The organism is Streptomyces milbemycinicus (assembly GCF_002154605.1).
GTDB classification, from domain to species: Bacteria; Actinomycetota; Actinomycetes; order Streptomycetales; family Streptomycetaceae; genus Streptomyces; species Streptomyces milbemycinicus.
This window is the reverse complement of sequence record NZ_MUNE01000094.1, coordinates 1-57,671: the sequence shown is the minus strand read 5'-3', so window position 1 is coordinate 57,671 and position 57,671 is coordinate 1. Positions and strand designations below refer to the sequence as shown.

The following is a 57,671-nucleotide window of genomic DNA, read 5'->3' as shown; positions in this document are numbered from 1 at the left end:
GCCGTCGTCGGCGAGCTGAATGTGTCCGCGCTCGACGACAGTGAGTTCGGCGCGGCCTTGGGTGCCGTTGACGGATACCCGGTAGCCCTCCCACGGGCTGTGGGCGTTGAGCGAGTAGGTCAGGGTGGCACCGCGGGAGTAGTCGACCAGGACGGACATGTTGTCCTCGATGGTGACTCCGGGTGCGAACGGATCCTGGTCACGGCGGTATCCGTCGTGTTGCTCGGCATCCAGGTAGAGCGCCTGAAGGCGGGGGTCGTCGCGCAGGTCGAGGGAGAAGGGGTCGGCGCCAGCGCCGGTGCCCCGCTCGGGGCGGGGGCCCATAGCGCGTGCTGTGGCGTTGGCGTCGCCGTAGAAGCGCAGGGCGCCGGAGGCGTAGACGCGCTCGGGTACGTCGTCGATCCACCAGTTGACGAGGTCGAAGTGGTGGCTGGCCTTGTGGACAAGGAGGCCGCCGGAGTTGGGCTTGTCGCGGTGCCAGCGGCGGAAGTAGTCGGCACCGTGCATGGTGTCCAGGACCCACTCGAAGTGGACGCTGGTGACCTCGCCGATCGTTCCAGCAGCGATGACCTGGCGCAGGGTCGAATTGCGGGGGGCGTAGCGGTAGTTGAAGGTCATCACGACGTCGTTGCCGGTGTCGGCGACGGCTTGGGTGATACGGCGGCAGCCGGCGGCGTCGGTGGTCAGGGGCTTCTCCACGACAACGTCGGCGCCGGCGCGCAGGCTGCGGTCGACCATCTCGGCGTGCGTGCGGTCGAGGCTGGTGACGATCACTGTCTCGACGCGCTGCTCGGCGATCATCTGCTCGAGGGCGTCGGGAGCGTAGCGGGGCAGATGCGCGGCGGCGTTGCGGCCCAGCGCCTGTCCGACCTGCTGGTCGTAGTAGTCGATCCGGGCGGGGTTGGGGTCCAGCCACGCGACGATCTCGCCGACGTCGGCGTGGTCGCCGGTGAGGGCGGCGACATACATGCCGGCCCGGTGTCCGGTGCCCAGCACGGCGTAGCGGCGCCGCGGCCGGCTCGCTGGCGGCGGGGCGAACTCGCCCACCACGTCGGGGCCGGGGTCGGTGCTCGTGCTGGAGGCCGGGAGAGGCGCGGTCGGGTTCTGGTCCACAGGGCTGTGCTGGTTCACGGTCTTCCTTGCCTTCGGTGTTGGTGCTGCTGTGCGGTGGGGCTAGTCGTTGAGGGTGGAGGGTGGTGTGCCCAGTTCGGACAGGGTGGTCCAGAACGCTTCGGGAACGGTCAGGTGTTGCAGGTGTTGCAGCTCGGCGATGCGCTCGGGGCTACTGACGCCGACGACGGTGGAATCGATGCAGGGGTTGCGCACGGAGAAGTGCAGTGCGGCGGCCGCGAGGGGGATTTCCCAGCGGTTGCAGAGGTCGGTGAGGCGGGTGACCCACTGCAACAGTGGCTTGGGGCTCTCCCGGTAGGCGTAGCGGGTTCCGGGCTGGCCTGCCAGGATGCCGCCGCCGAAGGGGGCGGCGTTGAAGACACCCATGCCCCGCTGGGCCGCTTCGCTGATCAGGGGTTCGGCGCGCCGGTCGATGAGGGTGTACCGGTTGTGGGTGAGCAGTGCGTCGAAGATTCCGCTGGTGACGTAGCGGGTCATCAGAGAGAGGGGGCCGGCGGCGATGCCGATGGCGTCGACCAGGCCCTGTTCGCGTAGTTCGATCATCCCCTGAACCGCGCCGTGGCGGGCGAAGGCTGCCTCGACCGTGACGGAGTAGGGGTCGTGCAGGTGCAGCAGGGGGATGCGGTCCAGTCCCAGGCGGGCTTTGCTCTCTTCGAAGGATCGCCAGACGCGGTCGCGGTCGAAGGCCTGGGTGGAGGGGTCGGCATCGGCCTTGGTGATCAGGATGTGGCCTGGTTCGAGGCCGCCGTTCTCGGCGATGGCCTGCCCCAGGAGCGTCTCGCTGTGTCCGCCGGCGTAGTTGTTGGAGGTGTCTGTCGCCATGCCGGCCGACGTGATCATTGCTCTGGCTGTCGCCATCGACCGTGCCGGGCGGGTGTGGTCGCGTCCAAGGCTGGATGCGCCGAGCGTGAGGGGGCTGATCGAGATCGCAGTACTTCCGAGTGGTCTCGGCGTGAGCGTGGCCGGGGCGTCGAAAGCCACGGGCGGAGTCCTTCGGGTCGGGTCCGCCCCGGCCCTGGGCCGGGGCGGACAGTTGAGGCGCGGGGTTGATGTCAGGAGCTGGGAAGGCTGGCGCGCAGCAGTTTGATTTCGTGGGTGAGGGCCTGGTTGGCGGTTGCGCTGATCCGCCCGCTCCGAGCGTCCAGGCCAACGGCGGCGCACGAGGTAAGTGCTGCGGCGGCAGCCCGGAACTTGCCGTTGCGGACGTCGCTGTCGCCGTTGCGCAGGAGCAGGCGCAGGGCGGCGGCCGTGACCGGGGCGATGTCCTTGGTGTCCTGGTAGGCGCGGATCTGGTCGCGCAGCCCGTCGAAGCTGCCCGGAGCCCAGTAGCGCGGGAGGGGGACCTTGGCCCAGTCGGTGTCGGAGGCGAGGTAGAAGCTGGTGTAGGAGGGCTGGTTGTAGGCGGTCTGCTGGCGCGCGACCTCGGCCCGGTACTGCGGGTCGTGCAGGAGGGTGTAGAGCTTGTGGTGGGTGACGTCGGTGCTCTCGTAGATACGGATGGCGCTGCTGTCTGTGGTGCGCATCAGCAGTTCTTCGCGCCAGTCGCCGAACACGTCGGCGACCAGGCTCGGGTTGCCCTTGGTGGAGTTGTTGGCCAGGGTTCCGTCCGCGGTGAGCACCGTGCCACGCTTCCAGTCCGAGATGACCGGGGTGCTGTCGCCGGAGCCGCGGACCGTCTGGGTGGTCATGTCCGCGGCCCACTTGATGGACTGGTTGGTGCCGGGGATGTCGTCGGAGATCTTCTGGCCCTGTGCCGTGTAGAGGCCCAGGGGCGACCACACCTCAAGGCCGGGTTGTTCGGGGAGGATGTCGCCGACCATGGCGCGGCCGATGTCCTTGCCGGCGAACTTGCCGAATAGGGCAGTGCCGTCTTCGGCCTTGCGCAGGGCCATGCCGTAGGGCGCGCCGGTATTCTCGTGTGCGGTGTAGATCTCGAGGCCCGGTCGGGCGGGATCGATGTCGGTGACGTGCAGGGCGTCGCCGTGGCCCAGGGGCTTGGTTTCTCCGGGTGCGCTGCTGCCCGGCGGCATGACGTCGGAGGACGAGTACAGCAGGGAGCCATCGTCGTCGAGAGTGGCTGATCCGTAGACGATTTCCTGCTTGCCGTCGCCGTCGACGTCCGCGGCGCTCATGGAGTGGAAGCCCTGTCCGGCCAGAGTGCCCATGGTGGGATCGCTGCCGAAGCGATCCATCTGGGCGAAGGGATTGGTCGAGGGGGTCCAGCCGCTGTCGGCCATCCACCGCTTGGTGAGGTGCTTGCCGTCCCAGTCGTAGCTGACGACGGTGGAGCGGGTGTAGTAGCCGCGGGCGAAGACGGCGGAGGGGTGGGTGCCGTCGAGGTAGGCCACGCCTGCGAGGGCACGGTCGACACGGTTGCCAGGCTCGATCTTCGCAGCGGCGTAGTCGCCCCAGCGCAGGCCGTCGTCGGTGCGGCCGGGCTGGTAGGGAACGGTCTGCAGTTCCTTGCCCGTGTCGCCCGCGAACACCGTCAGGTACTCAGGGCCGGACAGAACAAAGCCCTCAAAGGTGCGCAGCTTGTTGTTGCTGTTGCGGGAGGGCGCGTAGACGTCGATGAAGTAGTCGGCCAGGGCGCGTGCGTCAGCCTCGGACAGCGGGTAGGTATAGCGCTTGTCGATCCCGAAGGCCTCTTCGAGCGTGGCGGGCCATTGCCCGGACTTGACCTCCGGCTGGCTGTCCCAGCGGCGGAACATGTCGACGACGTGGTCGTAGTAGCCCTGCGGGGACAGGCGGTAGTCGTCGTCATGGGAGTAGCCGGCCTTGAGGTCTGCCCGAGGCATGGTGATGTAGTGCTGGCCGGTGGGCCTGTTGTTGCGGTAGCTGAGGGTGCGGGTGCCGGGAGCCGTCTTCATCATGATTTCTGACCGGCCGTCGCCGTCGAAGTCGTAGACGAGGAACTGGGTGTAGTGGGCGCCGGCCCGGATGTTCTTGCCGAGGTCGATGCGGTACTTGAGGGCGCCGTCGAGCTCATAGGTGTCGAGGTAGACCTGGCCCGTGTACCCGATCTGCGAGTTGTCCTTCTGGTTGGTGGGGTCCCACTTCACGACGTACTCGAGGGCGCCGTCCCCGTCCACGTCACCGACGCTCATGTCGTTGGCGCGGTAGGAGTACGCCTGGCCGGCAGGGGTGACACCGTCGGCAGGCTTCTGTAGCGGCAGGTCGGTGTACGCCTTGTCCCACGGTGTGACGGTGTCTCCGGCGCCGACCGGCTTGCCGTCGACGAGGGGGACGACGCGGTAGGTGGAGCTCTTGTCGCCGTCCCTGTCCAGGTAGTTGGTGCTGTCGGTCACCGTGGCCAGGCGCTTGCCGTCGCGGTAGACCGCGAAGTCGGTGCCGGTCAGGCCGGTGTCGGAGTGCCCAGTCGCTTCATTGCCCAGCAGGCGCCAGCTCAGGAACACGCCCTGCTCGGTCGTGGCGGCCGTCAGCCCGCGGTCCAGCCGCTCGAGCTGCGTTCTCGCCGTCGGCGCGGGCTGGGCCGTTGCGGTCGCCTGCGCGGTGGCGTCCCGTGGTGCTGCGGAGGTCTGTGTCAGACCGGCCGGGCCCGCCGCCAGCAGCAGGGCCAGGGTGCCGGTGAACAGAGTGGAGCGTGCGCCGGATATCCACCAGGACATCGGGGCTTCCCTTCTTCGTCCCGTCATGGTTCGCGGCGTCGTTGTCTTCGGCTCGCCACCGCGGGGGAAATCGCTTGCCGCGCAACTTACGCGGTACCTCGACGAGTTGTCGAGGGCTTGCGCACACCAACCAACACAATCGAACACCTCTGATGATCGTGCTGCCATGACCTCGACGAGCTCACCGCGGCTCGCCGCGGCGTCCGTAACCGATCTTTTCGTCATCTAACGGCACACCTTCCACCTGGCATGCCGAGGGCGACCGGCATCAGGCTCGATGCACGTCTCATCACCTCATCGCGATGACCCAAGACTGAGGGAAATCGCTTGCCTATGAGCTCACAAGACGCCGCGGACACGTGGCAGCCCGCCCGTACGAACTGAGCCCGGCCTGCATCCCTCTACTCCTCCGCCGCCGGCCCCTCCCCCAGCGCCTGCTTGAGGACTGCCACCCTGCGCGGCCCCAAAGCGATCCGGCCGTTCTCCATCACCCCGTGCACCAGCTCGTCGCGGACGTCCTGCACGGCCACTGCTTCGTCGCTCCGGTTGATCAGGAAGAGGTAGCGATGCTCGGCGGCCCGGCGCACAACATGCTCCACCAGCCCCCTCACGTCCGCCGGGAGTTCGCTGGTCACCCCGGCCGGTGCGAGCAGGCCGGGCAGCAGCGCGGCGAGGCCGTCGACGCCGAGGCGTGTGGAGACGTACGCCGCCGAGCCCCGGCCCGTGCGCCGGGTGACCGCGGGGCGGGAGGCGTACGTGCCGGTGCGGTATCTCGCCAGGACCTCGACATTCGCGCCGGTGACGGAGATCCGGTCGGTCCACAGGCTGCCGGTGCAGTCGTTGCCCAGGCCGACGGTGTCACCGTCGAGCAGCGGCCCGAACTCCTCGATGCGGATGCCGAGGAGGTCACTCAGGGCGCCCGGGTAGCCGCCGGGCCAGACGTGGTCGTTCTCGTCGACAATTCCAGAGAAATACGTGGTCACGAGGTGACCGCCGCCTTCAATATACCGGGCCAGCTGCTCGACGAGGGTCTGCGGCACGACGTGCAGGACGGGAGCGATAACAAGGCCGTAGGCGGAAAGATCCGTACGGTGCGCGGGCACGACGTCGGCGCGGATGCCGAGGCGCAGGAGCGCCGAGTACCAGTCGAGGGCCTCGCGGTGATAGTCGAGGCGCGAGATGGGGTGCGAGTCCTGCTCGCTCGCCCACCACGAGTCCCAGTCGAAGAGGATCGCCACCGATGCGGGTTCACGCTCGCTGCCCGCGATCGAAGCCAGCGCTTCGAGGGTGCATCCCAATTCGGCTACATCACCGAAGAGTTCGCTGTCGGTACCGGCGTGCGGGACCATCGCCGAGTGATACTTCTCGGCGCCCGCCACCGACTGGCGCCACTGGAAGAAGCAGACGGCGTCGGCGCCGTGCGCCACGTGCAGCAACGCATCCCGCGCCAACTCCCCGGCCGCTTGGCCAGGTTGACCGGCCGCCAGTTCACCGCACTGGTGGGGTGTTCCATCAGGTACCAGGGCCGGCGGCCCGCGACGCCACTGGTGAGGTTGGCGGAGAAGGACAGCTCGTCGCGGTCCTGCGGGCTGGGGACGACGTAGTGGTCGTTGGCGACGAAGTCCACCTCGCCCGCCCAGTCCGCATAGTCCATGCCCTTGACGCTCTGGGCCACCATAAAGTTGGTGGTGACGGGCACGCCGGGGGTGAGCTCGCGCAGGATCTCGCGCTCGGCCAGCAGATGGTCCTTGAGCACGTCGGAGGAGAAGCGCTTGAAGTCGAGCTGCTGCGTCGGGTTCGGGTGCGAGGCGGCAAGCCGGGGCGGCAGGAGCTGGTCCCAGTCGCTGTAGCGCTGGGACCAGAACGCCGTGCCCCAGTTGAGGGCGTCGAGCGTGGTGTAGCGGCGGCGCAGCCAGACCCGGAAGGCGCGGGCGGCGTCGTCGGAGTAGTCGTAGGCGTTGTGGCAGCCCAGCTCGTTGTTGAAGTGCCAGGCGACCAGCGCCGGATGGTCGGCGTACCGGATGGTTATCTTGCGGACGAGGGTCAGCGCGTGCTCGCGGAAGACGGGTGAGGTGGGCCGCCAGTGCTGGCGGGCGCCGGGCCACAGCGTCTCGCCGCTCGCGGTGACCGGCAGGATCTCCGGGTATGCGGTGGTCAGCCACGGCGGCGGTGACGCGGTGGCGGTGGCCAGGTCGACGCCGATGCCGCCAGCGTGCAGCAGGCCCGTGATCTCGTCGAGCCAGTCGAAGTCCCAGGTGTCGGCGGTGGGCTGGAGCCTGGCCCAGGAGAAGATGGCGAGGGAGACGACGTTCACCCCGGCCTGGCGCATCAGCCGGACGTCGTCCGCCCACACCTCCCGCGGCCACTGCTCGGGGTTGTAGTCGGCGCCGTAGCCGAGGCGCCGGACGCCGTCCGAGCCCTTCGCGTACGGGAAATGGGAGATGAAGAAGATGCTCATGCGGTCTCTCAGATTCACATAACTGTGCGTGGATTCATGTTGATTGCTGTGCAGGAGGTACCTGCAGGCCGTACAGCGGCGGCTTGGGCCCCGGGCCCCTGTCTCAGCGCGAGCGGGCGTGCCATTCGGGCTGCCTGTCGCGGTGGATCCCCCGGCCGCGAAGCTCCCGGCACCGGGGCGACACATCCTCGATCGTCAGCTCGACCACTCTGGGCGGTTGCGACGAGCCGTCCGCGAGGTGACGCCGTGCCCGGCCAGAATCTGTCGGGAGGCGATCCCGCCAGCTCTGCCAGGAACGGCCCTCCGCCATGCCCGCTCTTCACCTTCGGCATCCAGCATCGAGAAGCAGGGAAATCGATTGCCTGCAACCTACGTGGCGCGGCGAGGGGCTGTCGAGGGTGTGACACCAGCAACTGGTCTTCGCCTTGCCTCTAGCGGCTTCAAGTTGGAGAGTTTCGGGAAATCGATTGCTAGACGATGGATGAATCTTCCAGGGAAAGGACTGTTCGTTGACCCACATGCCCCGGGTGCTACTCGCCGGAGACTCAACAGTCGCCATCTGCCCCGCCCACGAGACCCCGATGTCCGGATGGGGTCCGCACTTGGGTGCTCCCTTGAACACCCGGTTGCAGGCCGCTCTTCCTGCGGCTGGAACGGTCGCCGTGCTCAACACGGCCAAGGGCGGCGCCACGACCCGCAGTCACCGAGAGGAAGGACTATGGTCAGCTCTGCTCCGTGAGGCAGCACCCGGAGACGTCGTGCTGCTGCAGTTCGGCCACAATGACCGCAAGCACAGCGACTTGGGAGCGAGCGACGGCTACTCTCGCTACCTGGAGCAGGCGGTAGATGACGCCCTGGCCGACGGCATCCAGCCCGTCCTTTGCACACCCGTGGCGGAGCGCGCCTTCGAAGACGGCGTGTTGGTCCCCACGCATGGCGCCTATCCGCAGGCCGTGCGGGATCTCGCCAGCCGTCGGGGTGTTCCATTGATCGACCTGACGCGGACGACCAGTTCGCTGCTCAGCGAACTGGGCGAGTCCGCATCACGCGCCCTGTTCACTCACTTCGCACCCGGCGAGCACCCGCTCTACCCGGACGGTTGCGCCGACGATACGCATTTCTCCTTCACGGGCGCTGTCGCCGTAGCAGACCAGGTAGCCAAGGCGCTGGTGACCATGTGGGGCACATACGGCTGGCCGACCGCCGGGGTCGTGGACCGCGAAACTGTCGTATAGCAGTGCTGTTCACTCGAGCCGGGCTGGCCGTCACCCGATCACGCCGCAGCTTTCCCGAACGATGAGCCGACCGCCGAGAACGGTGCGCCTGGGGATGTCATCGAGGTCGCCCGATGTCGCCAAACGCACCGCCTCGCGTCCCACGCTGGCGAAGGGGAACGCAATGGTGGTCAGGGCTGGAGTAAGGTCCTGGGCGAGCGGGATGTCGTCGACGCCGGTCAGTGCAACGTCTCCAGGCACCTCGAAGCCAGCTTCCTGCAGCGCGTGCAGAGCCCCGGTAGCGACACGGTCGTTCACAGCGAGTACTGCGTCAGGACGGCTGCGGCCCAGCTCGTCGGTGAGGGCCCGCGCGACAGCACTAGGCGAGGTGGGACAGTGCACGACACGCAGGTCTGTCACGTTCGCTGCGGAGAGTCCCTCACGGAAGCCGCCCAAGCGGTCCCGGTAGGCGTCGTGATGCGCTGGGCCGCCGAGGAGGACAACCGAACGCGGCGCGCGCCGAGCGATGTGCTGGGCGACCTCGAGTCCGGCGCCGTAGTCGTCAAAGCCGATGGTCGGGTATCGCGTATGCGGTCGGCCGATCATGACGACGCGGCTGTCGCCGTCTCGCTCGTAGGCATTGAGTGCGTGCTTCAGCTCAGCCTGGATCTGTGGCGCCACCAACCACGTACCGGTGAGGATCAAGGCCTTCGGACGCAGCGCGCGGACGGTGTTCAGCAACTGCAGTTGCCGGTCGGGGTCGCCTCCGGCGGCCGACACCGTGGCCGCCAGATCCAGCCGGTGCGCCGCCTGCTCCAGCGCTGTCACCATGGCACCTACGGCTTCGGAGCCGACATCGTCAGCGAGCAGCGCGAGGACGTCGCGCCGGCCGCGCAAGGCCTGGGCAGCCTTGTCCGGGACATAGCCCAGATCGCGCGCTGCGCTGAAAACACGGTCCGTGAGCGCCTTGCTCACCGCTTTGCCGCCGTGCAGTACCCGCGACGCGGTGGCCGTGCTGACACCAGCGGTAGTCGCAACTTCGGCGAGTGTCGGCGAGCGGGCGATGTGCGCTTGGGAGCCGGCTGCGTCATGTGGAAGGGGGGCCATGCTTAGGGAGGTTAGAGTACGCCCATGACGGGGGGACCGACGGAGAGCACTAAGCCGGAGCGGGTAACGCTCTCGGATATCGCCCGCGCAGCAGGGGTTTCCGTCGCCACCGCGTCCCGGACCCTGAATGGCAGCACCCGCACGGTGAGGCCCGAGACACGTGAACGTGTCCTGGAGGCCGTCAGCCGCCTCGGCTATGAGGCCAACGTGACCGCCCAGGCGGTGGGCCGCAGGCTGTCACCCACGGTTGCGCTGGTCGTGCGCGACATTCGGGAACGGTACTTCGCTCGCATTGCCCATGGGGTGATCGCCGAAGCTGCTGCGTCTGGCATAGCGGTGACGGTCACGGCAATCGACTCCTACCCGGATGCGGAATTCGATCGGTTGCGGAGCCTGCGCGGTCAGCGGCCGGGAGGGCTCATCGTGGTGGACCCTGCGGTGGGCGATGAGAACAAGCGGCTGCGGTTCCTGAAGGAACTGGAGGCCTACACGCTGGCGGGGATCCCGGTGGTGGTGATCGGCACTGACACGCTGGACTCCCCCAGCGTGATGTTCTCCGAGTTTCAGGGCGCACACGCCCTTGGCCGGCTGCTGGTTCGCCGAGGCTACCGAAACCCGCTGCTCCTGAGCGGGGAGCCTCACTGGCCAGCAATCACCCGGCGTGTGGACGGCGTTGAGTCCGCGTTGGCCGAGGCAGGGGTGGCATTGCACCGGACCGCGGCCTTGGACCTCACGCGGGACGCCGGCTACGGCGCCGTCATGGCACTCACAGATACTGACCTGCACGGCAGCGACGTACTCGTCTGCGCCAGCGATGCCGTGGCCTTCGGTGCTGCCACGGCCCTGCGTCGGCGTGGGGTGTCTGTGGGATCTGACATTGCGATTAGTGGCTTCGAAGATGGGCCGGGGGCCACTGATGTGCGGCCGGCTCTGACCACCGTGCGTTTGCCGTTGATCGAAGCAGGCGCGCAGGCGTTTCGGATGGCCTCCTCCCCGACTCGAGTGCGGCAGGTCCTGCTGGACGCTGAGCTCGTGGTCCGCGCCAGCACGCCGGATCGCACCGCAGCGTAGGGCCGCTGCAGTTGAGGCTCATCACCCCGCCTGGCATGGAAAACAGGAAGACAGATGACGCTCTTCCGAAGCGCGGTCTGCGCTGGCGGAAGGCCCTGCAAACGCCCATCGTCAGCTGCCCGGCCGACCGCGGCGCGGCCGTGCCCCCATGCGTCGGGTGGTCCGCCCCGGGCACGAGCGTGCGGTGCGCCGGAACGGCTGTCCTCGCGCGCCGTGCCCGGCCGGCTCTTGTGCGATGCCTCACCGATTGAGTGGGCGAGGTGCGGGATCAGACGGGAGCGCTGTGGACTCATGCGGCACAAGTTGGCATTCGATGATGATGGGGCCCTTCTTGACCTCTTCCCCGCGTAGGGCTCTGACCATCTGTGCCGCCGCGGCCCTCCCGACCTCCGAGAGGCTCAGGTCGATGGTCGACAGTCGCGGACGGTTCCCCTCTACCATCACCTTCCAGTTGTCGAAGCCGATGACGCCGATCTCTTCGGGGACCGCGATGTCGAGAGCCTGGAGCGCACTCGTGGCACCACGGGCGATCACGTCGTTACCGCAGACGATGCCGTCGACGCTGACGCCGCTATGGATCAGCTGGAGCGCGGCCTGCCGCCCCCATTGTTCACTCCAATCGCCATAGAACGGCTCAGCCACCAGCTTGAGCCCGTTCTCGGCCAAGGCCTTGCGAGTCGCCGACGTCTTGAGCTTTGCGGCGTCTTCTCGGCGTGGGCCGAAGATGCAGGCGATGCGACGGCGACCGGTGGAGACCAGGTGACGAACGGCGAGTTCGGCGCCCCCCTGGTTGTCAGGGATCACCGATACGTCGTCCGGGTCGGTGGATGACGTCATCATGTACACCACGGGAATGCCTTCGACTCCTCGCAGCGGGGGGCGGGAGAAGCTCCCGCTGCCGCCGCCGGCCACGAGGATACCGTCGACACGGCGACGCTTGAGGGACTCCACGAAGTGCTGCTCACGGATGGCATCGCCGCGGCCGTCGCACACGAGGAAGGCGATGTCGTGCTCCGTGAAGGTCTCGAGCACCCCGAGAAGCACGGGTGACGTGCGCCGGTCGAACGGATCTCGGGTCACGAGCCCGACCGTCAGATCCCTTGCGGTTTCGAGGCTGTGCAGTCCAAGGCCGCGCGCGGCCTCAACGATGCGTTCGCGGGTGTCCGGGTGCACGGACCCCTTCCCTGACAACGCCTTGGAGACCGTGCCGGGCGACACCCCTGCCACTGCGGCCACGTCCCGGGCGGTGACTCGCTTCTTCTCCGTCATGGCCGTGATGCTACACATGTTTCCGAATGTTTCTGAATCCACGGATCCTAACTCAGGCCATTGACCGCATGTTTGTAACGGTCTAGTTTCCTGCCGAAGGCAACAGAAGGAAGTGTTTCCATACGTTGTCTGGAGCGTAGAGCTCGAAGTACCTTCCCGAAGAGGTGGACGACCCATGAGCGACGTGCGCGTGCTCCCCCCGTCTGCCCAGGCAGAGTTGCCTGCCCAGCACTGGACAGTTCGACTTCATGACCTGTGCACGGTGGTCTTCTTGATGGTCCAGCTGAATCTGCTGTGGCTTGTGTTCACGCTGCTTGGCGGAGTCGTCCTGGGCACCGCCCCGGCCACCATTGCTGCCGCCCACTGCGTGCGAGAGCACGGCGAGGGTCGGCTGAACCGCCCTGTGGCAACGTTCATCCGGACCTGGCGCTCCGAGTTCTACGGCGCCAACCTGGCCCTCCTGCCCCTGGCAGGGATGCTCACGGTGCTGGGATGGAACTACCTCGTGTACTCCGCCGCCGGCCCCGACGCATCCTTGCCTCGGCTGGCCACTCTTGCCGCACTCATCGTCGGGGGCACTGTGTGCACCTGGCTTCCCGGCCTGTACGTCCACTACGACGTGCCCCGGTCCCGCTTTCTACTGACCGGCCTGCGGCTGACGCTGGGAAAGCCGGTGTTCTCTGTGCTGCAACTCCTCATGGTCACAGCTGCTGTCTACGCGTCGAGCAAGATCACCCTGCTGCCGCTCGTCGTCGCCGTCGGCACCTGGCTATACCTGTCTACCTGGCTCACCCTGCGCTGCTTCGCCCAGAACGAAGCCTTCCTCGCTGCCTGAGCCCTCTCCCCCACCCCCAGACTCCTCGTCTTCTCCTGCGCCCACAACCCACGGAGGCCAACATGACCAGCACGCAAAGGCAGTTCATCGGACCAACAGGGAGCCGGCGCGCCTTCCTCGCCGGCTCCGTGGGCCTCGGGCTGGCCCTCGCCGGGTGCAGCAGCAACGAGGGCGGCGGGGCAAGCGACGGAGCGCTCAGCGTCATGCTGCCCCTGTTCGGGACGGCACCCAGCGCGAAGGGGAAAGCGCAGAAGGCACTGGAGAAGTTCATCGGCCGGCGCCTGAACGTGACGTGGGTCCCTGCAGCCGACTACCCCGACAAGGTCACCGTCACGTTGGCCTCGGACAAGCTGCCGCAGATCATGACGATGCTCAAGAAGGACGCCACGTTCGTCCGGTCGGCGCAGGCCGGTGCCTTCTGGGACCTCATCGACAAGCTGCGCAAGTACCCGAACCTGGTGGGGGACGCCAAGATCACCCAGGCTGCGTCCATCAACGGCAGCCAGTACGGCATCTTCCGGTGGCGTGACCCCATGCGTGCGACCGCCCTCTTCCGCGCGGACTGGCTCGACAAGCTCGGCCTGGACGTCCCCGAGTCCGTGGACGACCTTCGCACCGTAGCCGAAGCGTTCGTGAAAGAACGCCCGGGCGGCCAGAAGAACGCCGGGCTGCTGCTCTCGGAATGGGGCGGAACCTACGGCCTCGACAGCCCCTACGAGTTCCTAGAGACGTGGTTCGGTGCCCCGAACGGCTGGGGGGAGCGCGGCGGCAAACTCGTTCCGGCGTTCGACACCGAGGAGTTCTTCGAGGCCCAGCGGTTCCTGCGCTCGATGCGGCAGGACGGGCTTCTCAACGCGGACTTCGCCACGCTTGCGACGGTCGATCTCGACAAGAGATTCTTCACCGGCAAGGGCGGAATCACTGTGGTCACCGACGACGCGGCGCTCACCTACAGCACGGCATTCGACAACAAGGATCCCGGCAAGGGGGCCTCCTACATCGCCAACGCCGGCAACCTCGTCGGACCGGACGGGGCCCGGCATTCCTTCCCCACTCCGGGCTACAGCGGCTTCCTGGCCATCTCGCGCCAGAGCGTGCGCACTGAGCAGGAACTCGACGACGTCCTGCGCATCCTCAACAAGCTGAACAGCACCAAGGGGCAAGAACTCCTCTCCCTCGGGGTCGAGGGAACGAACTACGAGATGGACGGGGAGTACTACGTCCCGATCAAGGGCGCCGAGGTGGGAGCCAATGGCACCTACAGCCCGCTGAACCAGCTGGTCGCCGCCTGCAAGGGGCTGACCGTCCCGATGATCAAGCCGTCCTCGCCCGGGTTCAAGAAGCTGTCCGCTCGTCGGGACGAGCTGCGCGAGCGCGACCTTAAGACTGCGGTTCACAACGCAGCGGCCGGACTGGTCTCCAAGACCGAAATCGCCCAGGGCGCGGTGCTCAACCAGATCATCGGCGACGCCCGCGTGAAGTTCATCGCCGGCGAGATCGACGAGAAGGGGTACCGCGCGGAGATCAAGCGATGGCACACGGCCGGCGGCGACAAGATCGTCTCTGAGATCAACGACCTCTCCCAGAAGCAGTGAGCACCATGACAGGGACGAGCGTCAGCTCCACGCAGATCGCACCACCCGAGACCCCTCCGCCCACGGCCAAGGCACCGTTGCGGGCGCGGGCACGGCGCTACCGCTGGCTGTACCTGCTGCTGCTACCGGGAGTGCTCTACTTCCTCATCTTCCGGTACCTGCCCATGTTCGGGCTGGTCATCGCCTTCCAGGACTACCTTCCCTTCCTGGGCATCTCAGGCAGTCCCTGGGTAGGGTTCCAGCACTTCGAAGAACTGTTCTCCAGCCCGGATTTCCCCAGAATCATGGGAAACACCCTCTTCCTGGCAGCCCTCAACATCCTGATCGTCTTCCCTGCACCCATCATCGTGGCGCTGATGCTCAACGAGCTGCGGGTCCAGGTCGTCAAACGTTCGATCCAGTCCCTGATCTACATTCCGCACTTCCTGTCGTGGACCATCGTCGCGTCGCTGACCTACCTGCTCTTCGCCCTGGACATCGGCGCGGTCACCTCCTTCGTCAATGACCTCACCGGCGGGAACGTCGCCTTTCTCACCGACCCTGACTGGTTCCGGCCGCTGATCATCCTGCAGTCGCTGTGGAAGGCGACCGGCTGGGGAACGATCATCTACCTGGCAGCCCTGACCTCTGTCGACCCGAACCTCTATGAGGCGGCCAAGCTGGATGGCGCCAACCGATGGCAGCAGATGTGGCATGTCACTCTGCCTGCCATCGCAAGCACGGTCGTGGTCATGGCCATCCTCTCGATGGGCAACTTTCTCGACACCGGCTTCGAGCAGATCTATCTGATGATTAACAGTCTCAACCGGCCTGTGGCCGAGGTGTTCGACACCTACGTCTACTCCCTCGGCATCGAACAGGGCTCTTTCAGCTACTCGACCGCGGTCGGGATGTTCAAGGCTGTCATCGGCGTTGCTCTCGTCTTCGGTTCCAACTGGATTGCGCGCCGCTTCGGTCAGCGCGGCCTCTTCTGAGGAGGGCGGAGTCGTGAGCAAGCTCGATATCCCCGACAGGCAGCAGCACTCAATGTCACAGACTTCGCAGGCAACGTCCGTACTACGGGAAGTCAAGAGAGGCAGGCGCCCCTCTCCGGGATCCAGTGGCCAAAAGACGCTCGGCTCCCGGATCTTCGACACGGCCAACGTCGTGGTGCTGATCGGGCTGGCCGTCGTCACGGTCCTGCCGTTCCTCTACGTGATCGCCGGGTCCTTCGCAGGAGAATCAGAACTGGCCTCCCGCCCGTTCTTCCTGTGGCCCCATGACATCGACCTGTCCTCGTACCGCTACATCTTCTCGACCGGCACCTTCCTGCGCAGCCTCCTGGTGACGATCGGCGTCACGATCGTCGGCACCTTGGTCCAGCTCGCCCTGACGACCACCATGGCCTACCCGCTGGCCCATCGCCGGCTGCCAGGGCGCAATCTCATCCTCAGCTTGATCGTCTTCACGATGGTGTTTAGCGGGGGGATGATTCCGACCTTCCTCGTGGTGAGGCAACTTGGTCTGCTCGACTCGTACTGGGCACTGATCCTGCCGATGGCGATCAGCCCGTTCTACCTCGTGATCATCAAGAACTTCTTCCAGGAGCTCCCTGCGGAGCTTCAGGAGGCGGCGCGGATCGACGGGTGCACCGAGATCGGGGTGTTCCTCCGGATCGTGCTGCCCCTGTCCAAGCCAATCCTGGCGACCTTCGCCCTGTTCTATGCCGTGGCGATCTGGAACGACTTCACGTCACCGCTGCTCTACCTCAGCGACACGGACAAGTGGACCCTGCAGATGTTCGTCCGCCAAGTCACCGTCTCGACCGACCTGGCAAGCACCGTGGGCCAGTTGGACTCCAGCTACGTCCCGCCGGAGCAGGGCGTCAGGTTCGCCACGGTCGTCGTCGGCACCCTGCCGATCCTGATGGTCTACCCGTTCCTGCAGAAGCACTTTGCCAAGGGCATGCTGATCGGCTCGGTCAAGGGCTGACAGCCCGCGCCCCCTCGTTGCCGTGGCTCCTGCGCCGCGGCCCTGCCGACGCTCTGACAACCCGAGCGCGCCCTGGCGCCCGGCTAAGGGAAGTGCACGTCAAGCGCAACAGACCGTACATCCACTCATCCGCAACAACGCCGCGCAGCAGCAGTGGCGTGCGCTACCCACGCACCACACCACATCTGGAGTTCACCAGTGACCAGCGACAACATGCTCCGCTTTCGCGAACGGCTGAACGGGGTGGTGTTCGGCGGCGACTACAACCCCGAACAGTGGCCCCGCGACGTCTGGGACGAGGACATACGGCTGATGAAGGAGGCCGGCTTGGGCATGGTCACCATCGGGGTCTTCTCGTGGTCGGCTCTCGAGCCGGCCGACGGGGTCTTCGAGATGGACTGGCTCGATGACGTGGTGGACCGACTGCATGCCGGCGGCATCGCCGTGGATCTCGCCACCCCCAACGCCGCCCCGCCGCCGTGGATGGCCGAGGAACACCCCGAGGCCATGATGGTGGACCGGCACGGCAAGCGGATAGGAATTGGCAGCCGGGGGCATTTCTGCCCGTCCTCGCCCGTCTACCGGGACCGAAGCCTGCGCATGGCACGGAAGCTCGCCGAGCGGTACGGCGACCACCCAGCCCTGGCGATGTGGCACGTCGGCAACGAGTACCACGCCGAGTGCTTCTGCAAGCAGTGCGACGAACGCTTCCGGTACTGGCTTCAGGAGAAGTACGGCAGCATCGACGAACTCAACAGCCGCTGGGGCACCGTCATGTGGAGCCAGCGCTACAGCGACTGGGGCCAAGTGCACCTTCCCCGTCCCGTCCGAGGGCACGTCAACCCGGCACGGCAGCTCGACTACTCCCGCTTCAACTCCGACGTGCAGCTCGATCTGTTCCGCCACGAGCGGGACCTGCTGCACGAGATCACCCCGGCAATCCCCGTGACGACCAACTTCTTTCAGAACGTCTCACTCAACGATTACCACCGCTGGGGCAGTGAGGTGGACGTTGTCGCGTTCGACAGCTACCCGGATCCGGGACGCGCGGATGCCTCGGCACGAGCAGCTTTGCACTATGACCTGATGCGCTCCGTCGGTGGCGGCGAGCCGTGGCTGGTCCTGGAACAGGCTGCCGGCGCGGTCTCCCAGTGGCCGCGCAACTACGTCAAGCAGCCTGGACGGATGCGTCTGGGCTCCTATCAGACCATGGCCCGCGGTGCGGACGCCGTGATGTTCTTCCAGTGGCGCGCATCCCGGACTGGTCAGGAAAAGTTCCACTCAGCGATGCTGCCGCACAGTGGCACCGCCAGCCGCACCTGGCGCGAAGTCAGCGAGCTCGGCCGCGAGTTGCCCAGGACGGCGACGGTGGTGGGCGCCCGGTCCGAGGCCGATGTCGCCATCGTCTGGGACTGGGACAACTGGTGGGCAGTGGAGGGATGCTTCCACCCCGTCAACGACTTCTCCTACGCCGACACGCTTCTTGAGCACTACACGCCGCTGTGGGAACAGAACGTCGCCGTGGACGTCGTCACCCTGTCCACGGACCTGTCGCGCTACCGGGTGCTCGTCATTCCCAACCAGTACCTCATCACGGCAGAGCAGCGCGTCGCGCTTGAGGAGTTCATCGAAGGCGGCGGCCACGTTCTGGTGTCCTACTTCAGCGGAATCGTTGACGGCGACGACCAGATCATCACCGGCGGCTACCCCGGCGGACTCCGCGACGTCATCGGCGCGCATGTCCTTGAGTTCTGCCCCATGCTGCCCGAGACATCCGTCGCCGTACGCGCCGTCGAAGGACAGGACCTTCTGCCGGCCGGCTTTTCGGGGCGCGCCCTGCGCTGGCAGGACGACCTCGTAAGTGAGGGCGCCCAGGTCGTCGCCGAATACACCGACAGCCACCTCAGGTCCAAACCCGCTGTGCTGGATCGCCGCTCCGGAGACGGCTCGTGCGTGTATCTCGGCACCACCCTGGACACGGCGTCTTACACCGCCGTCCTGCGCAGCCTGCTGCAGAGGGCCGGTGTCGCCCCGGTCCTCGATGCGCCGACCGGGGTCGAAGTCACGGAGCGGGTGGGGCAGACCCAGCGCTTCCTCTTCCTGCTCAACCACGGTGCACCCACCTCTGTGTGCCTCGACCGAGATGGAATCGACCTGCTGACGGGTGAGCAGCACCGTGCGGGCGAGACCGTCGCTCTGGCGAGCTCCGGCGTCTGCATTATTGAGAGTGACCGATGACGCGCCCTCAGCGGCCGGACGTCTCCCGGCGTTCCCCCGGTCCGGGCCCTGACGCTGACACCGCCCAAGGGCACGGCGCCCTGGCCGCGGTGCCGAAGACTGCCGTGCACTGGCTTGAGGGCACCCCCTCCGCCCTGGCGGGCGGGGTGACCTGGGGCGTTCCGTGGCCACGCGGCATCGTGCACGCCGGCACGCCCTTCGCCCTGCGCACCACGGGTGGTGAAGAGGTGCCCGTGCAGTCGTGGACGACCGCCACCTGGCCGGACGGCTCCGTCAAGTGGAGCGCGCACAGCGCGGCGCCGGACACGCTGGACGCCCGTGGGTACGAGCTGGTGGGGGGCGTCGAGAGCGCGGCCGGCCCCCGCGTCGCAGTCCAGAGCACCTCTGCGGGCATCACGGTCGACACCGGCGTGCTTCGCGCCGTCATTCCGTCCAGCGGACGGGTGCTTGTTGCCTCGCTCGAGCGCGGCGGCAACGTGATCGCTCACCGGGGCCGGCTGGTGAGCGAACTCGCGAGTGACCCGGAGGGACGCCACCGCACAGAGTTCGAGGGGCACGTCGAGTCGGTGCAGGTGGAGCAGGCCGGCCCGGTGCGCGCGGTCGTGCTGGTCACCGGCAGCCACACCGACGGGGATCGCACGTGGCTGCCCTTCCGCGTCCGCCTGTACTTCCATGCCGGGTCCGACCAGATTCGTGCGGTGCACAGCTTTGTGTGGGACGGCGACGCCGAGAACGACTTCCTGAGTGCGCTCGGCATCAGCTTCGAGCTCCCGATGGACGCCCCCTTGCACGACCGGCACGTGCGGATCGCCGGCTCAAGCGGCTTCCTCACCGAATCCGTGCGCCCGCTCACCGGCCTGTGGCGCGACCCCGGCGCTGGCGTCCGGGCGGCGCAGGTCGAGGGGCGGGCCACCCCCCCGCCCGCCACCTGGGTGTCTGCTGACGAGCCTGCGACCGAGTGGGACAGCGCGTTGTCGCACGTGCCGGTGTGGAATGACTGGACGCTCGCCCAGCTGAGCGCCGACGGGTACACCCTGCGCAAGAGGACCGGAGCCAAGCACGGCTGGGTGACGGTGCCTTCCGGCACCCGGTCGCGGGGCTATGCCTACGTCGGCAGCCCGAACGGGGGGCTGGAAATGGGACTGCGCGGATTCTGGCAGTCCCACCCCACACAGATCGATGTCCGTAATGCCGCTACCGACAACGCCTCCTTGACCATCTGGATGTGGTCCCCGGAGGCGCGTCCGATGGACGTGCGCTTCTACCATGCCGGCGAGAACGAACAGACGTGGGAGGGACAGCTCGCGGCAGTAGAGATCACCTACGAGGACTACAAACCGGGCTTCGGTGACGCTCACGGAGTCGCCCGCACCCACGAACTGCTCCTACGCGTCGTCGACGCCACTGCCAGTCATGCATCCCTTGACGCTGGTGCGGCCGCCTGCGAGGCCCCGCCACAGCTGGTCTGCTCTCCCGAACGACTTCGCGCGGCAGGCGTCTTCGGCGACTGGGCCCTGCCCGACCGCAGTACCCCGACCGCCCGCGCCATCGAGGACCGCCTCGATCTCTTGGTCGACTACTACGCTGACCAGGTTGAGCAGCGCCGCTGGTACGGCTTTTGGGATTATGGCGACGTCATGCACTCCTACGACAGTGACCGTCACCAATGGCGTTACGACATTGGCGGCTATGCCTGGGACAACTCGGAACTCTCGACGGATCTGTGGTTTTGGTACCACTTCCTGCGCACCGGCGACGCAACGACTTTTCGGCTCGCCGAGGCCATGACTCGACATACCGGCGAGGTTGATGTGTACCACGCCGGTCCCTTCGCCGGGTTCGGCACCCGGCACAACGTCCAGCACTGGGGGTGTTCCTGCAAGCAGTTGCGCGTCTCCAGCGCCGTCTACCGGCGGCACTACTTCTACCTCACCGCCGACGAGCGTGTCGGCGATCTCCTGGACGAGGTTGTAGCGACCGACGAGACCTTCCACCGGCTCGACCACAACAGAGCAGTCGGTGCGCGACAGGGGCGCCTGCAGGCCGATCCGCGGGGTGCCGAGGTCGACCTCGGCATCGACTACGGTGCCATGCTGGCGGGCTGGTTGACCCGGTGGGAACGAACCGGAGACCAGACGGCCAGCAAACGGATCATCGACACGCTGACCGACATCGGGAAGCTGCCCAGGGGCTATCTCACGGGGATCGCGCACTACGACACGGCGACAGGGCACTTCGACACCACCGCGGACCGGCAGGTCCTCTCGCACCTCAGCGCCGTCTTCGGCATCGTGGAGGTGATCACTGAGATTCTCGACCTGCTGGATCTGCCCGAGTTCGAGGCAGCGTGGCTGCAGTACTGTCGGCTGTACCTGGCACCGCCGGACCACCAGCGCGCGGAGACAGGACAGGAGTGGGACGGCAGTCTTAAACTTGCGCACACACGCCTGCTCGCCTGGGCCGCACGTCGTCTCGACGACACGTCGCTGGCCGAACGCGCTTGGACCATCTTCTTGTCCGGTACCGCGGATCGATACAACCTCAACCAGCTCGCGGACGAGCCGGCAGTCAGCCACGTGGGGCCGCATGTTTCCGAGCCGGTGACCGAGATTCCGGGCGTTACCACGAATGACGCCGCCCAGTACGGCCTCGCCGCAATCCAGAACCTGGCTCTGATCGGGGATGTGCTCGAAGAGCTCGACAGCCGCCTCGACGCAGAACAGGCGCGCTGCGACGGCTGACCGGGGAATGCACGGCCAACACGTGGCCTGCGCCGGCGGAGCCATGGTTCTGAGTGCCGACGAGTCGGTCTCGTGCGTGAGGCGGACCGGTGGGCCGTGAGCGAGGTGAGCAACCAGCCCAACGGGTACTGCCCCGACATCGACTCCTGGTCGGCAGTCGCTCGTGCTTTGGACGACGTAGGGCTCGAACGGCCCTCCGGCTTCACCCACGAGGTGGTGTTCCGGCGGTGTCCTGGCTGCGAGGAGCACAACATCGTGCGCGAGGACGGAGGTTAGCCCTTGATCGTGGACACCCTGATCATTGGATCGTGATGATCCATAGGACAGGAGTTCCCGTTGGGGACGTCGAAGTATTCGTCTGAGTTCCGGGCCGATGCCGTCGCGTTGTACCGGGCCACCCCGGGTGGGACGTACGCGTCGGTAGCCAAGGACCTGGGTGTCAACCACGAGACGCTGCGCACGTGAGTGCGGGCTGCAGAGGAGGCTGCCCGGCCTGGGGCCGGTGAGGCCAGCGCGATGGAGAAGGAGAATCGGCAGCTGCGGGCGCGGGTGAAGGAACTCGAGCTCGAGCGGGAGATCCTGCGGAGGGCCGCGAAGTATTTTGCGGGCGAGACCAGCTGGTGAGTCGCTTCCAGTTCGTTGACGATCACCGTGGCGCCTTCGGCGTCAAGCGGCTGTGCCGGATACTTGAGGTTGTGGGGGCCGGGAATTATGTCACCCGGGCTGACCTGCTGCTTCGGATCTGCCCAGATCTCAAGAGCGGCGAGCCGTTTTGAGGCAGCGTGCTGGTCGTGGTCATACGGCTGATCTACCTGCTCGCCTGCCAAGCCTTCCGATGGCTTGCCCTGCTCGCCCGCTCGAATGCCTCGAAGAACGCAGAGATCTTGATGCTCCGGCATCAACTCGCCATCGCACGCCGTGCCCAGCCACGGCCCCGCTTCTCCTGGAGCGACAGAGCCGTCATGGCGGCACTGCTCCGGCTCGTCACCAAGCAGCAGCGTACCCAGGTGGCCTTGCTGGTCACTCCGCGATCGGTCCTTCGCTGGCACGCTGCCCTTGCCAGAAACCTCATCCGCCCTGGTAGGGGCCGGTGAATCGGGTTTCCCGAAATCTGGCCGCGGTCGTCTGAGCCGACGCTCTCGCGCAGCTGCCGTCAGCACGCCATGATGATCGATCGTGCTGCTGCGACTGGCTTACTTGGGTGTGTCGAACGCGTTTGCGATGCTTCGCCTGCTGCCGATGACCGACCGGGACAAGGACGCTGAGATCCTCGCTCTGCGCCACCAGATCACCGTGCTGGAACGCCAACTTGGCAAGGAGAAGATCCGGTTCACCCCGAGCGACCGGGCATTCCTGGCAGCGCTCCTACACCGGCTGCCACGGCACGTCCTGCGAAGGTCACGGCTGCTCGTACGCCCCGACACGGTACTGCGTTGGCACCGCAACCTCGTCGCACGCCGCCATGCCGCCTCCTGCCGGCACAAACGCCCGGGATGACCCCCTACAGTGCGCTCGATCCGCGTCCTGGTGCTGCGCCTGGCGAAGGAGAACCCGAGCTGGGGGTACCGGCGCCTGCACGGCGAGCTCCTCGTACTGGGGGTGAAGGTGGGCGCGTCCACCGTCTGGGAAATCCTGAAGGAGGCCGGTATCGACCCAGCACCCGAGCGGAACTCCAGCACCTGGGCCACCTTCCTTCGCACCCAGGCTGACGCCCTGCTGGCCTGCGACTTCATGGAAACAGTCACCCTGTCGGGCATGCGGATGTATGCGCTCGTAGTGATCGAACACAGCAGTCGCAGGATCCGCGTCCTGGGCGCCACCACGCATCCGACCGCCTCCTGGGTAGCCCAAGCGGCGAAAAACCTCGTCATGGACCTCGAAGACCTCGGCTGCCGGGCACGGTTCATGATCAGGGACAGGGACGGGAAGTTCCCCGAACTGTTCGATGCCGTCCTCAAGGACGCGGGGATCGAGGTCGTGCTCAGCGGCATCCAGATGCCGAGGATGAACTCGATCACGGAAAGGTGGATACAGACCTGTCGCCGCGAGCTCCTGGACCGGACGTTGATCTGGAACCAACGACATCTGCTCGCCACCCTGCGCGAGTTCGAGCAGTTCTACAACGGACACCGACCACACCAGGGCATCGCGAACGCCAGGCCGCTGCACCCATTGCCCCCGCCGATCGACGATCCGGACACGTTAGCCCACCTCAAGATACGTCGACACGATCGCCTCGGCGGAATCCTCCACGAGTACCGGCATGCGGCGTGACCTGCATGGATGACGTTTCCGGCAAGGGCAGGCTGGAGGATTTCTATGGACCGTATGCTCTTGATGCGCAGCTTCGTCACCGTCGCGCAGCTCGGCAGCTTCAGCGGAGCGGCCCGGACGCTGGGCTCATCGGGCTCCCTCGTCTCCCGCCATGTCGCGGAGCTGGAGCGGCAGCTCGGTGTCCGGCTCGTCAACCGCACGTCTCGTTCCGTCAGCCTTACCGAACCCGGTCTGCGCTACTCCGAGTTCGCCGCCCGCATCCTCGCCGAGGTCGAAGCGGAAGAAGCCGAGATCGCGCACCTGCACGACCGGGCGGAAGGTCTCCTGAGCGTCATCTGCCCCAAGTGGATCGGGAGTCTCGACGTCGGGGACGCGATCGCCGCCTTCGCCGCGGCATATCCGAAGATCGCTGTCCGGTTCGAACTGGGAGGGCTGTCGGAGCGCACCTACGACTTCCTGGACAGCGGATTCGACGTCGCCCTGCACACGCGGGACCTGCGGGACTCCAGGGTGCGTCTCAAGAAGATCGCGTCTCTCCCCTTCACCCTGTGCGCCTCCGAGGAGTACGTCAGACAGCACGGCCCCCTCACCCGCCCCAACGATCTGGCCGCACATGACTGCCTGGTGCACGTCAACGAACCTGTCTGGCGTCTCGGGCACGGGCCCACCTCCACCCAGCACAAGGTCCGCAACGTGGTCTTCTCCTCGAACTCCTACATCGCCCTCCAGAAGGCCGCTGTCCAGGGCCGCGGCATCGCCCTGCTCCCCCAGCGGTCGGCCTACGAGGATCTCGTGTCCGGCGCCCTGCGGGTCCAGCTCCCCGAGGTCCCCGTTCCCGACCGACCGCTGTACGCGATCTATGGCCCGGGCCAGACCGCGCCGCGAAAGATCGGCGCCCTGCTCGAATTCCTCACCCGCTGGTTCAAGGAGCATCCGATTCCCGTGCTCGGAACATGAAGGCGGGACCCCGGCGGGACCCTGATGCCCCGCCCGCCAACCGCGCGGCGCGGGCGCCATGCGCATGAACTTCGCCCTGGGCGCGACACACATCCGCCCGCGCGTGACCAGATGGACAGGGCCGGCGCCACCTTGCTGTTCGGGGCCGGCCGAACCGCGGGAGCAGCGCCTGATCCGCTGCCTCGGGATGAGCGAGGTCCCGGACGCCCGGCTCCACCAGGCAAGCAGATCGCAACCGTCCACAACCTCTGCAACCTGGCGGATCGACATGGTGACGCACTGGTCGACTGGTGCGTGGTTCCGCGCATCCCCCGCACAAGGGCGCGGACACGCCACCTTAGGTTGCGTGACGGACTCTCCCTTCTTGTGCGCAGCGGTGTGCAGCATTCCGCCCAGTGATGACGGCTGCAGCACGCGGCGCGAGGAGTAAGCGGGTCGGGGTCCCGCAGTGCCCGTCCTCGTCACGACCTGCCCACCGCAGAGGAGCCGCCTGCCATGTGCCGAACCACAGATAGTGAGCCGTCGATCCGGGGCCTGCCGGCGACCCCGCCGTTGGGAAAGGCAGGGCGCACATCCCGCAGAGCGGTCCTGGGCTCCATGGCTTCCTCCGCCGTGGTCACCATCCCGCTGCTGGGGACGACACAGGCCGCGGCAGCGACGCTGGCGGACACCTCCGGCGCGGCCCTGTCCCTCTTCCTCCTGGTCACCAACAGCGGTCCACCGCCGTTGGCGAACCGGTACGGCATCTCGTCCGCTCTGGTCGTCAATGGCAGGACCTACGTCGTCGACCGCGGCCGCGGAGCGGTGACCCAGTACATGCGTGCAGGACTGTCGATGCCGTCGCTGGCCGGCATCTTCCTGACCCACTTCCACGCCGACCACGTCGTCGACTACTACTCGTTCCCGCTGCTGGCCGCCGGGGCCTCCGGAGATCAAGGATTCCGGAAACCGGTAGCCGTGTACGGCCCCGGCCCCGCAGGCATCCCCTCCACCGCGGCAGGCGCCCCCGGTCCGCTGGCCGGGCAGGCATACGCCGCCTCCCTCACCTTCTTCATGGCCGAACACGCCGGCATCGACCCGGCCACACTGCTGGACGTCCACGATGTCCTGCCACCGGCCGCAACCGCCGCCTCTGCGACGAACACCGCGCCCGCCATGCGGCCTTTCACCATCATGGAGGACGACGACGTCAAGGTCACCGCTGTCCTCGTCCCACACGGCGCCGTGTTCCCCGCCTACGCCTATCGCTTCGACACCGACCACGGCAGCGTCGTCTGCTCCGGCGACACGGCCCCCTCCCTCAATGTCATCACGTTGGCCCAGAACGCGGACGTACTGGTGCATGGGGCCCTCTACCCCGAAGGGCTGGCCGGCCTGGGCCTGCCACGAGGGCGGGCCAGAGCGGCGATCAGGTTGACCTGCGACAGGAACCAAGGGGCGGGTCTGGAACAGAGGCGGCCGGCGAGGCGTCCATGTTCGACGTGGATGCCCGCGCCTGATCCGTCACGAGCGTGCCGCCAACGCGCTGCGCCGGTAGCGGCCGGGTGCGATGCCGTGTTCTCGGGAGAAGGCCCGGGAGAAGGCGAACTCGGAGCTGTAGCCGACTGCTTGGGCGATCTCGCCGACCGAGTCGCCGGTGTCGCGCAGCAGGCGGGCGGCCAGGTCGATGCGTACGCGGGACAGGTATGCCAGGGGGGTGAGGCCGACCACGGCCTTGAACTGGCGGGCGAATGCCGGACGGGACATCGCGGCGGTGTGGGCCAGGCTCTCCACCGTCCAGTCGCGGTGCGGCTCCTCGTGCATCAGCGACAGGGCGGTGCCGATGCGCGGGTCGCGCAGGGCCGTCAGCCACGACGGCTCCGTCTCGTCGGCGCTGTCGGCCCGTTCGAGCCAGGCGCGGACCGTCAGCACGAAGAGCACCTCGGTCAGGCGCGTGGCCACAGCCCGCGATCCGGGCTGCCCGTTCCTCGTCTCGGCGGCCAGGATCCGGATGACGCCCTGCAACTGCGGGTCTGCACTCATATGGGGCACGTGGATGACCTCGGGCAGCGCCGAAAGGACCGGATGACTGTCGGTGCTGCCGACGTAGTGGAACTCTCCGCACACCACCCGGACGACCGGCCCGTTGCCGCCGAGGTCGACCACGCCCGCGCGGTTCGGCGGATGGGCGGCCTCCAGCTCCGCGTAGGGCAGGGCATCCTCGTCGGGCGCCCCGATGAGCTGGTGCGGTTTGCCGCGCGGCAGCAGCACCACGTCTCCGGACACCAGCTGCTTCGGCGGTGCCTCGGCGGTCCGCAGCCAGCAGGCCCCCTCGGCGATCAGGTGGAAGCCCGCGGTGTCGAGCTGGCCAATGGCGCAGCCCCAGCCGGAGCCGGAAGAACGCAGCTGCGTGAGCAGCACGCCCTTGAAGCCGGTAGCGGCCAGTACGTCAGCGAGCACATCCATACTCACACCCTACCGGGGCCGAATATCCGTGAGGAATGAGACTTTAAGGTAAATTTCTGAGCTTTCCTGTCATGGATACCCTCGGGATCGCTGCATAGAGTCGACGGCGAACTACGACCTCAGAACGGCGCGCAGCCGCCGGTCGGCCAGGAGAAAGCCATGAAGCTCGGCATCGCCATGTTCCCCGCGGACTTCGCAATCCGCCCCGACGAACTGGCCGTAGCGGTCGAGGAGCGCGGGTTCGAGTCGCTCTTCCTTCCAGAGCACACCCACCTGCCCGCCACCGAGCGCACCCGCGCCGAGGTGGGCGAGCTGCCCGCTCACTTCTCGCACACCTACGACCTGTTCGTGGCCCTCACCTACGCCGCGGCCGCCACCCGCAGCCTGATGGTCGGCACCGGCATCGCCCTTGTGGCCCAACGCGATCCGATCGTCACCGCCAAGGCGCTGGCCAGTTTGGACGTCCTGTCGGGCGGACGGGTGCTGTTCGGCGTGGGCGCCGGATGGATCAACGAGGAGATCGCCAACCATGGCACCGACCCCGCGCGCCGCTGGAGCGTACTGACCGAGCGGGTGAAGGCGATGCGCGAGATCTGGGAGAAGGACATCGCCGAGTTCCACGGCGATCACGTGCGGTTCGGACCGCTGTGGTCCTGGCCCAAGCCGCACCGGCCGTCCGGACCGCCGGTACTGGTGGGCGGCTCCGGCCCCCGCGCGGCCGACCGCGTACTCGACTTCGGCGACGAATGGATGCCGCACGCCGGCCTGCCCGTGGCCGAGCTGGCCGACCGCATCACCAAGCTGCGCGAGGCGGCATACGAGGCCGGACGGACCGACGAAGTGCCGGTGACCGTCTTCGGCACCGCACCCGACGCCGCGCACCTGGCCCAGCTGCAGGAGATCGGCGTGAACCGCGCGGTGCTGTACGCGCCCCCGACCGACGCCGAGACCGTACGCCGCTTCCTGGACGAGATCGCACCGCTGGTCAGCACCTTCCAGGACTGACCACACAGCCGTCCGGAATCCCGCCCAGCTTTCCCGCCGGGCTCTTGAAAGTCAGCACCATCAAAAACGGAGCAACACCATGAGCAAGATCTGGTTCGTCACCGGCGCGTCCCGCGGCTTCGGCCGCCGCTTCGTCGAGGCCGCGCTCTCTCGGGGCGACAAGGTCGCCGCCACCGCGCGCAACGCCGGCTCGCTGACCGACCTCGTCACGACCCACGGCGACGCGGTGCTGCCGCTGGAGCTGGACGTGACCGACAGGGCCGCGGTCTTCGCGAGCGTACAGCAGGCCAAGGAGCACTTCGGTCGCCTCGACGTGGTCGTCAACAATGCGGGTTACGGCCTGTTCGGCGCAGTGGAGGAGCTGAGCGAGCAGCAGCTGCGCGACCAGATGGAGACCAACCTCTTCGGTGCCCTGTGGGTCACCCAGGCGGCGCTGCCCTTTCTTCGTGAACAGGGCTCGGGCCACATCGTCCAGATCTCCTCCACCGGCGGCGTCGCCGCCTGGCCGCTGCTCGGCGGCTACCACGCCTCGAAGTGGGCCCTGGAGGGACTGACCGAATCGCTGGCCCAGGAAGTCGCCGGCCTCGGCATCAAGGTCACGCTGGTCGAGCCCGGCGGCTACGCCACCGACTGGGGCGGCTCGTCCGCCGTCCAGGCCGACACCATCTCCGCCTACGACGGCGTTCGTGAGGGCCTAGCGGCATTCATGGAGACCGTGGACTTCGGCGACCCCGCCGCCGCGGGCCAGGCCCTCCTGGAGGTCGTCGACTCCGACAACCCGCCGCTGCGCGTTTTTTTCGGCACCCAGGGCAACGAGATGCTTCCGCAGGTGTACGCCGGCCGGCTGAAGACCTGGGCCGACTGGTCCGACCTGGCTGTTCGGGCACAGGGCGGACAGGCCGCCGCCTGAGCGAAACGGGCCCCGAGATGCCTACGGCGATCTGTCACTACCCGGTTGTTCCGCGGACGGGGGTCCGCCATGTGCGAAGCGCCTTGCCTTTCCGCCCTCCGGGTCATGCCGCTGATCAGTCAGCTGATGGCCGGCTGGTCACTTCGGGGTGGTGGTTCCGGCGACCACGTCGACGGCGAGACGGCGATGCGTGGCGAACAGCCTGAGGGCGGTGTCGGTGTCGCGGGCGCGCAGGACGGCGACGAGCTCGCGGTGCTCCTCCGGGATGCGCGTGATGTAGCCCTCGGTGCTGTGGGTGATCCGGGTCAGCAGGAACAGGTGAACCTGGCAGCGGATGGCCTCCCACGCATCCTGCAGGCGCAGATGCCCGGCGGCAGCGAAGACCGCGTCATGGAAGGCGATGTCCAGGCGCACCATTTCGTGCTCGTCCGTGGCGCGTTCCATGAGGCCCGCCGTCTTCTCGACGGCCGCCAGGTCCTCGTCCGAGGCGTGGGCGATCACCTGCCGCACGGCGAGCTCTTCCAGCGCGCCGCGCAGGCTGTCGAGCTCCGCGACGTCCTCGGGGGACAGTGTCGTCACCGTGGTGCCACGGTGCCACGCACAGTGGACCAGGCCTTCGCGCTCCAGCAGCCGCAGCGCCTCGCGCACCGGACCGCGGCTGACATCCAGCGTGCCCGACAACTCCACCTCACGCAGCTGCGCACCGGGGGCATAGGCCCCGCTGAAGATGGCCTCCCGGATGCGGTCCGCGACCTCGTCGGCCAGGCCCCTGCGCCGCGCGGGGGCCACCCCGCCCTGGCTTCTCATGATTTCTACCTCCTCGATGCTCTAATGTTAACATTCAGTCGTTGGCCCAATGTCAACATTGAGACAAGTGCTCCAGAGCCCAGAAGACCTAAGTCCAGAAGGTCCGAGTCCAGAAGAGAGGTGGTCCCTCATGAAGGTGTTCCAGATCGGCGCCGCCGGTGGCGTCGGGAGCAGGCTCACTCGCCTGCTCACCGACCGCGGTGACGCGGTCACCGGTATGCACCGCAACCCCGCCCAGGTCGACACCGTGCGCGCCACCGGCGCGACCCCTCTCCTCGGGGACCTCATCGAGGACTCCGTGGAGGAGCTGGCGCAGAAGTTCGGCGGTCACGATGCCGTGGTGTTCTCGGCCGGCGCCCACGGCACCGGCCGGGAGCAGACGACCCTGATTGACGGCAAGGGCTTGGAGAAGGCCGCCGACGCGGCTATCCGTGCGGGGGTCTCGCGGTTCGTGCTCGTCTCCGTGTTCCCGGACGCCCTGCGGGGCGGTGAGGCCGGCGAGGGCTTCGAGCACTACATGCGGGTGAAGAAGACCGCCGACGTGTACCTGACCCGTACCGGCCTCGACTGGGTCATCGTCCGTCCCGGCACACTCCTCGACACCCCCGGCACCGGCCGCGTCACCGCCGGTCCCGCGATCGAGTACGGCGACGTGCACCGCGAGGACGTCGCGGCGTTCATCGACGCCGCTCTCCACGAGCCCGCCCTGAACCACGTCATCGTCGAGCTCACCAGCGGCGAGACCTCCGTTGCCGACGCGGTCGCCGAGCTCGTGGCCTCAACGACGAGCCGACGCGCTTCCTGAACCCCGGGTGTCCACACGGCCCGGTTTCCCCACCCGATCACCCACACCAAGAGGAGAAACATCATGGCAACCCTGCAGTCCTTCAGCTTCGACGTCCCCGCGGAGCAGGTCTTCGGTTACTCCCAGGCGGTCAAGGTCGGCGAGACGATCTACGTCGCCGGCCAGCTCTCGCACGACGAGGACGGCAACTTCCTCCACGCCGATGACTTCGAGGCCCAGGCCAAGCAGACCTTCGCCAACCTCGACAAGGTCCTGGCCCACTTCGGCGCCACCCGCAAGCAGATCGTGCAGGACACCGTCTTCGTCGTGAACCTGAGCGAGCACGTCGACGCCCTCGCCGCCTCGCACGTGGAGTACTTCGGCGACCACCGCCCCGCCACCACCGGCCTGAGCGTCGACGGCCTGGTCTTCCCCGGCCAGCTCTTCGAGATCAACGTCGTCGTCGACATGCGTCTCGACGCCTGACGGCAGGCGAGGGCCAGGAGGAGCCGGACACATGCGTGTCGTCATGGCCGGAGGGCACAGCAGGATCGCCCTCATCCTGGAAAGACTCCTGTCCACGCGTGGGGATTCCGTCGCGGGTCTGATCCGTAACCCGGCTCAGGCCACGAGCCCGGCGGTGGCGGGTGCCGAAGCCCTGGTCGTGGACCTGGAGAGGGCCTCGGTCGAGGAGGTCGCGAAGCACCTGGACGGCGCGGACGCCGTGGTGTTCGCGGCGGGAGCCGGAGCGGGCAGCGGAGCCGCGCGCAAGGAGAGCGTCGACCGCGACGCAGCGATCCTGCTGGCGGACGCCGCCGAGGCCGCCGGGGTCGGCCGCTACCTGCTGATCTCCGCCATGGGCGCCGATTTGCGGGCGCGGGACGACACCCTCGACCCGGTCTTCCGCGCCTACCTGCGTGCCAAGGCCGCGGCCGAGGAGGCGGTGCGCGCCCGCACCGCGCTGGGCGTGACGGTCGTACGACCCGGTCTGCTCACGGATGCCGAGGCCACCGGCCGGTGACGCTCGCCGATGTCACCGACTCCGGCGGCATCACTCGCGAGGACGTGGCCGCCGTACTGCTCGCCCTGCTCGACGCACCCGGCAGCGAGGGCCGGACGCTCGAGGCCATCGCGGGAGACACGCTGATCGCGGACGCCGTGAGGGCTCTCGCCCCGCGCTGAACCAGCCGCCCGCCGCGCGCATGGCCCGCTCGCGGTGGGTGGAAGCCCACAGCGGCAGGGCCGACACCCCTCGGCACATCCGACGGCCGAACGCAGAACGTCGCACACAACCCCCCATACCACCCGAAGTTCAGGCCACTGTCCCGTGGCCGACCAAGCCCCCCACCCTGAGGAGAACCACCGTGAGTGCCCTGTTCACCCCGCTGACCCTGCGGTCGCTCGAGATACCCAACCGGGTCTGGATGTCACCGATGTGCATGTACTCCGCCGCCCCCGACGGGCCGGATACGGGTGCACCGACCGACTTCCACCTCACTCACCTCGCCTCGCGGGCGGCCGGCGGCGCCGGTCTGGTCATGGCCGAGGCCACCGGTGTCCGTCCCGACGGGCGCATCAGCCCCTGGGACCTGGGCCTGTGGAACGACCGCCAGCAGGAGGCGTTCGCCCGCGTCACCGCGGCCATCAAGGCCCACGGCTCGGTCCCGGCCATCCAGCTCGCCCACGCCGGTCGCAAGGCGTCCGTCGACAAGCCCTGGCTCACCGACCGGTACGTGCCCGAGGCGGAGGGCGGCTACCGGGCCGTGGCGCCCAGCGCGGTCGCCTTCGCCGGGCTGCCCGTTCCGCACGAGCTGACCGTCGACGAAATCCAGCAGCTGGTACGGGACTTCGCCGCCTCGGCCGAGCGCGCGCTGGCCGCCGGTTTCCAGGTGGCCGAGGTGCACGGCGCCCACGGCTATCTGATCAACTCCTTCCTCTCCCCGGCCTCCAACCACCGCACCGACGCCTACGGCGGCAGCTTCGAGAACCGGCTGCGTTTCGCGCTGGAGGTCGTGGATGCCGTACGGGCGGTGTGGCCCGACGAGCTGCCGGTCTTCTTCCGCACCTCGGCCACCGACTGGCTGACCGAGAATGCCGAGGACGACCGCGAGGGCTGGACCGGTGACGACACCGTTCGCCTCGCCAAGGAGCTCCACGCGCACGGCGTGGACCTGCTCGACGTGTCCTCCGGCGGCATGGTCCCCGACGCCCGCATCCTCACCGGGCCCGGCTACCAGGTCCCCTTCGCCGCCCAGGCCCGCACCGAGACCGGCCTTCCCACCGGCGCCGTGGGCATGATCACCGACCCGCACCACGCCGAGGAGATCGTCGCCGGCGGGCAGGCCGACGCCATCCTGCTCGGCCGCGAACTGCTCCGCCATCCCTACTGGCCGCAGCACGCCGCGCTCGAACTCGGCGCCGAGACCCGCTGGCCGGAGCAGTACGCCTATGTCGTACGGCGCCGCACCAAGCGCTGACCTTCGCCGCCGACCACCCGAAAGACATCTCGCGTGCCTAACAAGTCAAGCCGCTGCGGCCAGGGCTGCTGAGTGACCGGAGGTGAACGCATGCTGCTCGTCGAAGAGCCGCCCGGCCTGCAGGCAGTGGTAAAGCTGGCGGATCATCCGGTTGAACAGGTGCCGCTGAGCCCCGGCGTGCCAGTCTCCGCGCTCGCGTCGCCGCTTGTAGTGGGCATTGGCTCCAGGCGACACCCGCATGGCGGACAAGGCCCAGAGGAAGCCGGCGTCGATGAGGCGGTTGTTCTTGATGTGACGCCGCCCGACGTACCGCTTCTTGCCGGAGGCGCGGGTGACCGGCGCGGAGCCGGAGTAGGCCTTCAGCGCACGGGCGTCGGCGAAGCGGGCGCGGTCGTCCCCGATCTCGGCGAGCACCCGGGAACCCAGCTGGACCCCGAGGCCGGGGAAGCTGAGCAGGATCTCAGCGTCCGGGTGCTGGCGAAAATGGGTCTCCACCGCCTCAGCGAGCTCGTCGGCCGCAAGGCATGCGGCGTCCAACTGGCGTATCAGGGCCGAAAGCTGGTGGCCCATCGCGTCCTCGACGGCGGAGGGCTGGCGGGCGCGGTCGCTACGGAGGATGTCGCGCAGGCGCTCGGCTTCAGTGTCGATGCCTCGCTGTCGGCCGGCCCGTCTGAGAGCGGCCCGCAGCTGGGGGAGGGACAGCCGGGCCGCCCTGGCCGGGGTCGGAGCGGTGGCCAGGACGGTGCGGGCTTCCGCGCGGGCCAGGCCGTGCTGCTTGCCGAGGAAGGCGTCCAGGGCGGCCGGGTAGTACTCGCGCAGGAGCGAGCGGACCTGGTTGACGAGCTGCTGGCGGTTCCAGACGGCGTCCTGCTGGGCGCGGGCGAGCACGGCGATGGCGCGGGCCTGGTCGGAGTCGGCGGGCAGGGGTCTGTGGGCGTGCATGTCGGTGCGCAGGATGTTCGCCAGGACCAGGGCGTCGCCGGGGTCGGACTTCTTGCGGCTCACGCCGTGCCGGTCGCGGTAGCGGGCGGCGGCCAGCGGGTTGATCGCGTAGATCGGCCGTTTGCCGGTCCGCAGGACGGCGACCAGCAGGCCGCGCGAGGTCTCGATGGCCACCGGTATCGGGGCCTCGGAGGTGTCGCCGTACTCGGCGAGCAGACCGAGCAGCAGGCGGTAGCCGTCCGCGTCGTCGCCGATGCGGCGCTTGGCGAGCAGGGTGCCCGTCTCGTCGACCATGGCGACATCGTGGTGGTCCTCGGCCCAGTCGATGCCGCAGAACACTGTCACATCCATCTCCGTTCTGTTGCTGTTCGCGCAGGTGAGAAGCCTGTGCGGGCCACGCGGCGACCTAATCCCAGGACTCGTCGGTCCGCCATCTCGCCAGCCGTTCGTGGCACCAGCGGACCGCAGGGGCCTCTGTCTTGCGAAGAGCTCGGGGCTCGGGAGGAAGGAAGAGGTCGCCCTGCGGAGGGCTCGCACCAAGACGATCAACGAACGCGGGTTCCGGACGGGGTCGTGGTGGCCCGAGGGCGCCGGCTGTCGCCGGTCTCTCGTAAGGCCTCCAAAGGGCCGGGACACACAAAGGGATTCACCCGGCACCCGCGGGCCATCACGACCCCGTCCATCAGCAAGACCAGCCACCCCGCCGGGGCCCGGCTGGAATCCCTACACACGGATTAGGACACCCTTCATGAACCACCTCGACGGCAAGATCGTCGTCATCACCGGCGCCTCCTCCGGCATCGGCGCCGCCTCCGCCAAGGCCCTCGCGGCGCGGGGTGCCAAAATCGTCGCCGCCGCCCGTGACCAGGACGGGCTCGACCGGCTGGTCGCCGACATCCGCCAGGCCGGCGGCACCGTCACGGCCAGGGCCACCGACGTGACGGACGCCGACGCGGTCCAGGAACTGGCCGAATTCGCGGTCGACAACCACGGCGGCATCGACGTCCTGGTCAACAATGCGGGCCTGATGCTGTTCTCGTACTGGAAGGACCGCGCGCTCGACGACTGGAACCGGATGATCGAGGTCAACATCCGGGGCTATCTGAACGCCATCCACGCGGTCCTGCCCGTGATGCTCCGGCAGAACTCCGGCCACATCCTGAACATGGACTCGGTGGCCGGCCACCAGGTCGGCGACGGCGCCGGTGTCTACTGCGCCACGAAGTTCTTCGTCCAGGCCGTCACCGAGAGCATGCGCAAGGAACTCGGGGTCCGTGAGGGCATCAAGGCCAGCACCATCAGCCCCGGCGTCATCGACACCGGCTGGGCCGACAAGGTCACCGACCCCGTGGGCAGGCAGGCCGCCAAGGAACTCAACGAGATCGCCATCACCCCGCAGAGCGTCGCCGACGCCGTCGTCTACGCCCTCGACCAGCCGGCCGATGTCACCGTCAACGACCTGATCATCTCCCCCACCCGCCAGAACTGGTAACCGACCCCCAGCAACAGGAGTAACACCATGACCACCATCGACTCCTTCAGCCACAACGTCTCCGGCGAGGACGAGTTCGGCTTCGCCCAGGCCATCAAGGCCGACGACACCATCTACGTCTCCGGCCAGCTCTCCCACGACGAGAAGGGCGATTTCCTCCACCCGGACGACTTCGACGCCCAGCTCAAGCAGGTCTACGCCAACTTCGAGAAGGTCCTCGCCCACTACGGCGCCACCCGCAACCAGGTCATCTCCGAGACCCAGTTCGTGGTGAACCTGCCCGAGCACAACATGGCCATGGCCGCTGCCAACCTCGCCTACTTCGGCGCCCACCGGCCCACCAGCAGCACGGTGGGCGTCGCTTCGCTGTTCTTCCCGGGCCAGCTCATCGAGATCAGCTTCGTCCTTGATACGCGCCTGCCCGCCTGAGGTTCCACCACCGGGTCTGCGGGCGGCTCACGTTCGGACCGACGGTCCACCCGCAGACCCCGTCCCCCCGCTCTGTCGCTAATTGATCCTGTCCCGAGGAGGAACCATGGCCGAGGCTTACTGGAGTTCCGTGTTCACCAGTTCCGCAGATGAACTGTGGTCCGTCGTACGGCGGTTCAACGGCCTACCCGAATGGCACCCAGCCATCCGGTCCAGCGAAGTCGTAGAAGGCGAGAGCGAGTTCGCGCCGGGCGCGGTGCGCGTCCTCACCGGCACGGACGGCAGCACGTTCCAGGAGCGGCTCGTGGCTCTCGACGACGCGCGGCGCGCTCTGACGTACGAGATCATCGACTCGCCGCTCCCGGTGCGCGGCTACCGCTCAACCATGCAGGTCTGGCCCGTCGCCGACAGCGGTGGAGCCTTCCTCACCTGGTCCGCGACCTTCGACGCCGCCGATGGCCACACCCCTGACGAGGCCGTCGCCGCCATCGCCGAAGCTGCCTACGCCCCCGCGATCGCCGCCCTGCACAAGACCCTGCGCTGACCGCGACCGCCCAGCCACACCCCCCAGCACCATTGGAAAGGACCGGACCGTGACTTCCACCGTCACTGCCTTCGCGGCTGCGGCTGCCGGAGAGCCGCTCACCCGCACCACGATCGAGCGCCGGGACCTCGGCGCCCACGACATCATGGTCGAGATCCACTACAGCGGAATCTGCCACAGCGACATCCACCAGGTCCACGGCGACTGGGGCAAGGGCCTGTTCCCCATGGTCCCCGGCCACGAGATCGCCGGTATCGTCACCGGGACCGGATCCGAGGTCAGCGCCCACCAGGTGGGCGACCGGGTCGGCGTCGGCGTCATCATCAACTCCTGCGGCCGCTGCGACAACTGCGCGGACGGCCGGCAGCAGTACTGCACCGGTGGCGGATCGGTCGAGACCTACGGTGACATCGACCGCTACCGGGGCGACGAGCCCACCCAGGGCGGCTACTCCAGCCACATCGTCGTCGACGAGAACTTCGCTGTCCGCATCCCTGAGGGACTCTCCCTCCAGGAGGCTGCACCGCTGCTGTGCGCGGGCATCACCACCTACTCCCCGCTCAAGCACTGGAACGCGGGCCCCGGCAAGAAGGTCGCCGTCATCGGCCTGGGCGGGCTCGGCCACGTCGCAGTCAAGCTCGCCCACGCAATGGGCGCCGAGGTCACCGTCCTGTCGCAGTCCCTGCGCAAGAAGGACGACGGCCTGAAGCTGGGCGCCGACCACTACTACGCCACCAGCGACCCCACCACCTTCGAAGAACTCGCCGGCACCTTCGACCTCATCATCTGCACGGTCTCCGCCCCGCTGGACGTCGACGCCCACCTGAACCTGCTGACGACCGAGGGCACCATGGTCTACCTCGGGGTTCCCGACCAGCCCATCTCCGCCGGAGTCTTCTCCCTGCTGGCCGGACGCCGTTCCCTGGCCGGATCCCTGATCGGCGGCATCCCGGAGACGCAGGAGATGCTGGACTTCTGTGCCGAGCACGGCATCGGCGCCGAGGTCGAAGTGGTGCGCGCCGACCAGATCAACGATGCCTTCAAGCGCGTCCTCAACAGTGATGTGCGCTACCGCTTCGTCATCGACATCTCCACCCTCAAGCCCGCCGCCTGACTTCTCCCGGGGCGAGGGGGCACAGCGGCAGTTCGACAAAGACTTCGAAGCCGCCTTGAGGGCGATGGCCCACGCGCAGGCGGCCCCCGGCCGAGACGGCGCGCTCGCGCATGCCGATGAGGCCGTATCCGCTGTCCGGGGCAGGAGGGGAAGGCGGTTTTCTGCCTCCCTCGTTGGTGACGGTGATGCCCAGCAGGCCATCGACGTAGACGAGCCGCACCTCGGCCGAACCGGTGGCGGCGTGCTTGGTGACGTTGGTGAATGCCTCCTGCACGATGCGGTACGCCGTGAGATCCGCGCTGGCGGAGAGCGGCCGGGGTTCCCCTCGGTGGTGACCTTGACCGTGAGCCCCGCGCTTTGGAACGAGGCGGTCAGTTCGGGGAGCTGAGCGAGCCCGGGAGCGGGTTCCAGGGGCTCGTCCGTGTCGTCGGCGTGGCGCAGCAGGCCGACGGTGGCCTTGAGTTCGAGCAGGGCCGAGGAGGTCGTGCCGGCGAGTTCGGCGACGGTGCCGGCCTGGGCGTTGGCCAGTGCGAGGTGGTGGGCGACGACGTCGTGCAGCTCACGCGCGATGCGCACGGGCCCAGCGGCTGCCGCCGTTGTTCTCGTCGGCTTCCTTGCTCCTGCCACGCTTGCGGACGGAGCGCGAGAGCACTGCACGCGGCCAGAAGCCAATGAACGCCGGCACCTGGGTGAGGGCGACGAGGACGCCGATGACGACCGCTCGGCGGACAACCTCATCGTGGTCAGCATCGGGACACCGACCACGGAAAGTCCGGCCAGTGCGATGACGACGGTGAGGCCGGCGAAAACAACCGCCGATCCGGCGGTGCCGACAGCCAGACCCGCCGCTTCCTGGGGCTCATGTCCCTTGGCTCGCTCCTCGCGGTAGCGGGAGACGATGAACACCGCGTAGTCGAGGCCGCACGCGAGGCCGAGCATCGTGGCCAGGGTGCCGGTGGTGGAGGACAGGCCCAGGGTGCTGGCCAGGGACATGATGGCGGCCATGCCGACGCCGATGATCTCGGCGGTGACACCGCCCGCCAGCGCGGTGCCGCCGACTTCGACGGTCAGGCCCGACTTCCGGGCCTGACCGATGGCGTGCTCCAGATGCTCCTTGGAGGTGTCGGTGAGATCGTGGGCCGTCACCCCGAAGGTGACGGTGGCGTACGCCGTCGTGCCGTCGCGGCTCGCCCCCTTCGCCTGGAAGGGACTCACGGCACCGGCAACCTGCGACCCGTCGGCCGCCTCGTCCACCAGCTTCTCGATCGCCGCCCGGTTGTCGCCGGCGGTGACCTTCTCCCCCTTTGGCGCCACGAAGACGACCCGGGCGTTCGCCCCGTTGGCGGTGGTGCCGGGGGAATCGCTACTCCATCAGGTCGAATGCCTTGTGGGATTCGATACCCGGCATGGAGTTGTTCTGGTCGGGTGCGTCGGGCGCCGTGGCGGCGCCGAAGCCGACCGCGCCCAGCACCACCACCCACAGCACGGCGACGAACCAGCGCCGCCGGAAGGCCAGCCGGCCCAGTCGGTAAAGGAAAGCAGCCATGGCCGAGGTCTCCACACGTTCTGGCCTCGGGGACCTCGCCAGACTCCCGGAACGGGACTGTGCAGTCGTCGTGTAGCTGCCGACAATCTGGGCTAGTACTTACGCAGTACACAGGTGGCTCACATAATGCGGCCGTAGTCGTTCCCGCCATGGGGCGCCCGAGTGTTCAGTTGCTTTGCACGGTGGCGACGAGACGGTTGAGTCCTTCGCGAAGGTCGTCGATGCCGCAGGCGTAGGAGATGCGCAGGGCGTGCTTCCCACCGTCGGAGTCGAAGGCGGTACCGGGAACGACGGCGACGTGCTGTTCCTCCAGGAGCCGCCAGGCCAGTTCATCGGAAGGGCCGAGGCGCTCGGGGTAGCTCAGGTACAGGTAGAAGGCCCCGCCCGGCTCACCGGGCGAGAGGACGTCCTGCTGGGCCAGCACCTCCAGTGCCACGTTGCGGCGGCGCTCGAACTCCTGTCGCATCGCTTCCCGTTCGGCACCCGCCTCATCGAGTGCGGCAGCACCGCCGAGCTGTGCGAACGTCGTCGGGCAGATGGTGGTGAACTGCCGGATCCGAAGCGCGGGCCGTACGAGTTCCTTGGGCCCGGCGAGCCAGCCCAGCCGCCAGCCGTCCATCGCGTACGCCTTGGCGAAACCGCCGACGACCAGTGTCCGGTGCCGCAGGTCGGCCACCGAAGCGGGGGAGATGTGGCGCTGTCCGCCGTAGACCAACTCGGCGTAGATCTCGTCGGACAGCACCAGCGCCCGGGTGTCCCGGACGACGTCGGCGACACCGGCCAGCCGCTTGGGGTCGGTCACCGCGCCGGTCGGATTGTGCGGGGTGCACAGGACCACCATGCGGGTGCGCTCGGTCATCACGGCCGCCAGGGCGTCGGGGTTGACCTGGTAACCGTCGTCGGCGCTGAGCGGCAGGATCACCGGGGTCGCGCCGGCCAGCCGTACGCAGGCCACGTACGCGGACCAGGCGGGCACTGGTATGACTACCTCGTCGCCCGGGCCACAGAACGCCATGATGGCGAGGAAGACCGCCTCGTTGGCGCCGATGGTCACGAGGACCTCGTCATCCGGGCTGTAGGTGAGGTTGTGCCGCCGGTCCAGGTAGCGCGAGATGGCGGCACGGAGTTCCGGCTGGCCGGCGTTGGGTCCGTAGTGCACCTTGCCGTCCGCGATCGCCTGGGCCGCGCGCTGCTTGGCGACCTCGGGGGTGTCGAAGTCGGGACGGCCGATCTCCAGGTGGATGACGCGTTCTCCGGCGCGTTCCAGCTCGCTCGCGCGGTCGAAGATGGCGCGGATCGGGGAGGGCTTGATGTCGGCCAGCCGGGCTGCCGGTTCGGCGAGATCGAGTGTGGAATTCACCGGAGTTCAGTCTCCTTACGCCTGCCACCGCAGGCGACGTTTCAACGGGCGGCGTACCCGCCCGACTTGCCAGTCGGCCTGTACGGCCCAGTGCGGGCCGCACGGATCTCAGCGCGAGGGGATCTCGTCCTCCTCCACGGCCGGGTGGGCGGGCACCTCCCGGAGGAGAAACCAGGTGACCGCCCACAGCAGTACGCCCAGTCCCAGCAGTACGCCCGCGATCTGGTACTGGCCGGCAGGGCGCCCGGACGACCAGGGCAGGACCAGGTAGAGGCAGACGATCGCCCCAATGACGGGGAGGACGCGGCCTGCCCGGAAATGGCGCACGTCCGCCGTGTCCTTGCGCAGGACCAGAACGGACACGTTCACGATCACGAAGACCGCGAGCAGGAGGAGCGAGGTCGTCCCGCCCAGCAGGGCCACGACCTGGCTGTCCGGGTTGAGCGAGACGAAGGTGATGAGGGCGAAGGCCAGGACGGCAGTGCAGAGGCTCGCCGCCCACGGGGTACGCCGCGTCGGATGCAGCTTCGCCAGGGCGCGCGGCAGCACTCCCTGCCTGCTCATCCCGTAGATCAGCCGACTGGCCATGAGCATGTTGATCAGTGCGGAGTTCGCGACGGCGAACATCGAGATGAACGGCAGCAGATCCGCGATCGGGAAGTTGGGGGCGGCCGTCTGCACCACCGTCACGAGCGGGGTCTCGCTCTCGGCGAGCCGTCCGACCGGGACCACGGCGACGGCGCAGACGGACACCAATACGTAGAAGAGCCCGGCTATCCCCAGCCCGGTGAACATCATGCGCGGGAAGATCCGAACCGGGTCCTTGGTCTCTTCCGCCATGTTGACCGAGTCCTCGAAGCCGACCATGGCGAAGAACGCCAGCGACGTCGCGGTGCTCACCGCCAGGAACACGCTCTTGTCGCCGGAGGTCTCGAAGGCGACCACGCGGGAGAAGTCCGCGTCCCCGCCGGATATGAAGAACAGGCTGATCAGGATAACGAGCAGTAGGCCCGACATCTCGACGGCGGTCAGCACCACGTTGACCTTGATGCTCTCACCGACGCCCCGGAGGTTGACGAGGAGGACAAGGAGCATGAAGCCGAGAGCGATCAGCAGGATGACGCCGTTACCCACGTCGAGGCCGAACCCGGCGACCAGGTTCGCGGCGAAGGCCCGCGAGGCCGCCGACGCGGAGGTGATGCCGGAGCACATGACGGCGAAGCACACCAGGAAGGTCACGAAGTGCTTGCCGAAGGCCTTGTGTGCGTACAGGGCGGCGCCGGCGGCCTGCGGGTATTTCGTGACCAGTTCGAGGTACGAGCACGCGGTGATCAGCGCAACCACGAACGCGACGACGAAGGGCAGCCATGCGGCACCGCCCACCTCGCCGGCAACCTGGCCGGTCAGCGCGTAGATCCCGGTCCCGAGAATGTCGCCGACGATGAACAGCAACAGCAGCCCGGGACCCATCTCTCGCTTCAGGGAGAGCTGTCTGCCGTCGGCAGTCTCGGGTGGGCTCATGGGCTCGCTTCGGGGCATGGCGGGGTCCTTGTCGTGCTGGCCGACGTCGTGGTGGTCGGCCGCGGAAGGGCTACATGGCGAGATGTCGGGCGGTGTTCGGTGAGGGTGGCCGAAGGGGGGGCGCGAGCGCACCGGTCGTTACGGCGCGGTGCGCCTACGCCTGGGCTGTCGTACGGATGTCACACGGAGGCGATCAGTCCGCCGTCGACGCGGATGGTGCTGCCGCTGATGTAGCCGGCCCGGGGGCTGGCGAGGAACGCGATCATGTCCGCGTACTCGGCGGGTGTTCCGTAGCGGCCGACCGGGATGGAGGCAACGCTCTCAGCCGAGACGTCGGCCGCCGTACGTCCCTCGCGCGAGGCCTTGGCCTCGTCGAGCTGGGTGATGCGCCCGGTCGCGATCCGGCCGGGGATGACGATGTTGCTGGTGATGCCGTACGGGCCGACCTCGCGCGCCAGCGTCTTGCTCCAGCCGACGAGGCTGGAGCGGAGAGCGTTGGACAGGCCGAGGTTGGGGATGGGCGCGATCACACCGCTTGAGGTGCTGGTGATGACACGGCCCCAACCGCGCTCGCGCATACCTGGCAGTACGGCATCGGTGATGCCTATGACGGAGAGCACCATCGCGTCGAAGTACCGCGACCAGGTCATACGGTCCTGGCCCGCGACGGGGGTGGGCGGCGGGCCGCCGGTCACGTTCACGAGAACGTCCACCGGGCCCAACTGCTCGCCGATCGCGGCCACATGACCCGGAATCGAGTCGAGGTCGCCGAGGTCCCACTGGACGGCGGCCGTCGCCGTCCGGGCACCTACGCGCTCCTGGACCGCGTCCAGTGCCTCCTTGTTGATGTCGGCGAGGGCGACCTTGGCTCCTTCGGCGGCCAGCGCGTCGGCGATCGCACCGCCGAGGCCGCCTCCGGCGCCGAGGACCAGCGCGACCTTGTTCTGCAGGTTGAGATCCATGAAAAACTCCTGGGAAAGGACGGAACGGTGTTGGTCGGCTTGGCTGTTACGACTCAGCCCGCACTGTCGACTTCAGGTGCCCGATGCCAGGGATGACGGCCTCGACCAGGTCGCCGTCGGCGACCACGATCGCCCCCGGGGTGCCGGTCGAGATGATGTCGCCGGGATACAGCGGCATCATCTGGCTGTGGAAGCTGATCAGTGAGGCCGGCCGGTGGGTCATATTGGCCACGGTGTTGGTCCGGTGCTGGTCACCGTTGACGACGGTGGACACCTCGATGTCCTCCAGCGCTCCGAACCGCTCCAGGACCTCGGCCATGGGGACGAGTTCGGGGCCGAAGCAGAAGAACGTGGGGAAGTTCTTGGCCCGGGTCAGGAAGCGGGGGTTCTGCCGGAGGATGTCCTCGGCTGTCTGGTCCAGAATGGTCGTCACACCCCAGACGTAGTCGAGGGCGTCCGCCTCTGAGACGTTACGGCAGTACCGCCCGATCACGATTCCCAGCTCGGCCTCGACCGTCGTGCGCTCACTCTGCCGCGGAATCACGATCGGCTCGTCGGGGCCGACGATGGTGTGGTCGCCCTTGATGAACGACGCGGGCTGGTCCGGCGCGGTCTCGCTGAGGTCGGCGGCGTGGTCGCGGTAGTTGAGCCCGATGCCCCAGATCTTGTGGGGCCGGCGGTAGGGCGCGGTGAACACCACGTTGTCCGCCGGAGCGAAGACCTCCGAGCTGGCCCGCTCAGCCGAGGCGGTGACCTCGCTCCAGGTCTTCTCGTCCAGCAGCGCCATCGCGTCCGCCGGCAGCTGAGGCGCGAGGTCCTCCACCGCCGCCACGCCACGGTCACCGACGACCGCGGGAACCGGTCGTCCCTCTCGGACAATGCTCGCCAGTCGCATACGCCTGCTCCTTGCATACATCGAGATCCGGTATCTCGCATCTCGTTCTGGCGAGATACGGTATCTCGTATCTCGCACTTGTCAACGGAGGCGAGACGCCGACCACGACCCGCCGGGGCAGAATGCGCCGGAGAACGGCGCCGATGCCACGGTTTCAGCGAAAACTGCTGGTCAGAGCCTCAATGTTGAGGCTGGCGGCACGGGTTTGTTGAGGCTCGGGCAGCACGACCTGCTGCCTCAAGTGGCCCGGCGGCGCGCCGGGGCGCATTCTGCTTCACCGGTGTACGGGAGGGCCCGACTCCTGGGCCGGCGTCTGGAGGGCTGATCCCGGACGCGGATACGACTACCCTTCCCGGCCGGGCCGGGAAGGGTAGTGGTCAGGCGTCTCTGTGGGCGATCGCCTATGCACCCTGCTGCTGGCCCGCGAGGGCGGAAAGAACCCGGTCCATCACGTAGTTGATGTGGCCGTACATCTCTCGGGACGCGACCTCGGCGTCACCCGAGTTGATCGCCTCGGCGATGGCCACGTGGGCCTGCCCGCACAGCTGCGAGTCCCAGCCGGTGAGCACGTCCCGGCGCCGCAGCGTCTGGCACAGCACCAGGGTTTCGTCGATGCGCTGCTGTGCCGTCGCGTTGTTCGACGCGAGCGCCACCGCGTGATGAAACTCCTGGTCGAGCCCGCGAAAGGCCGCGGCATCGTTGTCCCGTGCGGCCTGCAGCGATGCCTCGGCCAGCGGCAGGAGCTGCGCCCGCCGATCGGGGGCGGCCCGTTCGGCGGCGAGGCGCGCTGTCAGCGCCTCCAGTCCCGCCCTGACCTCGTACGCCTCGCGGATCAGGCGCGCCGAAGGGACGACGACATGCGCGTTGCCGTCGATCATCGAGACCAGCCCGATCATGCGGAGCTGGAGCAGCGCCTCGCGCACCGGCGTCTTGCTCACCCCGAGCATCTTGGCGATCTTGGCTTCGCTCAGCCGCTCCCCAGGTGGCAGCCGCTTGCCGACGATCAGCTCGCGCACCTGGTCGAGCACGATGTCGCCCAGCTTCCTGGGCCTCTCCAGCGAGACCTCGACCGAGACGTCGCTCGCCGTGCCGTTGCCCATCAAAGTCCTCTGCCATGTCGGACGGAAAGCCTGCGCAGCTCGCCCCTTCGCCAGCTGAGTCTGCTGATGTCGACCATCGATGCCTGTGCTCCAGAGCCGACGCCACCTGGAATGCAAGATATCGTATCTCGTGTAGGGGAAATGTTCGCCTACAGACGAAGACCGATCGGCGTCCCTCGGCCTGACAGAGTCCTCATCCCTCCGCCAGATAGGCGTCGGCGACACCATCCGGTGGGGATATCCAGGGATGTGCGATTCTTTGTCAAGCAGCGTTCGTGACGGAGGGTATGGGTTCGTAGCACCGTCCGTCGCGCAACAGGGCCCACAGGACGTTGACCCGGCGGCGGGCGAGGACGAGGACGGCTTGGGTGTGCCGCTTGCCTTCGGCGCGTTTGCGGTCGTAGAAGCGGCAGGATTCTTCACAGCAGCGGATGCTGATCAACGCGGAGGTGTAGAAGACGCGCTGGAGTCGCCGACTGTAACGTCTGTACCGTTGCGGATTGCCACTGATCTTGCCCGAGTCACGCGGAGCCGGGGCGACGCCGGCGAACCCGGCGAGGCGGTCCGGACTGACGAGAGCCATCATGTCGCCGCCGGTGGCCGCGAGGAACTCGGCGCCGAGCAGGGGCCCGATGCCGGGCATGCTCGCGATCACCTCAGCGTGTTTGTGCTCGCGAAATCGGGCCTCAATGAGCTTGTCGGTCTCGGCGATCTGCTCGTTGAGGCGCATCACCTCCCTGGCGAGCGTGTGCACGAGCTGGGCCGCCGGCTTCTCCCTGGTCACGGTGGTGTGCTCTGGCTCTCGGCAGCCCCCCAGAGCCGTCGGCGAGCTGAGCAGCACCGCGGACCTTGCGGTTGCTCAGCCAGGTCTCCAGCCTCCTGGCACCGATCCTGCGGATGGCGGCTGGCGTCAGGTAGCCGGTCAGCAGGACCAGCGGGCCGGTGTTCGTGAGATGGCCGGTGACTATCTTGATCTCGGCGACGAGTTCGTCGCCCGGCCGCAAGGGTTGCAGGTCCCGGCGGATCCGGGCCTGGTCGGCGATGATCGCGGCGTCCCTGGCGTCGGTCTTGCCTTCGCCCCCGGTAGCCCTCGGAGGCACGGCTGACGGCTCGGCCCGGGATGTAGAGCGTGTGCTGGCCGTGATTGAGAAGCAGATCGATCAGCAAGGCGGCGCCGCCGTCGGCCAGGTCGATGCCCCAGATGACCTCGTCACCCAGGGCGAGGACATCAACAGGGAGCTTCAACAGTTCCGGCTCGTCGTTTGCCACTCGCCGCGACAGCAGCCGCTTCCCGGTGTCGTCGATCACCACACACTGATGATGGGTCCTGCCGGCGTCGATGCCGGCCCAGATCGCTGTCACGCGCTCTCCACGGGCCGCTTGCTTACATGCAGCACAGACGACCTCGCTGGCGAGTCCCTACTCAGCGTTCCTAATCAGCAGCAGAGTCGTCGGGGGGTGTCGGGCGGCGAATCGTACGAAGCCATACGGACGGCAGACCACTGAGAGCCACACCCGACACCCCTGGTGAGCCAACCCTTCGAATGGCTCGCTCATCCCGATCAACAAGGTAGGGACCACTGAGGTCATGGTCGACGCTTCCTTCTGATCACCTACTGGCAAATGCCGCTGAAGCGGCTCATCGCAGATCCCCGTCCGTCACCACGAGGCGTCAGCCTCGCGACGAGATGCCCAATGCCTGCCACCAGGCGGCGAGCAGCCACACGACGATGCTCAGACGGCCCCGGACGCCCTTGTTGCGCTGCGGCAGACGTTGGTACCAATCGCCCGACCCTGATGCGGCCTTCGTCCGGGCCATACTCAGGGGACTGAACCGACAGCGGCTGTGAGTGCTCAGGCTGTCACGTTCAGGCTCACGACCCGCGTTCAGGTTCCCGCGCTTCAATCCGGCCATGGGGGAGACAGCGTTGGGTCCAGCCGGAATCCGGAGTGGCCGACCGCGGGCCGACGCGAAGCCGGGTCTACGCGAGTGCGGGATGGACCAGGCGGCCGTGGGAGATGAGGGAGGCGGCCTGCTTGAGGCGGCGGACCCTGATGCTGACCCCGTAGCCGTCGATGCCGGGAATGGCGGCGAGTCGGGTGGTCAGGTAGCGGTAGAAGTCCTCGGCGTCGCGGCAGGCGACGATGGCCATCACGTTGTGGTCGCCACTGGTGGCTCCGGCGAAGGCGACTTCGTCGTGGCGGGCGATCTCATTTCCGGTGCGCTCCAGATGGGTTGGGGCGACGCGCAGCCAGAGGGTGGCGTTGAGGTGGCGGCCGAGGCGTTCGGGAATCAGGTCGATGTCGTAGGAGAGCGTGCCGGACGTTTCCAGGGCCTCCAGCCGGCGGGCTACGCGGCCTTTGGACCAGCCGGTGAGGTCGGCGAGCTGAGTGTGGGTAGTGCGGCCGTCCTCGGCGAGGGCGTCGAGGAGTGGGGTGTCCTCGGTAGTGGGGGGCAGGAGAGGCCCGGTCGGGGCGGGGGGACGGCCGATGGTGAGCCGTTGTTTCTGCTCGGGCGTGAGGTGTCCGCCGTAACCGGTCCAGCCGGCTGTGTCAGGACTGCCGAAAGGGTGGACGAGCAGGTCGATGCTCACGTCGAGCACGGAAGCGGACTTGGGCAACTGCCGCAGCAGCATGTCATCGCGCTGAGCCTGGAGCGGTGACCGGATGATGCAGATGATCTCCGAGCCGCCCGAGGCGATGCTGGCGTAGGCGATGTCGGACCGCCGGGTGAGAGCGTCGGCGAGCGGGCCGACACGGTCGGGGCGGCAGCGGATACGAGCGACCCATTGTGCCTCTCCGTACACGGCGGGGTTGACCAGACCCACAACGCGCATCACCCCACTGCGGCGAAGGGCGTAGTAGCGGCGGGCCGCCGTCTGCTCCGAAACCCCGGTCACGTCGCCGATGAGCCGGAACGGAGCTCGCGGGGCGTACTGCAACGCGCGGAGGATTTGCATGTCAATATCGTCAGTCACGGCGGAAGTATGACACCGAGCGGGATTTAGTAGCGGTTTCTCGTCGATTCCAGCTGGTTCTTTGTTGATACTGAACCGCTCCGTCGATGCTGGGGCGCGGGTTCGTCCGAAGGACAGGCTCCGAAGGACAGGTAGGGCCTCCCGGCCCGAACCTCACGTGCGGGACGGCGCCGGTTCGCAGGTCGCGGCTGCTGAGGAACCGGCACTTGGCCGGACCGATCCTCGCCAGATGTCAACCGCGGCGCGGCGCGCCGCAAAGGAGTGTTCTCGTGAACGTCACACCATCGGCGAGCGGGCCGACCGACCGGCGGGCTGCCACGCTCGTTATGGCCTGCCTGGGCGTGTTCGTCGCCTACTTGCCGGTGACCACCGTCGCCGTGAGTCTGCCCGCCATCCAGGCGGCGCTGGACGCGTCGACCGCCCAACTATCTTGGGTCCAGGACGCGTTCGTCCTGCCCATGGCCGCGTTCATCCTGACCGCCGGTGTTTTCGGAGACGTCCACGGGCGCAAGAAGGTGTTCCAGGCGGGTCTGCTGTTCTCCGCCGTCGGCGCCGCAGTCGCGCTGGCCGCCCAGTCGATCCAGGTCCTGTGGATCGGCCAGGCTCTCGCCGGACTGGGCGCGGCCGCGCTGCTGCCGACCACACTGGCGCTGATCAGCCACGCGGTGCCCGACTTCCGGGAGCGGGGTAAGTTCATCGGCCTGTGGGCCACCTCGCTCCTGGTGGCGCTGGCCGTGGGCCCGCTGATCGCCGGGGTGATCCTCGACCACGCCGCGTGGCGGTGGATCTATCTGCTGGCCATCCCCATTTCACTGACCGCCATGGTCCTCGCCGCGCGACTACTGACCGACTCGCGTGCCCCGCACGGGCGCCGGCTGGACTGGCCGGGCCAGATCACCGCCACGCTGGCGATCACCGCGCTGGTCTACGGCGTGATCGAAGGCGGTGCCGGCTCCTTCACCGACGTACAGGTCATGCTGGCACTGTTCATCGCCGTGGTCAGCGGTGTCGCCTTCGTCCTCGCCGAGCGGCGCAGCGACAGCCCGATGCTGGATCTGACGCTGTTCCGCAGCCCGGCGTTCACGGCCACCACGCTCATCGCGATGATCACCTTCCTGGCACTGATCGGTTTCTTCTTCCTCCTGAGCCTCTACTTCGGCCTGGTGCAGCAGCTCGACACCCTCCAGGCGGGCTGGCGTCTCCTCATGGTCACCGCGGCGGCCATCGTCGCCGGCCAGCCCGTCGGACGTCTCATGCACCGGGTTTCCGCCCGCTGGCTGATCACCGTCGGTCTGCTTGTCGTCTCAGGCTCGCTGTTCTCGCTGACCACCGTGGACGCGGACACCTCGTTCGCCTCCATCGCCTGGCGGCTGGCCCTGCTGGGTCTGGGGATGGGCGGCGTCCTGACACCCATGACCGCCACCGCGGTCGCCTCCGTGCCCCACCATCTGGCCGGCATGGCCGCGGCCGGCAACAACGCCTTCCGGCAGGTCGGCGGGGCCCTCGGCCCGGCCGTCCTGGGTGCGCTGCTCACCGCCAGGGCCCTCGACACGTTCCCCGGTCACCTCGCCGACGCCGGGGTCACGGAGGCAACACGGCAGAGCATCGTGGAGACCGCGCATACGGGCGGCCTTGGCGCAGTCGCCCAGATGAACCTGGGCGGCAGCACCGGCCAGGCTCTGGGCGCCGTGGGCGATGCCTTCCTCGATGGCCTCCGCCTGTGCCTGATCGTGGCCGCGGCCCTCGCCCTGCTCGCCGCCCTGGTCTCCGTGATCTTGCTGCGCACCCCGCGGAAGGCGGCAACCGCCACAGTCACGGCTGCCACGAACGCTTCGGGCCATGCCCCGTCCGCCACGTCCGCGGGCGCGGTTCTGACCGCCCCGGGAGAGGGCCGAACGCAGACGTAGTGACACGGGCGACGACGGCGAAAGATCGTCAGGCCGTCACCCGCACTGGTTACGACGAGTCGCACACCAGCACATGCCTGAGCCACGTCTCGCTGACAGGCGAAAGTGAGAGGGACATACCCGTGACAGCACCCAGTCTCCAGGACGGCATCGACCAGGCGGGCTCGCCCGTAAAGCTGCTGTGGAAGCCGGAACCCACGCCGTGGACTCCGGAGGTCATCGAGCCCGAATACGCGGGGTGACGGCAGGAGCAGGACGCGTGGCACACCGGTGCGACGATCTCGGACCTGTCCCACCACACGTCCGACACGTGCGTCGAAGGACCCGACGCCACCCGCCTGTTGGCGGCGGTGAGCGCGAACAACTACAAGAGGTTCGCGATCGGCCAGGCCAAGCAGTTCGTCCCCGTGGTGCAGGACGGCAACATCGTCACGGACGGCATCCTGATGCGCGACGCGGAGCAGACGTACACGCTCAGCGGTGTCCCCGCCGCGCAGAACTGGGTCAAGTACCGGGCCCAGAAGAGCGGGTACGACGTCACGTTCGTCACCGCCCCCTCCTCGGCGTTCCGCACGGAGGGCGACCCGACGCTCTTCCGCCACCAGGTCCAGGGGCCGTTGGCGAGCGCTCTGGTGGCGGAGGTCTTCGGCGGGCCGATCCCGTCGACAAAGTTCTTCCACTCCTCCCCGGTGTCGCTGAACGCGATGGCCTTCCGCGCACTGCGCCACGGCATGGCGGGCCAGCCCGGCTTCGAGTTCGTCGGTGAGTGGCAGCACGCGAAGGCGGTGAAGGAAGAGCTGATGACCGTCGGCGAGCAGTTCGGCCTCGTCCACGTCGGGGCGCTCGCCTATCCGACCGCGAGTATGGAGAGCGCCTGGATCGCGACACCGACGCCTGCCATCTACACCGACCCGGCTCTGGCCGACTATCGCACCTACCTCCCTCTGTACGGGATCGAGGGGCAGCAGCCGCTGCACGGGAGCCTCTTCTCCGAGAGCATCGAGGACTTCTACTGCTCGCCCTACGAACTGGGCTACGGCAAGGCGATCTCCTTCAACCACGACTTCATCGGCCGTGAGGCCTGTGGGTGCCGGATTCTTCCGTCTGGTGCCCGTTGTCCGAGGGATCGGTGCGGTCGGTGCCTGTAGTGCCCCGCATACTCGCCGATGACGAGGCGGAGGTGGCGCTCGCCGGTGATCAGGACGCGGTCGGTTGCTTCGCGTCGGCATGATCCGATCCAGCGTTCCGCGATGGCGTTCATCCGTGGCACGGCGGGCAGTGTGGGAACCACGCGTATGCAGGCCGCCTGGAAGACGGCGTCGAAGCTGTCGGTGATGTAGGCGCCTCGGTCCCGGATGAGGAACTTGATCGACTCTGCGCGGTCACCGAGGTCCATGAGGTAGTTGCGGGCTTGCTGGGCGATCCAGAGGCCGGTCGGGTTGCGCGTGGCGCCGGTGAGGTGCACGCGTCGGGTGCCGTGGTCGATGAAGAACAGCACGAACCAGCGACGCAGGAAGACCGTGTCGACATGGAACAGATCGGTGGCCACGATGGCGGAGGCCTGGGCTTTGAGGAAGGCGGACCAGGAAAGGTCCGTGCGCTGGGGCGCGGGGTCGATCCCCGCCCTCTTGAGGATCTCCGTAAGTTGTTTCGGCGGGACGGTTCAGGCGGTGCGCAGCAGGGCGTGGGGGTCGACGCGGTGCTGCAGAGGGATGCCGTGAGCGTAGCGGTCCAATTCGTCGAGGGCCAGGTGCGCCATGCGGGCGAGTTCGTTGCCGATCGAGCCCGCGATGTGAGGGGTAACCACGGCGTTCGGCAGGCCGTACAGCGGGGAGTCGGGGGGCAGGACTTCCGGCGCGGTGTGATCGAGCACGGCGTGAAGTCGGCCGGTCAGCAGTTCGGCGGTGAGGGCTTTCTGGTCGACCAGGGCGGCGCGGGCCGTATTGATGAGGGTGGCACCGTCACGCATGGCGGCTAGCCGGGTGGCGTCGATCATGTGCCGGGTTTCGGGCAGGTCCGGGGCGTGGAGGGAGACGATGTGGCTGGAGGCGACGAGTTCGTCCAGGTCGCTCGTGCGGGCTCCAGGGAGGTCGCCGGCGAGATACGGGTCGTAGACCAGGACGTTGAAGGAGAACGGCTCCAGGAGTTCGACCACGCGGCGGCCGATACGTGAGGCTCCGACGATGCCTATGGTGCGCTGGTAGTTGCCCAGATCTGGATAGCGCGTGTCCCAGGCGTGGTCCCTGCGGGTGGCTTGGTAGGTGCGGGCGATGTCGACCACGCGTTTCCCGGCGAAGAGGATCGCGGCGAGGGTGAACTCGGCTACCGGTTCGGCGTTGGCGGCGGCAGCCGACGTGACGGTGATGCCGCGCTGCCAGCAGGCGTCGGTGATGTGGTCCTTGACGGTGCCGGCGGCGTGGATGACGGCGCGGAGGCGGGGTGCCCGGTCCAGAACTTGTGCGGTGATGGGCGGGCAGTGCCAGCAGGTGAAAAGGACTTCGACGTCGGAGAGATCGACGGTGTCGAACTCGGTGACAGTGTGTCCGGGGCGCACGCTGGCCAGGGCGTTCAGGCGGCGGCGTATGACGGGGGTGATGAGCCGTTCGGCGACGTGTTCGCCCATGGCGATGGCAGTGACGGGGCGGCGGCCCGTGCCGTGGGTGGTCATTCTTCCTTCTTCGTGCGTGCGTGTGGCTCGGGTCGTGTGGGCCGGGGCGGCCTGTGGTTTCGGGCCCGGTGGCGGATGGCGTGGCGGTCAGTGCAGGGGGCGGTGGAGGCGCGCACGCGCAACTCGGGGAGCAGCAGAGTGTGTTCGACGGGGGTGTCGTATGGGCCTGTCAGCCGCTGGATGAGCAGATCGGCGGCTCGTCGGCCCACCATTTCCTTCAGCGGCGCCACGGTGGTCAGGGGTGGGTCGCTCAGCTCTCCGACCTCGTCGTCATATGCCACCACGGACAGGTCGTCGGGCACGCTCAGTCCGGCTTCGCGCAGGTGCTGGACCAGCATCAGTGCGTCGTCGTCATTGTGGATGAGTGCGCCGGTTGCGCCCGCGCGCAGTGCAGTGATGGTCTGCTGGATCTGTGCTTCGGTGGGGCCGTCGTGATCGATGCTCAGCAGGATGGGCTCGTCCAGGCCTAGTCGCTCCACCGCTGCGTGGAATCCGCCCTGCACGCCGGCTGTGGAGGGGCTGGAGCGGGTGGCCAGGATGAGTTTGCGGTGCCCGAGGTCGGCCAGGTGCCGGGCGCCGATGAACGCGCCGTGGGTGTGGTGAGAGATGACCGTGTCCAGGTGGGAGACGTCAAGCCCCAGTTCGCTGTGCCTTTCGACCAGGACGGTGGGTACGGGCAGTGCCTCGAGCCACTTCTCCTCGATGATGCCTGGGTGTTGGCTGGGTGTCAGCAGGAGTCCGGAGGCTCCGTTGTCGATGAGCTGGCTGACGCGGGCCCGGTCCGCGTCGATGTCGTAGCGGGACACTCCCAGGACGACTCGGGCGCCGTGCTGCTCAGCCATGTCGCGGGCGCCTTTGATGATGGCAGGGTAGTAGTAGTTCACCGACGGCACGAGCATGCCGATCACCAGTTGCCTGGCGTCCGTGGTGACCTGCTTGACGGGCAGGTCAGCGTCCGGGCTGGCCTTGGTGATGCCGCCGTGGACCCGGGTGACCAGGCCGCTGTCGGCGAGGATGCCGACGTCTCTTCGCAGGGTGACCATCGAGACGCCGAACTGCCGTGCGAGAACGGCCAGACGCACGGATCCCTGCTCCTGGACCTGCCGCAGGATCTGCTCTTGGCGCTCGTTGGCGAACACGTCCCTCCCTTTCTTCGGTTGGCAGCCGGCTGCCAACCGAACCCTACGTTCATGACTGCTTACTTTCGAACGAAAGTAGTGCGACCTCACAAGGTGCTACCTCATCGGGCAGGCCTGTGTCGCTACCCCAACCAAGATCTTCAGCGGGCCCGGGACACGAAGGGTGGGGGCAAACCCCCTGCACGACGGGATGGTTGAAGCCACGGGAGCCTGTATCCAGCGTCCCCCGTCCTCCCCTCGGGCCCGCCATCTTCATTACGTTTTCGTTACCAACGGATTCATGCATCCACCCTAGACAACAACCAGCCCCGCGCGAAAGATGCGACATCGATCGCATTCGAAGGGGAACGAAAGCAATGCGCCATGAACGCATGAGGGTGGTCGGGCAACGGTCCGGCCGCAGAACAGCAATCGCGTCGCCCGGCGTCAGCCGTAGGGCCGTCCTGGGACTGGGGCTCGCGGCAACTGCCGCTGCGACAGGCTGCAGCCGCTTCGGCGGACTGCGCTCGGGCGCCTCGGACGGCCACACCGTGAACATGGTGTGGTGGGGCGACGCCATCCGGGCGCAGATGACGGAGAAGGCCCTGGACCTGTTCCGCTCGTCTACCGGTCTCGAAGTGTCCACCGAGTACCAGTCGGGAACCGCCTACGACGACAAGCTCGCCGTGCGTTTCGCCGGAGGCAACCCGCCCGACCTGCTGGCCGTGCGCCGGGAAACACTGCGCGACTTCGCCGGCCGCAAGGCGCTGCGGCCCCTGCCCGTAGGCCAGGTCATCATCATCGAAGGAGTCCCCCCGAGCGTGCTCAACGCCGGGAAGATCGGCAACGTCCAGTACGGGGTCCCATTCGGTGTCGCCTCCAACGCCTGGGTCATCAACACGGAGCTGTTCGCCAAGTACAAAGTCGACGTCCCCGACCTGGACACCTGGGACTGGGACACGCTCAAGGAAACAGCAGCGGAAGTCACCCGCGCCAGCGGGAAGAAGGTCTGGGGCGCCACCTACACGATGGACGACATCCTCGCCCTGGGTGTCTGGCTGCGCCAGCGCGGCCTGGACCTGTGGACCCCCGAAGGACGTATCGCATTCACCGCGGACTCCATCGCGGAATGGTTCCAGACCTGGGTCGACCTGCGCGACGCCGGAGCGATCCCCGGCGCCGACGACATCGAGGAGCTGGGGCTGGCCGCCGAACAGACCCCCGTCGGAAGGAAGCTGGCGGCCAGCGCCCCGATTCCCTCCAACAGCTTGGCCGCCTTCAATGCCACCGTCCACGGCGCGCTGAAGATGGGCTTCTTCCCCGGCGAGAGCCAGGCCGATCAGCGCGGCCACCAGCTGCAGCCGGTGGGCCACTGGTCGGTCAGCGCCCGCTCGAAGGCGCCCGACGCGGCCTTCGAACTTCTCGACTTCCTGATCAACAACACCAAGGCGAACAAGGAACTCGGCGTCGGCCGGGGTGCCCAGATCAAGAAGTCGGTGGCCGACCAGGTGGCCTCGACGCTCGGCAAGGACGATCGCATCGCATCCGATTACACGCTCCGCCTGGCCGAGTTCGACCTCGTCGATCCGGCGCCGGACCCCCAGGGCAGCGCCGAACTCCTCCTGGCCCTGGGAACGATCAGCGACAAGGTGGCGTTCGGCAAATCCTCACCGTCCAAGGCCGCAGCCGAGTTCTTCGGCAAAGCACGCTCGATCATCGGAGGTTGAGCCCGTGTCGAAGTCCTCTCCTCACTCCCAGTCCCTGCTCGGCGGCCCCGAGCCGGTGCGCCGACGGCCGCGCGGACAGCGCCAGAACTGGGCCGCCTACCTGTTCCTCACGCCGTGGTTCGCCGGCATGCTCTTCACGGTCGTGCCCTTCGCCGCCTCGCTGTACCTGGCGTTCACCGACTACGACCTACTCACGCCCGCCAAGTGGGTCGGCCTGGACAACTTCCGCGAATTGTTCGCAGACGAGCGGCTGCACCACTCGCTGATGGTCACCTTTGTCTACACCTTCGTCTCCGTTCCGCTGTCCCTGGCGGTCGCCCTGGGCGTGGCGATGCTCCTCAAGAGCGGTGTGAAGGGGCTGCCGGTCTACCGCGCCGTCTTCTACCTGCCCTCGCTGCTGGGCAGCAGCGTCGCCGTCGTCATGCTGTGGCGGGCCATCTTCGGCAGCAACGGTGCAGTGAACAAGTTCCTGGAGCTGTTCGGCATCCACGGCCCATCCTGGACGTCGGACCCGGACACCTCGTTGAGCGTGCTGATCGGGCTGCATGTGTGGACCTTCGGCGCGCCGATGGTCATCTTCCTGGCCGCGCTCAAGCAGGTCCCGGTCTCCTACTACGAGGCCGCGGCGATCGACGGCGCCGGCAAGTGGCGCCAGTTCCGCTCGGTGACGCTCCCGCTGATCACCCCGGTGATCTTCTTCAACCTCGTGCTGTCCCTCATCGGTTCGCTGCAGACCTTCACTCAGGGCTACGTGTTCAGCAACGGTTCCGGAGGGCCGGCGGACTCGACTCTCTTCTACAACGTGTACCTGTACCAGCAGGGCTTCACCTCGTTCAACATGGGCTACGCCTCCGCCATGGCCTGGCTGCTGCTGGTCATCGTCGCCGCGTTCACCGCCCTCAACTTCATCGCCCAGCGCTACTGGGTCTTCTACGAGAACGACTAGGCCACGGAGTACACATGAGCGCCACCACCACTCCCCTCGAGCCACAGACCAGCGGAGCCGACAGCCCGGGCGAACACAGCGACGACCACATCGAGACCGTGGGCTCCACGCCCTGGAAGCGGTTCAGCCGACACCTGTTGCTGTGTCTGGTCGGAGCCGTGATGATCTATCCGCTGCTGTGGCTGGTCTCCAGCTCGGTGAAGCCGGACGACGAGATCTTCAGCGACCTGAGCCTATGGCCGTCACACTTCGACTTCAGCCACTACACCAAGGGCTGGAACGCCCTGGACCACTCCTTCGGCCTCTATCTGGTCAACTCGCTGCTGCTCACCGCCCTGGCCATCGCGGGCAACCTGGTCTCCTGCAGCATGGCGGCCTACGCATTCGCCCGCATGCAGTTCCGCGGCCGCAAACTGTTCTTCGCGATGATGATGGGCACGCTGATGCTTCCGGCCCACGTACTGCTCGTACCGCAGTACATCCTCTTCTCGAAACTCGGCCTGCTGAACACCTACTGGCCACTGCTCGTCCCGAACTTCACCGCGGGCAACGCCTTCTTCGTCTTCCTGATGGTGCAGTTCATGCGGGCACTGCCCCGCGAGCTGGACGAAGCCGCCCGGATCGACGGGTGCGGCCCGTTCCGCATCTTCTGGCGCATCGTGGTGCCGCTGTGCATGCCCGCCTTCGCCACGACCGGCATCTTCACCTTCATCACCACCTGGAACGAGTTCTTCTCCCCGCTGCTGTACCTGACCGACAGCCGCCTCTACACCGTCCCGCTGGCGCTGCGGCAGTTCATGGACTCCCAGGGCACCAGCTCTTGGGGCCAGATGTTCGCCATGTCGGTGGTCTCCCTGGCACCAGTCGTCGGCTTCTTCATCGCCGGACAGAAGTACCTGGTGAAGGGCATCGCCACCACCGGCCTCAAATAGCCCGCGTCGACACGGCAACCCACCGGGCGCAGGCCACCCCCAACAGTTCTCTTTCGGAACGGATGACATGAGCGAACGTCACAACCCGGACGGTCCGCCGCCGGGCCCCGATCTGTTCGACTACTCCCCCTGGCACTACTGGACGCAGGCCACCGACGACGACCGCACCCAGCAAGGCCAGCACCAGAACTCCCTGTGCCAGACCAACCGTTCGTACCGCTTCGGCGAGGACTGCTTCCTGTCCCCGCTGGCGGCAGTGCAGAACGACGGCCTGGAGCTGGGGCCACGTAGCTACATCGCAGCGGGCGCCTACGTGACCGGCACGTTGCACGCCGGACGCGATTGCACCATCAATCCCTACGCCGTAGTGCGGGGCGACATCGTTCTCGGCGACGCCGTGCGGATCGGCGCGCACACCTCGCTACTGGCCTTCAACCACGGCTTCGAAGACCCCGACACCGAAGTGTTCAAGCAGCCGGTCACCTCGCAGGGCATCCGCATCGGCAACGACGTGTGGATCGGTTCGCACGTCGTGGTCTTGGACGGCATCACTGTCGGCGACGGCGCCGTCG

42 protein-coding genes and 9 pseudogenes (1 of these 51 running past the window's edge) are annotated in these 57,671 nt (G+C 67.7%); 29 read left to right on the top strand and 22 right to left on the bottom strand.

Going from position 1 to position 57,671, the window contains the following annotated elements; all coding sequences use genetic code 11:
* The 5 genes and pseudogenes from CCN51_RS08575 to CCN51_RS57080 all read right to left on the bottom strand — a co-directional run.
* Positions 1-1,131, bottom strand: partial view of a Gfo/Idh/MocA family protein gene (locus CCN51_RS08575; protein WP_238545512.1) — the 5' portion only. Its footprint begins 369 nt before the window's first position; 1,131 of the gene's 1,500 nt are visible here — the first part of the coding sequence; the start codon lies at positions 1,129-1,131; the stop codon falls past the left edge of the window.
* Positions 1,132-1,173: 42 nt separating this feature from the next.
* Complete coding sequence (locus CCN51_RS08570; protein WP_043488008.1) at positions 1,174-2,112, bottom strand: aldo/keto reductase; 939 nt, start codon at positions 2,110-2,112, stop codon at positions 1,174-1,176.
* 71 nt (positions 2,113-2,183) lie between these two features.
* Positions 2,184-4,760, bottom strand: coding sequence for a rhamnogalacturonan lyase (locus CCN51_RS08565; RefSeq protein ID WP_014181205.1), 2,577 nt, complete (start codon positions 4,758-4,760; stop codon positions 2,184-2,186).
* Positions 4,761-5,161: 401 nt separating this feature from the next.
* Positions 5,162-6,109, bottom strand: a complete 948-nt coding sequence (locus CCN51_RS57085; RefSeq protein ID WP_238545725.1) for a beta-galactosidase — start codon at positions 6,107-6,109, stop codon at positions 5,162-5,164.
* Positions 6,098-7,089: pseudogene (locus CCN51_RS57080) on the bottom strand (beta-galactosidase); the annotation flags it as partial. The pseudogene CCN51_RS57080 and the gene CCN51_RS57085, both read right to left, overlap by 12 nt.
* 647 nt (positions 7,090-7,736) lie before the next feature.
* Between CCN51_RS57080 and CCN51_RS08555 the strand changes: the two are divergent.
* Positions 7,737-8,453 carry a rhamnogalacturonan acetylesterase gene (locus CCN51_RS08555; RefSeq protein WP_043492304.1) on the top strand — a complete coding sequence of 239 codons (717 nt, stop codon included), beginning with the start codon at positions 7,737-7,739 and terminating at the stop codon, positions 8,451-8,453.
* Positions 8,454-8,483: 30 nt separating this feature from the next.
* Here CCN51_RS08555 and CCN51_RS08550 read toward each other — a convergent pair whose 3' ends face one another.
* Entirely contained in the window at positions 8,484-9,539 is a 1,056-nt protein-coding gene (locus tag CCN51_RS08550; protein WP_078610734.1) for a LacI family DNA-binding transcriptional regulator, read from the bottom strand.
* 24 nt (positions 9,540-9,563) lie between these two features.
* Here CCN51_RS08550 and CCN51_RS08545 point away from each other — a divergent pair, with 24 nt between their 5' ends.
* Positions 9,564-10,610, top strand: coding sequence for a LacI family DNA-binding transcriptional regulator (locus tag CCN51_RS08545; RefSeq protein WP_014181201.1), 1,047 nt, complete (start codon positions 9,564-9,566; stop codon positions 10,608-10,610).
* A 240-nt stretch (positions 10,611-10,850) separates the two neighbouring features.
* Here CCN51_RS08545 and CCN51_RS08540 read toward each other — a convergent pair whose 3' ends face one another.
* Entirely contained in the window at positions 10,851-11,879 is a 1,029-nt protein-coding gene (locus CCN51_RS08540; RefSeq protein ID WP_014181200.1) for a LacI family DNA-binding transcriptional regulator, read from the bottom strand.
* Positions 11,880-12,054: 175 nt separating this feature from the next.
* Here CCN51_RS08540 and CCN51_RS08535 point away from each other — a divergent pair, with 175 nt between their 5' ends.
* The 11 genes and pseudogenes from CCN51_RS08535 (at position 12,055) to CCN51_RS08480 (ending at position 24,490) form a co-directional block, all read left to right on the top strand.
* Positions 12,055-12,714: a YesL family protein gene (locus CCN51_RS08535; protein ID WP_078610732.1), complete on the top strand. Its 660-nt coding sequence runs from the start codon at positions 12,055-12,057 to the stop codon at positions 12,712-12,714.
* A gap of 62 nt (positions 12,715-12,776) precedes the next feature.
* Positions 12,777-14,309, top strand: coding sequence for a type 2 periplasmic-binding domain-containing protein (locus tag CCN51_RS08530; RefSeq protein ID WP_014181198.1), 1,533 nt, complete (start codon positions 12,777-12,779; stop codon positions 14,307-14,309).
* A gap of 5 nt (positions 14,310-14,314) precedes the next feature.
* Positions 14,315-15,283, top strand: a complete 969-nt coding sequence (locus tag CCN51_RS08525; protein ID WP_014181197.1) for an ABC transporter permease — start codon at positions 14,315-14,317, stop codon at positions 15,281-15,283.
* Positions 15,284-15,296: 13 nt separating this feature from the next.
* Positions 15,297-16,280 carry a carbohydrate ABC transporter permease gene (locus CCN51_RS08520; protein ID WP_238545509.1) on the top strand — a complete coding sequence of 328 codons (984 nt, stop codon included), beginning with the start codon at positions 15,297-15,299 and terminating at the stop codon, positions 16,278-16,280.
* Positions 16,281-16,478: 198 nt separating this feature from the next.
* Complete coding sequence (locus tag CCN51_RS08515) at positions 16,479-18,518, top strand: beta-galactosidase (RefSeq protein WP_014181195.1); 2,040 nt, start codon at positions 16,479-16,481, stop codon at positions 18,516-18,518.
* Between the two features lie 89 nt (positions 18,519-18,607).
* The gene (locus CCN51_RS08510) at positions 18,608-21,259 is read left to right on the top strand and encodes an exo-rhamnogalacturonan lyase family protein (protein WP_043492291.1); all 2,652 of its coding nucleotides are present in this window, start codon (positions 18,608-18,610) and stop codon (positions 21,257-21,259) included.
* A gap of 16 nt (positions 21,260-21,275) precedes the next feature.
* Positions 21,276-21,526: pseudogene (locus CCN51_RS08505) on the top strand (hypothetical protein); the annotation flags it as partial.
* A 69-nt stretch (positions 21,527-21,595) separates the two neighbouring features.
* Positions 21,596-21,972: pseudogene (locus tag CCN51_RS57075) on the top strand (transposase); the annotation flags it as partial.
* Between the two features lie 69 nt (positions 21,973-22,041).
* Positions 22,042-22,353 carry a hypothetical protein gene (locus CCN51_RS08495; protein WP_014181190.1) on the top strand — a complete coding sequence of 104 codons (312 nt, stop codon included), beginning with the start codon at positions 22,042-22,044 and terminating at the stop codon, positions 22,351-22,353.
* An 82-nt stretch (positions 22,354-22,435) separates the two neighbouring features.
* Positions 22,436-23,533 (top strand): annotated as a pseudogene (locus CCN51_RS08485) (integrase core domain-containing protein).
* A 45-nt stretch (positions 23,534-23,578) separates the two neighbouring features.
* Positions 23,579-24,490 (top strand): LysR family transcriptional regulator, encoded by a 912-nt coding sequence (locus tag CCN51_RS08480; protein WP_014181187.1) that lies wholly within the window; start codon positions 23,579-23,581, stop codon positions 24,488-24,490.
* Positions 24,491-25,993: 1,503 nt separating this feature from the next.
* Here the strand turns inward: CCN51_RS08480 and CCN51_RS08470 are convergent.
* A complete protein-coding gene (locus CCN51_RS08470) occupies positions 25,994-26,935 on the bottom strand; it encodes an AraC family transcriptional regulator (RefSeq protein ID WP_043487999.1) in 942 nt (313 codons plus the stop codon).
* Positions 26,936-27,094: 159 nt separating this feature from the next.
* On the opposite strand from CCN51_RS08470, the gene CCN51_RS08465 reads away from it, so the two are divergent.
* Complete coding sequence (locus tag CCN51_RS08465) at positions 27,095-27,940, top strand: LLM class F420-dependent oxidoreductase (RefSeq protein WP_014181183.1); 846 nt, start codon at positions 27,095-27,097, stop codon at positions 27,938-27,940.
* Positions 27,941-28,019: 79 nt separating this feature from the next.
* A complete protein-coding gene (locus CCN51_RS08460) occupies positions 28,020-28,850 on the top strand; it encodes an SDR family NAD(P)-dependent oxidoreductase (RefSeq protein WP_014181182.1) in 831 nt (276 codons plus the stop codon).
* A gap of 138 nt (positions 28,851-28,988) precedes the next feature.
* Here CCN51_RS08460 and CCN51_RS08455 read toward each other — a convergent pair whose 3' ends face one another.
* Complete coding sequence (locus CCN51_RS08455) at positions 28,989-29,639, bottom strand: GntR family transcriptional regulator (RefSeq protein WP_014181181.1); 651 nt, start codon at positions 29,637-29,639, stop codon at positions 28,989-28,991.
* A gap of 148 nt (positions 29,640-29,787) precedes the next feature.
* Here CCN51_RS08455 and CCN51_RS08450 point away from each other — a divergent pair, with 148 nt between their 5' ends.
* The 4 genes and pseudogenes from CCN51_RS08450 to CCN51_RS08435 all read left to right on the top strand — a co-directional run bounded on the left by CCN51_RS08450 (position 29,788) and on the right by CCN51_RS08435 (position 32,918).
* Entirely contained in the window at positions 29,788-30,462 is a 675-nt protein-coding gene (locus CCN51_RS08450) for an SDR family oxidoreductase (protein WP_014181180.1), read from the top strand.
* 63 nt (positions 30,463-30,525) lie between these two features.
* Complete coding sequence (locus CCN51_RS08445; RefSeq protein WP_014181179.1) at positions 30,526-30,927, top strand: Rid family hydrolase; 402 nt, start codon at positions 30,526-30,528, stop codon at positions 30,925-30,927.
* 31 nt (positions 30,928-30,958) lie between these two features.
* Positions 30,959-31,623 (top strand): annotated as a pseudogene (locus CCN51_RS08440) (NAD(P)H-binding protein).
* Between the two features lie 182 nt (positions 31,624-31,805).
* The gene (locus CCN51_RS08435) at positions 31,806-32,918 is read left to right on the top strand and encodes an NADH:flavin oxidoreductase/NADH oxidase (RefSeq protein ID WP_014181176.1); all 1,113 of its coding nucleotides are present in this window, start codon (positions 31,806-31,808) and stop codon (positions 32,916-32,918) included.
* 45 nt (positions 32,919-32,963) lie between these two features.
* On the opposite strand, the gene CCN51_RS08430 is transcribed toward CCN51_RS08435, so the two are convergent.
* Positions 32,964-34,211: an IS110 family RNA-guided transposase gene (locus CCN51_RS08430; RefSeq protein WP_014181175.1), complete on the bottom strand. Its 1,248-nt coding sequence runs from the start codon at positions 34,209-34,211 to the stop codon at positions 32,964-32,966.
* Between the two features lie 397 nt (positions 34,212-34,608).
* On the opposite strand from CCN51_RS08430, the gene CCN51_RS08425 reads away from it, so the two are divergent.
* The 4 genes from CCN51_RS08425 (at position 34,609) to CCN51_RS08410 (ending at position 37,439) form a co-directional block, all read left to right on the top strand.
* Positions 34,609-35,352, top strand: coding sequence for an SDR family oxidoreductase (locus tag CCN51_RS08425; RefSeq protein ID WP_014181174.1), 744 nt, complete (start codon positions 34,609-34,611; stop codon positions 35,350-35,352).
* A gap of 27 nt (positions 35,353-35,379) precedes the next feature.
* Entirely contained in the window at positions 35,380-35,781 is a 402-nt protein-coding gene (locus CCN51_RS08420; RefSeq protein WP_014181173.1) for a RidA family protein, read from the top strand.
* 106 nt (positions 35,782-35,887) lie between these two features.
* Positions 35,888-36,325, top strand: a complete 438-nt coding sequence (locus CCN51_RS08415) for an SRPBCC family protein (RefSeq protein WP_014181172.1) — start codon at positions 35,888-35,890, stop codon at positions 36,323-36,325.
* A 49-nt stretch (positions 36,326-36,374) separates the two neighbouring features.
* A complete protein-coding gene (locus CCN51_RS08410) occupies positions 36,375-37,439 on the top strand; it encodes an NAD(P)-dependent alcohol dehydrogenase (RefSeq protein ID WP_014181171.1) in 1,065 nt (354 codons plus the stop codon).
* Here the strand turns inward: CCN51_RS08410 and CCN51_RS08405 are convergent.
* The 9 genes and pseudogenes from CCN51_RS08405 to CCN51_RS08360 all read right to left on the bottom strand — a co-directional run.
* Positions 37,423-38,015 (bottom strand): annotated as a pseudogene (locus tag CCN51_RS08405) (sensor histidine kinase); the annotation flags it as partial. The gene CCN51_RS08410 and the pseudogene CCN51_RS08405 sit on opposite strands and share 17 nt — an antisense overlap.
* A pseudogene (locus CCN51_RS53110) lies at positions 38,014-38,985 on the bottom strand (MMPL family transporter); the annotation flags it as partial. The pseudogenes CCN51_RS53110 and CCN51_RS08405, both read right to left, overlap by 2 nt.
* A 166-nt stretch (positions 38,986-39,151) precedes the next feature.
* On the bottom strand, positions 39,152-40,345 hold the full coding sequence (locus tag CCN51_RS08390; protein ID WP_014181169.1) for a pyridoxal phosphate-dependent aminotransferase: 1,194 nt from the start codon (positions 40,343-40,345) through the stop codon (positions 39,152-39,154).
* 108 nt (positions 40,346-40,453) lie between these two features.
* Positions 40,454-41,884 (bottom strand): APC family permease, encoded by a 1,431-nt coding sequence (locus tag CCN51_RS08385; RefSeq protein ID WP_086013693.1) that lies wholly within the window; start codon positions 41,882-41,884, stop codon positions 40,454-40,456.
* A 161-nt stretch (positions 41,885-42,045) separates the two neighbouring features.
* Positions 42,046-42,828: an SDR family oxidoreductase gene (locus CCN51_RS08380; RefSeq protein ID WP_014181167.1), complete on the bottom strand. Its 783-nt coding sequence runs from the start codon at positions 42,826-42,828 to the stop codon at positions 42,046-42,048.
* Between the two features lie 46 nt (positions 42,829-42,874).
* Positions 42,875-43,723 carry a fumarylacetoacetate hydrolase family protein gene (locus CCN51_RS08375; RefSeq protein WP_014181166.1) on the bottom strand — a complete coding sequence of 283 codons (849 nt, stop codon included), beginning with the start codon at positions 43,721-43,723 and terminating at the stop codon, positions 42,875-42,877.
* Between the two features lie 401 nt (positions 43,724-44,124).
* A complete protein-coding gene (locus CCN51_RS08370) occupies positions 44,125-44,823 on the bottom strand; it encodes a GntR family transcriptional regulator (RefSeq protein ID WP_014181165.1) in 699 nt (232 codons plus the stop codon).
* A 262-nt stretch (positions 44,824-45,085) separates the two neighbouring features.
* Positions 45,086-46,185, bottom strand: a pseudogene (locus CCN51_RS08365) (IS110 family RNA-guided transposase).
* 620 nt (positions 46,186-46,805) lie between these two features.
* Positions 46,806-47,783 (bottom strand): Lrp/AsnC family transcriptional regulator, encoded by a 978-nt coding sequence (locus tag CCN51_RS08360; RefSeq protein WP_014181162.1) that lies wholly within the window; start codon positions 47,781-47,783, stop codon positions 46,806-46,808.
* Between the two features lie 287 nt (positions 47,784-48,070).
* Here CCN51_RS08360 and CCN51_RS08355 point away from each other — a divergent pair, with 287 nt between their 5' ends.
* Together CCN51_RS08355 and CCN51_RS57065 are read left to right on the top strand one after the other, a co-directional pair.
* The gene (locus tag CCN51_RS08355) at positions 48,071-49,708 is read left to right on the top strand and encodes a DHA2 family efflux MFS transporter permease subunit (RefSeq protein ID WP_014181161.1); all 1,638 of its coding nucleotides are present in this window, start codon (positions 48,071-48,073) and stop codon (positions 49,706-49,708) included.
* A gap of 257 nt (positions 49,709-49,965) precedes the next feature.
* A pseudogene (locus CCN51_RS57065) lies at positions 49,966-50,856 on the top strand (aminomethyl transferase family protein); the annotation flags it as partial.
* On the opposite strand, the gene CCN51_RS57060 reads toward CCN51_RS57065, so the two are convergent.
* The 3 genes from CCN51_RS57060 to CCN51_RS08335 form a co-directional block, all read right to left on the bottom strand.
* Entirely contained in the window at positions 50,742-50,978 is a 237-nt protein-coding gene (locus CCN51_RS57060; RefSeq protein ID WP_342749362.1) for an integrase core domain-containing protein, read from the bottom strand. The pseudogene CCN51_RS57065 and the gene CCN51_RS57060 sit on opposite strands and share 115 nt — an antisense overlap.
* A 393-nt stretch (positions 50,979-51,371) precedes the next feature.
* On the bottom strand, positions 51,372-52,376 hold the full coding sequence (locus CCN51_RS08340; protein ID WP_014181157.1) for a hydroxyacid dehydrogenase: 1,005 nt from the start codon (positions 52,374-52,376) through the stop codon (positions 51,372-51,374).
* Entirely contained in the window at positions 52,373-53,515 is a 1,143-nt protein-coding gene (locus tag CCN51_RS08335; protein WP_014181156.1) for a substrate-binding domain-containing protein, read from the bottom strand. The genes CCN51_RS08340 and CCN51_RS08335 overlap by 4 nt, the downstream gene beginning before the upstream one ends.
* A gap of 536 nt (positions 53,516-54,051) precedes the next feature.
* On the opposite strand from CCN51_RS08335, the gene CCN51_RS08330 reads away from it, so the two are divergent.
* From CCN51_RS08330 to CCN51_RS08315, 4 genes are all read left to right on the top strand, one after another.
* Entirely contained in the window at positions 54,052-55,221 is a 1,170-nt protein-coding gene (locus tag CCN51_RS08330) for an ABC transporter substrate-binding protein (protein ID WP_158104653.1), read from the top strand.
* Between the two features lie 4 nt (positions 55,222-55,225).
* The gene (locus tag CCN51_RS08325; protein WP_014181154.1) at positions 55,226-56,167 is read left to right on the top strand and encodes a carbohydrate ABC transporter permease; all 942 of its coding nucleotides are present in this window, start codon (positions 55,226-55,228) and stop codon (positions 56,165-56,167) included.
* 14 nt (positions 56,168-56,181) lie between these two features.
* Positions 56,182-57,099: a carbohydrate ABC transporter permease gene (locus CCN51_RS08320; RefSeq protein ID WP_014181153.1), complete on the top strand. Its 918-nt coding sequence runs from the start codon at positions 56,182-56,184 to the stop codon at positions 57,097-57,099.
* A 67-nt stretch (positions 57,100-57,166) separates the two neighbouring features.
* The coding region (locus CCN51_RS08315; RefSeq protein WP_425444750.1) for an acyltransferase at positions 57,167-57,671 on the top strand (505 nt) is incomplete at its 3' end.

Bases quoted from the DNA above. Each gene is read 5' to 3' on its own strand.
- CCN51_RS08375 (WP_014181166.1), bottom strand. From the start codon at position 43,723: ATGCGACTGGCGAGCATTGTCCGAGAGGGACGACCGGTTCCCGCGGTC.
- CCN51_RS08460 (WP_014181182.1), top strand. From the start codon at position 28,020: ATGAGCAAGATCTGGTTCGTCACCGGCGCGTCCCGCGGCTTCGGCCGC.
- CCN51_RS08415 (WP_014181172.1), top strand. From the start codon at position 35,888: ATGGCCGAGGCTTACTGGAGTTCCGTGTTCACCAGTTCCGCAGATGAA.
- CCN51_RS08480 (WP_014181187.1), top strand. From the start codon at position 23,579: ATGGACCGTATGCTCTTGATGCGCAGCTTCGTCACCGTCGCGCAGCTC.
- CCN51_RS08530 (WP_014181198.1), top strand. From the start codon at position 12,777: ATGACCAGCACGCAAAGGCAGTTCATCGGACCAACAGGGAGCCGGCGC.
- CCN51_RS08360 (WP_014181162.1), bottom strand. From the start codon at position 47,783: ATGCAAATCCTCCGCGCGTTGCAGTACGCCCCGCGAGCTCCGTTCCGG.
- CCN51_RS08545 (WP_014181201.1), top strand. From the start codon at position 9,564: ATGACGGGGGGACCGACGGAGAGCACTAAGCCGGAGCGGGTAACGCTC.
- CCN51_RS08445 (WP_014181179.1), top strand. From the start codon at position 30,526: ATGGCAACCCTGCAGTCCTTCAGCTTCGACGTCCCCGCGGAGCAGGTC.
- CCN51_RS57085 (WP_238545725.1), bottom strand. From the start codon at position 6,109: ATGGTCCCGCACGCCGGTACCGACAGCGAACTCTTCGGTGATGTAGCC.
- CCN51_RS08525 (WP_014181197.1), top strand. From the start codon at position 14,315: ATGACAGGGACGAGCGTCAGCTCCACGCAGATCGCACCACCCGAGACC.
- CCN51_RS08430 (WP_014181175.1), bottom strand. From the start codon at position 34,211: ATGGATGTGACAGTGTTCTGCGGCATCGACTGGGCCGAGGACCACCAC.
- CCN51_RS08340 (WP_014181157.1), bottom strand. From the start codon at position 52,376: ATGACCACCCACGGCACGGGCCGCCGCCCCGTCACTGCCATCGCCATG.
- CCN51_RS08380 (WP_014181167.1), bottom strand. From the start codon at position 42,828: ATGGATCTCAACCTGCAGAACAAGGTCGCGCTGGTCCTCGGCGCCGGA.
- CCN51_RS08555 (WP_043492304.1), top strand. From the start codon at position 7,737: ATGCCCCGGGTGCTACTCGCCGGAGACTCAACAGTCGCCATCTGCCCC.
- CCN51_RS08450 (WP_014181180.1), top strand. From the start codon at position 29,788: ATGAAGGTGTTCCAGATCGGCGCCGCCGGTGGCGTCGGGAGCAGGCTC.
- CCN51_RS08320 (WP_014181153.1), top strand. From the start codon at position 56,182: ATGAGCGCCACCACCACTCCCCTCGAGCCACAGACCAGCGGAGCCGAC.
- CCN51_RS08565 (WP_014181205.1), bottom strand. From the start codon at position 4,760: ATGTCCTGGTGGATATCCGGCGCACGCTCCACTCTGTTCACCGGCACC.
- CCN51_RS08385 (WP_086013693.1), bottom strand. From the start codon at position 41,884: ATGCCCCGAAGCGAGCCCATGAGCCCACCCGAGACTGCCGACGGCAGA.
- CCN51_RS08470 (WP_043487999.1), bottom strand. From the start codon at position 26,935: ATGGATGTGCTCGCTGACGTACTGGCCGCTACCGGCTTCAAGGGCGTG.
- CCN51_RS08425 (WP_014181174.1), top strand. From the start codon at position 34,609: ATGAACCACCTCGACGGCAAGATCGTCGTCATCACCGGCGCCTCCTCC.
- CCN51_RS08540 (WP_014181200.1), bottom strand. From the start codon at position 11,879: ATGACGGAGAAGAAGCGAGTCACCGCCCGGGACGTGGCCGCAGTGGCA.
- CCN51_RS08420 (WP_014181173.1), top strand. From the start codon at position 35,380: ATGACCACCATCGACTCCTTCAGCCACAACGTCTCCGGCGAGGACGAG.
- CCN51_RS08330 (WP_158104653.1), top strand. From the start codon at position 54,052: ATGGTGTGGTGGGGCGACGCCATCCGGGCGCAGATGACGGAGAAGGCC.
- CCN51_RS08370 (WP_014181165.1), bottom strand. From the start codon at position 44,823: ATGGGCAACGGCACGGCGAGCGACGTCTCGGTCGAGGTCTCGCTGGAG.
- CCN51_RS08465 (WP_014181183.1), top strand. From the start codon at position 27,095: ATGAAGCTCGGCATCGCCATGTTCCCCGCGGACTTCGCAATCCGCCCC.
- CCN51_RS08535 (WP_078610732.1), top strand. From the start codon at position 12,055: ATGAGCGACGTGCGCGTGCTCCCCCCGTCTGCCCAGGCAGAGTTGCCT.
- CCN51_RS08550 (WP_078610734.1), bottom strand. From the start codon at position 9,539: ATGGCCCCCCTTCCACATGACGCAGCCGGCTCCCAAGCGCACATCGCC.